42 protein-coding genes and 1 pseudogene (2 of these 43 only partly in view) are annotated in these 57,671 nt (G+C 60.5%); 17 read left to right on the plus strand and 26 right to left on the minus strand.

The features are described from left to right. The 5 genes from JSS95_15705 to JSS95_15725 form a co-directional block, all read right to left on the minus strand. Positions 1-1,501, minus strand: the start of a protein-coding gene (locus JSS95_15705) for a PD40 domain-containing protein (GenBank protein ID MBS1801257.1). Its footprint begins 1,562 nt before the window's first position; 1,501 of the gene's 3,063 nt are visible here — the first part of the coding sequence; it begins with the start codon at positions 1,499-1,501; its stop codon lies beyond the left edge, outside the window. A gap of 167 nt (positions 1,502-1,668) precedes the next feature. Next, entirely contained in the window at positions 1,669-2,757 is a 1,089-nt protein-coding gene (locus tag JSS95_15710; GenBank protein MBS1801258.1) for a P1 family peptidase, read from the minus strand. Between the two features lie 39 nt (positions 2,758-2,796). Further along, complete coding sequence (locus tag JSS95_15715; protein ID MBS1801259.1) at positions 2,797-4,245, minus strand: sodium:solute symporter family protein; 1,449 nt, start codon at positions 4,243-4,245, stop codon at positions 2,797-2,799. Beyond that, positions 4,242-5,531: an acetylornithine deacetylase/succinyl-diaminopimelate desuccinylase family protein gene (locus JSS95_15720; GenBank protein ID MBS1801260.1), complete on the minus strand. Its 1,290-nt coding sequence runs from the start codon at positions 5,529-5,531 to the stop codon at positions 4,242-4,244. Before JSS95_15720 ends, JSS95_15715 begins: the two co-directional genes overlap by 4 nt. 92 nt (positions 5,532-5,623) lie before the next feature. Continuing rightward, the gene (locus JSS95_15725) at positions 5,624-8,959 is read right to left on the minus strand and encodes a TonB-dependent receptor (GenBank protein ID MBS1801261.1); all 3,336 of its coding nucleotides are present in this window, start codon (positions 8,957-8,959) and stop codon (positions 5,624-5,626) included. 232 nt (positions 8,960-9,191) lie between these two features. On the opposite strand from JSS95_15725, the gene JSS95_15730 reads away from it, so the two are divergent. The 3 genes from JSS95_15730 to JSS95_15740 all read left to right on the plus strand — a co-directional run bounded on the left by JSS95_15730 (position 9,192) and on the right by JSS95_15740 (position 13,655). Beyond that, a complete protein-coding gene (locus JSS95_15730) occupies positions 9,192-9,914 on the plus strand; it encodes a GntR family transcriptional regulator (GenBank protein ID MBS1801262.1) in 723 nt (240 codons plus the stop codon). Between the two features lie 152 nt (positions 9,915-10,066). Continuing rightward, positions 10,067-11,425, plus strand: a complete 1,359-nt coding sequence (locus JSS95_15735; GenBank protein ID MBS1801263.1) for an aminotransferase class III-fold pyridoxal phosphate-dependent enzyme — start codon at positions 10,067-10,069, stop codon at positions 11,423-11,425. 592 nt (positions 11,426-12,017) lie between these two features. Beyond that, positions 12,018-13,655, plus strand: a complete 1,638-nt coding sequence (locus JSS95_15740; GenBank protein ID MBS1801264.1) for a hypothetical protein — start codon at positions 12,018-12,020, stop codon at positions 13,653-13,655. 223 nt (positions 13,656-13,878) lie between these two features. On the opposite strand, the gene JSS95_15745 is transcribed toward JSS95_15740, so the two are convergent. The 3 genes from JSS95_15745 to JSS95_15755 all read right to left on the minus strand — a co-directional run bounded on the left by JSS95_15745 (position 13,879) and on the right by JSS95_15755 (position 18,514). Continuing rightward, complete coding sequence (locus tag JSS95_15745) at positions 13,879-15,420, minus strand: CoA-acylating methylmalonate-semialdehyde dehydrogenase (GenBank protein ID MBS1801265.1); 1,542 nt, start codon at positions 15,418-15,420, stop codon at positions 13,879-13,881. Between the two features lie 102 nt (positions 15,421-15,522). Next, positions 15,523-16,872 (minus strand): alkaline phosphatase family protein, encoded by a 1,350-nt coding sequence (locus JSS95_15750; protein ID MBS1801266.1) that lies wholly within the window; start codon positions 16,870-16,872, stop codon positions 15,523-15,525. 163 nt (positions 16,873-17,035) lie between these two features. Then, on the minus strand, positions 17,036-18,514 hold the full coding sequence (locus JSS95_15755; protein ID MBS1801267.1) for a CehA/McbA family metallohydrolase: 1,479 nt from the start codon (positions 18,512-18,514) through the stop codon (positions 17,036-17,038). A 263-nt stretch (positions 18,515-18,777) separates the two neighbouring features. Here JSS95_15755 and JSS95_15760 point away from each other — a divergent pair, with 263 nt between their 5' ends. Then, positions 18,778-19,560, plus strand: coding sequence for an SDR family oxidoreductase (locus JSS95_15760; protein MBS1801268.1), 783 nt, complete (start codon positions 18,778-18,780; stop codon positions 19,558-19,560). Positions 19,561-19,656: 96 nt separating this feature from the next. Here JSS95_15760 and JSS95_15765 read toward each other — a convergent pair whose 3' ends face one another. The 8 genes from JSS95_15765 to JSS95_15800 all read right to left on the minus strand — a co-directional run bounded on the left by JSS95_15765 (position 19,657) and on the right by JSS95_15800 (position 29,287). Beyond that, a complete protein-coding gene (locus JSS95_15765) occupies positions 19,657-20,004 on the minus strand; it encodes a hypothetical protein (protein ID MBS1801269.1) in 348 nt (115 codons plus the stop codon). A 303-nt stretch (positions 20,005-20,307) separates the two neighbouring features. Then, positions 20,308-20,655, minus strand: coding sequence for a GIY-YIG nuclease family protein (locus JSS95_15770; protein ID MBS1801270.1), 348 nt, complete (start codon positions 20,653-20,655; stop codon positions 20,308-20,310). Between the two features lie 87 nt (positions 20,656-20,742). After that, positions 20,743-21,852, minus strand: a complete 1,110-nt coding sequence (gene leuB, locus JSS95_15775) for a 3-isopropylmalate dehydrogenase (GenBank protein ID MBS1801271.1) — start codon at positions 21,850-21,852, stop codon at positions 20,743-20,745. A gap of 155 nt (positions 21,853-22,007) precedes the next feature. Beyond that, on the minus strand, positions 22,008-23,459 hold the full coding sequence (locus JSS95_15780; GenBank protein MBS1801272.1) for an NCS1 family nucleobase:cation symporter-1: 1,452 nt from the start codon (positions 23,457-23,459) through the stop codon (positions 22,008-22,010). After that, a complete protein-coding gene (hydA, locus tag JSS95_15785) occupies positions 23,459-24,862 on the minus strand; it encodes a dihydropyrimidinase (GenBank protein MBS1801273.1) in 1,404 nt (467 codons plus the stop codon). Before hydA ends, JSS95_15780 begins: the two co-directional genes overlap by 1 nt. 86 nt (positions 24,863-24,948) lie before the next feature. After that, positions 24,949-26,364 (minus strand): NAD-dependent dihydropyrimidine dehydrogenase subunit PreA, encoded by a 1,416-nt coding sequence (gene preA / locus JSS95_15790; protein MBS1801274.1) that lies wholly within the window; start codon positions 26,362-26,364, stop codon positions 24,949-24,951. Positions 26,365-26,480: 116 nt separating this feature from the next. Continuing rightward, positions 26,481-27,833 (minus strand): NAD(P)-dependent oxidoreductase, encoded by a 1,353-nt coding sequence (locus JSS95_15795; GenBank protein MBS1801275.1) that lies wholly within the window; start codon positions 27,831-27,833, stop codon positions 26,481-26,483. A 215-nt stretch (positions 27,834-28,048) separates the two neighbouring features. Beyond that, positions 28,049-29,287 (minus strand): Zn-dependent hydrolase, encoded by a 1,239-nt coding sequence (locus tag JSS95_15800; GenBank protein MBS1801276.1) that lies wholly within the window; start codon positions 29,285-29,287, stop codon positions 28,049-28,051. A 186-nt stretch (positions 29,288-29,473) separates the two neighbouring features. Between JSS95_15800 and allB the strand changes: the two genes are divergently transcribed. From allB to JSS95_15850, 10 genes and pseudogenes are all read left to right on the plus strand, one after another. Continuing rightward, positions 29,474-30,805 carry an allantoinase AllB gene (gene allB / locus JSS95_15805; GenBank protein MBS1801277.1) on the plus strand — a complete coding sequence of 444 codons (1,332 nt, stop codon included), beginning with the start codon at positions 29,474-29,476 and terminating at the stop codon, positions 30,803-30,805. Positions 30,806-31,167: 362 nt separating this feature from the next. Further along, entirely contained in the window at positions 31,168-33,318 is a 2,151-nt protein-coding gene (locus JSS95_15810; GenBank protein ID MBS1801278.1) for a xanthine dehydrogenase family protein, read from the plus strand. Continuing rightward, positions 33,318-33,833 (plus strand): (2Fe-2S)-binding protein, encoded by a 516-nt coding sequence (locus tag JSS95_15815; GenBank protein ID MBS1801279.1) that lies wholly within the window; start codon positions 33,318-33,320, stop codon positions 33,831-33,833. The genes JSS95_15810 and JSS95_15815 overlap by 1 nt, the downstream gene beginning before the upstream one ends. Continuing rightward, positions 33,830-34,684, plus strand: a pseudogene (locus JSS95_15820) (FAD binding domain-containing protein). Before JSS95_15815 ends, JSS95_15820 begins: the two are co-directional and overlap by 4 nt. A gap of 12 nt (positions 34,685-34,696) precedes the next feature. Further along, positions 34,697-35,218 carry a 2-oxo-4-hydroxy-4-carboxy-5-ureidoimidazoline decarboxylase gene (gene uraD, locus JSS95_15825; GenBank protein MBS1801280.1) on the plus strand — a complete coding sequence of 174 codons (522 nt, stop codon included), beginning with the start codon at positions 34,697-34,699 and terminating at the stop codon, positions 35,216-35,218. Then, positions 35,215-35,559 (plus strand): hydroxyisourate hydrolase, encoded by a 345-nt coding sequence (gene uraH / locus JSS95_15830; GenBank protein ID MBS1801281.1) that lies wholly within the window; start codon positions 35,215-35,217, stop codon positions 35,557-35,559. The genes uraD and uraH overlap by 4 nt, the downstream gene beginning before the upstream one ends. A gap of 4 nt (positions 35,560-35,563) precedes the next feature. Next, positions 35,564-36,412, plus strand: coding sequence for a urate oxidase (gene pucL, locus JSS95_15835; GenBank protein ID MBS1801282.1), 849 nt, complete (start codon positions 35,564-35,566; stop codon positions 36,410-36,412). A 22-nt stretch (positions 36,413-36,434) separates the two neighbouring features. Beyond that, positions 36,435-37,664 carry an allantoate amidohydrolase gene (locus tag JSS95_15840; GenBank protein MBS1801283.1) on the plus strand — a complete coding sequence of 410 codons (1,230 nt, stop codon included), beginning with the start codon at positions 36,435-36,437 and terminating at the stop codon, positions 37,662-37,664. Next, positions 37,664-38,404, plus strand: coding sequence for a (S)-ureidoglycine aminohydrolase (locus JSS95_15845; protein MBS1801284.1), 741 nt, complete (start codon positions 37,664-37,666; stop codon positions 38,402-38,404). Before JSS95_15840 ends, JSS95_15845 begins: the two co-directional genes overlap by 1 nt. A gap of 4 nt (positions 38,405-38,408) precedes the next feature. Next, the gene (locus tag JSS95_15850; GenBank protein ID MBS1801285.1) at positions 38,409-39,647 is read left to right on the plus strand and encodes a M20 family metallo-hydrolase; all 1,239 of its coding nucleotides are present in this window, start codon (positions 38,409-38,411) and stop codon (positions 39,645-39,647) included. Between the two features lie 93 nt (positions 39,648-39,740). On the opposite strand, the gene JSS95_15855 is transcribed toward JSS95_15850, so the two are convergent. Continuing rightward, positions 39,741-41,168, minus strand: coding sequence for a DUF1501 domain-containing protein (locus JSS95_15855; GenBank protein ID MBS1801286.1), 1,428 nt, complete (start codon positions 41,166-41,168; stop codon positions 39,741-39,743). A gap of 108 nt (positions 41,169-41,276) precedes the next feature. Further along, positions 41,277-44,108: a DUF1800 domain-containing protein gene (locus JSS95_15860; protein MBS1801287.1), complete on the minus strand. Its 2,832-nt coding sequence runs from the start codon at positions 44,106-44,108 to the stop codon at positions 41,277-41,279. Positions 44,109-44,429: 321 nt separating this feature from the next. Here JSS95_15860 and JSS95_15865 point away from each other — a divergent pair, with 321 nt between their 5' ends. After that, positions 44,430-45,320 carry a sugar phosphate isomerase/epimerase gene (locus tag JSS95_15865; protein ID MBS1801288.1) on the plus strand — a complete coding sequence of 297 codons (891 nt, stop codon included), beginning with the start codon at positions 44,430-44,432 and terminating at the stop codon, positions 45,318-45,320. Between the two features lie 68 nt (positions 45,321-45,388). Here JSS95_15865 and JSS95_15870 read toward each other — a convergent pair whose 3' ends face one another. From JSS95_15870 to JSS95_15895, 6 genes are all read right to left on the minus strand, one after another. Next, positions 45,389-46,729: a Gfo/Idh/MocA family oxidoreductase gene (locus tag JSS95_15870; GenBank protein MBS1801289.1), complete on the minus strand. Its 1,341-nt coding sequence runs from the start codon at positions 46,727-46,729 to the stop codon at positions 45,389-45,391. Between the two features lie 172 nt (positions 46,730-46,901). Continuing rightward, positions 46,902-50,300: a TonB-dependent receptor gene (locus JSS95_15875; protein MBS1801290.1), complete on the minus strand. Its 3,399-nt coding sequence runs from the start codon at positions 50,298-50,300 to the stop codon at positions 46,902-46,904. A gap of 368 nt (positions 50,301-50,668) precedes the next feature. Then, positions 50,669-51,448, minus strand: a complete 780-nt coding sequence (locus tag JSS95_15880) for a hypothetical protein (protein ID MBS1801291.1) — start codon at positions 51,446-51,448, stop codon at positions 50,669-50,671. Between the two features lie 41 nt (positions 51,449-51,489). Further along, the gene (locus JSS95_15885; GenBank protein ID MBS1801292.1) at positions 51,490-52,038 is read right to left on the minus strand and encodes a hypothetical protein; all 549 of its coding nucleotides are present in this window, start codon (positions 52,036-52,038) and stop codon (positions 51,490-51,492) included. 5 nt (positions 52,039-52,043) lie between these two features. Beyond that, complete coding sequence (locus JSS95_15890) at positions 52,044-52,415, minus strand: RidA family protein (protein ID MBS1801293.1); 372 nt, start codon at positions 52,413-52,415, stop codon at positions 52,044-52,046. Between the two features lie 91 nt (positions 52,416-52,506). Further along, positions 52,507-53,169, minus strand: a complete 663-nt coding sequence (locus tag JSS95_15895; GenBank protein ID MBS1801294.1) for a DUF882 domain-containing protein — start codon at positions 53,167-53,169, stop codon at positions 52,507-52,509. A gap of 218 nt (positions 53,170-53,387) precedes the next feature. On the opposite strand from JSS95_15895, the gene JSS95_15900 reads away from it, so the two are divergent. Both JSS95_15900 and JSS95_15905 read left to right on the plus strand, forming a co-directional pair. Continuing rightward, positions 53,388-54,065: a DUF480 domain-containing protein gene (locus JSS95_15900; protein ID MBS1801295.1), complete on the plus strand. Its 678-nt coding sequence runs from the start codon at positions 53,388-53,390 to the stop codon at positions 54,063-54,065. A gap of 62 nt (positions 54,066-54,127) precedes the next feature. Further along, positions 54,128-56,389, plus strand: a complete 2,262-nt coding sequence (locus JSS95_15905; protein ID MBS1801296.1) for a PAS domain-containing protein — start codon at positions 54,128-54,130, stop codon at positions 56,387-56,389. A 3-nt stretch (positions 56,390-56,392) separates the two neighbouring features. On the opposite strand, the gene JSS95_15910 is transcribed toward JSS95_15905, so the two are convergent. Next, positions 56,393-57,073: a Fe2+-dependent dioxygenase gene (locus JSS95_15910; protein ID MBS1801297.1), complete on the minus strand. Its 681-nt coding sequence runs from the start codon at positions 57,071-57,073 to the stop codon at positions 56,393-56,395. 115 nt (positions 57,074-57,188) lie between these two features. Continuing rightward, positions 57,189-57,671, minus strand: partial view of a TonB-dependent receptor gene (locus JSS95_15915; protein ID MBS1801298.1) — the final stretch only. Its footprint extends 2,112 nt past the window's final position; 483 of the gene's 2,595 nt are visible here — the last part of the coding sequence; the start codon falls outside the window, past its right edge — the gene reads right to left on this strand; it ends in the stop codon at positions 57,189-57,191.

Here is a 57,671-nt window from a genome sequence, read left to right on the forward strand (position 1 = left end):
ACTTCGTCGCCTTCGTCGCAAGATCGACCATCAGGAAGTCGCTGGTGCCCTCTCGAAAACGCTTTGAATACGGATGGATGGTCGCAATAGCAACAGTCTTTCCATTGGGAGCGAAGGCAGCGCGGCCCGGAAAGAACGTCGCGGCAGCCAGCGGCGAGATCTTTCCTGAAGCAACGTCGATCAGCAGCGTCGCGCCGGTCTGGTCCTGAAACGCAATCAGCTTTCCATCAGGCGACCAGGCAGGCATGATCTGCGCGTTATTGCCTGGTGCGATACGCCAGTCATCTTCCGTCGAATCCAGGTTCGAAACATCGTGCAGATAAATGTTCTCGATCCCACTGCGATCGGAGACATAGGCCAGCCACTTTCCGTCGGGAGAAAACGCCGGCCCCTGTTTGTAGAACACATCGTGCGTAATCGCCGCCGGGGCCTCGCCGATGGTCATCACGTAGAGCTGGTTCAAGGCAACAAATGCCACCTGCCGGCCATCCGGCGAAAACGCTGGAGCATAGATTCCCTTGACCGCATGTGGAGCCGCTTCATCGAAGTCATACTGCCTATGCGCATACTGCGGACGAACATGCGGGATTGCCGCAGTAAATGCGATCGCTGTCTCCGCTGATGCGGGCAGCTTCACCCTCAGTATTTTTCCGCTGCCTGTATAGATCAGCTCCGCATCTGAAAGCCACGTTGCCGGAAATGGAAACGCATCATCGGACTTGCCTATATATATTGGCTTCGAAGCATCTGCAACAGTGGCGACAATCAGGCGGCTCCTGCTAAGGGCCGCGCCGGAACCGTCGGACCGCACATACGCAATATGCGAGTCATCTGGCGAAAAGCTCGGAGCATTCACACGCGCCTTCAGCGGGTCAACTAGCGCAATCGTCGAACGCTTCCCATTGCCAAGCTCTATGGTCTCAATCGCCTTCGCCTGGATGCCGGAGCCCGACACAAACACAAGGCGCTTGCCGTCGTGCGACCAGTTCGGCTCATACTCGTCTTCCGCCGAATGAGTGATCTGCTTCAGATCGCTCCCGTCGATCTTCACCGTCCATATGTCGTATGACCCCTTGAAGGCACGGTCGGAGGAAAACGCAATCGTGCTTCCATCGGGCGACAGTCGAGGTTCGCGGTCATCGCCATGTCCATTTGTCACTTGCTTCAACCCGCTGCCATCGGGCTTCATCGTCCAGATATGGAATGTTCCACCGGCGTAGCACTGTAGAGCAACAAGATCTCCTTTTGCCGACCAGTCAGGGTGCGACGCCTCCTGCATGGGTGAAGTCAGTTGCTTTGCAACTCCTCCAGCCGATGGAATCGAGAAGATCAGTCCCTGGACATCGGCAAGAAGCGTCTTGTGGTCCGGCGAGACCGCTACCTGCATGTCGGTGCCTTCGTCGACCGTGATGGTCTTCGACCTGGGCGTGGCGGCAACACCACAGGAAGAGATGAGACCGGCAACAATTGCGCAGCGGATGGGCCGCAAAACATGGTGCATAGGAATTTCCTCTCAATGGCAGACGCACAGTGAAGTTTCAACCATTTCGACCGAGGCTGCCGATGTTACCAGACCTCAGAGCGCAGCGTGAGAGAGGCAGAACACTGAGAGCCGACACAACCGCCGGGAAGTGCGCATGAGATACATTCCTTTGAACCCGCTTGTTCTTAAGGCTTTCCAACGTAATCGCGATAAGCCGGAAGTCCCAGGTCAGGAAGACTCGTCGCCTGCATCGCCGCACGAACGATCGCGCGCGCCATCACGGTCGCGGCGATGGCCCCTATTGCCGTCACATCGGCCTTCTCCTTTGCGGTCCCGGTGGACATCGAAAAGATCGTGTCGCCATCGCCCATCGTATGCACAGGGTTGATCGCGCGCGCGTAGCCGTCATGGGCCATCTGCGCAATCTTCGTCATCTGTGTCTTGGTGAAGGGAGCATTCGTCGCGACAACGCCGATCGTCGTATTCGCGGCATTCTGCACCACGACGCGATAGCCGTTCATCATCGCTTCCATCGAATCGCGATAGCCCTTCCCGTCTTCGCTTCGCGCACCAGCAACGACCTTGCCCGTGTGCGGATTGACGACGTCACCCACTGCATTCACGGCGACCAGCGCGCCAACCACGATGTCCGTGCCGGGCACTTTATGGCTCGCCGTACCAAGCCCCGACTTCATCGTGTACTTCGGCCCGAACATCTTACCGATCGTTGCGCCCGCTCCCGCACCAACGCAGCCCTCGGCCACCGGCTCGCTCGACGCCGCCAGGCATGCCTTATAGCCGTGCTCTTCGCCCGGACGAATCTTGAAGTCTCCGACACCCAGGTCCATCAGAATGGCCGCAGGCACAATCGGGACAACGCCCAGTTTGCCAATCTTGTAGCCGAGGTTGTGCTCCTCAAGCCACTTCACCACGCCGGTAGCGGCGGCAAGTCCATACGCGCTACCGCCCGAGAGCAGGATCGCCTGTACCTGCTGCACCGAATTGATCGGCGACAACAGATCGGTCTCGCGTGTCCCCGGCGCCGATCCACGCACGTCAACGCCAGCCGTCGCGCCGGTCTCGCAGATCAGTACCGTGCACCCCGTGGGCCGTTCCTTCAGCGTGTGATGGCCGACCTTCAACCCGGGCACATCTGTAATCGAGCCGCCGGGAGGCAGCGGCGAAGGCTCGTTGGCGGCAAACGCAGCCGTCGAAGGCAGCGCTGCGGCAAGCGGAAGACCAAGCAGATTGCGGGCAAACTCACGACGTTTCATCGATCAAACCTCTCCAGGACAATATCAAACGATTCGTTGCTATGAAACGACCCCTTCAACATGCGACGTCGGCTTGGGCGTCGCAGGAGCGAATACTCGAAACCCGATCATTACGATGGCTGCTGTGAGTATGCCGATGGCCTGCGGTGAAAGCACTCCCACGCCGCTGCCGTGCGTTACACGAATCGCAACCAAAGTAGCCGCAAGCGCTGCAAAGATACTACTCAGCGCCGCCGCCGACAGCACCCGCCGCGAATACAGTCCGGCAACAACCGGCACAAACAGTGACACAGCAATCAATCCATAAAAAATGGAGACCGCCTGAATAATTGACGGCAGAACAGCAGCCAGCAGTATTCCGGTAACTCCCGCGAGTACCGACGCCACCCGGCTTACCCACAGCAACTTCACCTGCGACACACCGGGGTTCAAAAATGTCTTGTAGAGATCGACCGCCAGCGACGTCGAAAGCATGAACAGGATCGCGTCCGTCGCACTCAGTTCTGCTGAAAAGATCGCCGCCAGCGTCCAGATCCCCAGCCACTTCGGCAGCAGCATCTTCATCGCCGCGGGCAGCGCAAGCTCGGGGTTCGCAAGGTGCGGCAGCGCTGCAAACGCGCAAAGCCCAAGCACCGCAGGCACGAACGCAAAGATCGCCTGGCCCAGCGAGTTCATGCTCACGCCCCGCCGCACAGTCGCCACGTCCTTCGCGCCATAGACCTTTTGCACCAGCCCCGGCGAAATCATGAACGACGGCATCAGGATGGCGAACCACGCCAGCACCTGCTTCGCTCCCGCGCCCGTAACGCTGAACAGCGCCGCCGTCTTCTCCGCGCTGCCGGTGTTTGCGAGCACCATGTCGTGCATGTGCGACCATCCGCCCAGCGCGTGCAGCGCGAACGGCACCGCCAGCAGCAACCCCGACATCGTCACCGCCAGCTCGAACATGTTCACGAACGACGAAGACATCATTCCGCCCGCCGTGCAATAAACGATCGCCACCACGCCGCCGATCAGACACCCCTGCCACTTCGGAATCCCCGCGACCGTGTTCAGGATCCACGAGATCGCAATCAACTGCCCCGCAAGAATCGCCAGCGCGCCAAACCAGAACAGGATCGAGATGACCGCCTTCACCGCCTTGCTGTAACGAAACTCAAGGTAGTCTTGCAACGTCGCAAGGTTGTTGGCCTTAGCGATCTTCCACAGCTTCGGCCCCAGAAACTGCGACAACAAAAACGTGCCGATGCACGCCGAGCCCACCCACCACCATGCCGACATTCCCAGCCGATAGCCCAGGCCTGTCGCCCCTACGGTCGAGCCTGCGCCGATATTGGCCGCCAGAAATGTCGCAAACAATCTTCCCGTTCCGAGGCTACGCCCCGCAACCAGAAAGTCCGACGAATTCTTCACCCGCCGGCTCATCACAATGCCGAGCCCCATCAGAAAGATGGAGTACACCAGCAGCGCGATGAGGTAGATATTCATTTGGTCCCCAGCAATTGCACCGCCGTCAACGCCATCACCTTCGCCGAAGCAACGATGTCGTCGATCATGCAGTACTCGTCCGGCAGGTGCGCCTGACTCAGCAGCCCCGGCCCATATGCCACGCACTGCGCCACGTTGGCGATGCGCACGACGTGCTTCTGATCATACGTTCCCGGGCTCGCTGCAAACACCGCCTTCTTCCCCACCACCTGATCGATACATCCGCCAAGCGTCTGCACCAGGTCGCAGCTCTCGTCTGTGTGCACGGGATGCACGATCATCAGGTCTTCCATCGTGTACTTGAACTCCGGGTTCGCAGCCTTGAAGGCCTCCAGCATCTCCACAACCTCACCCTTCACCTCGTCGAACGATTCTTCTGTGAGAAAGCGACGGTCGAAGATCGCCCCCGATCGATCGGCCACGCAAGGCGAGTGCGTCCCTTCTTCCGGCTGCCCTCCAAATACAGAATTCACGTTGATACTCGCATAGCGCGACTTCGGCGGCTGCACCGGAATCGCCGTCTTCCGCGTGGCCAGCTTCGGCTTCAAGTCGTGCGTCACTCCGTGCAAAAAATCTGCGAGATGGTCGATCGCGCTCACTCCCAGGTGCGGCATACTCCCATGCGCGATGCGCCCGTGCGTCGTCACCTTGAACCAGTAGACTCCGCGATGCCCCAGGTAGATGTGGCTCGTGTCCGTCGGCTCCGTGATGATGACATAGTCGTTCTTGTCCTTGCCCAGCCAGCCCTGCCGCGCGAGATACGCTACACCCGCAAAGCCGCCACTCTCCTCGTCCACGCTTCCGCTCTGTTCCACGGTGCCGCGCAGCTTCTGCCCCGCGCGCCTCACCGCTTCAACTGCATAGATCGACGCCGCAATTCCAGCCTTCTGATCGGAAACCCCGCGCCCATACATCCTGCCGTCTTCAATCACCGCGGCAAACGGGTCCTTCGTCCAGCCATCGCCCACAGGAACAACATCGAAGTGCCCGTTGAAGTGCAGCGAAGGCCGCGCCACCGACCCCGTCATGCGCCCAAACACATTCACCCTCGGATGCGCCGGCGTGTGCTCCTTCATTCCTTCGGCGGCAATGTAGTCGACCGCATAACCGAACTTCTTCAACTGACCGCCAATCAACTCCGCGCCAGCGACATAGTTCTCTCCCGGAGGATTCACCGTAGGCACACGGACCAGGTCCTGCAAGAACGAGATCATCTCGTCCTTGATCTGGTCCACGCTGCTACATATCGCATCCTGCACTTTTGCTGGTATCGCTGCTGCTGCCATCTCAAACCTCGCGGAAGAACGCTCGCCAGAAGCGAGGGGGAACGATGAACGCCGTCCGGACGGATTCGCGCATCCGCCCGGACGGCCTGTTGCTAGAAGCCGTACTTCACGGCAAGCTGAATTACACGCGAGTCGTTGCCAACCGTCGACGTAATACGTCCGAAGGTCGTAGCGCCAAACGTCAGACCCGGCTGCGCAAAGTGAGCTTCGTTGAAGACGTTGAAGACCTCAAACCGGAAGTCCGCGTGCTGGTTCTCCGTGATGCGGAAGATCTTGAAGATCGACGCGTCCGTCGTATTGAACCCCGGCCCGACAATCACGCCTCTCGGCTCGTTGCCCGACTGGCTGTTATCGATCTTCGATCCGATCGTCGGCAGCGCGAAGCAGGACGTGTTGAAGAAGAGCTGCGTCGCTCCCGGCTTCTTCGCCGCTCCCTGGTTCGGGTTGCAGGTCATGTTCGGACGGAACGTGAGCGACTGCGCCGTATTCACCGAGTTGACCGCCGTAAGCGGATTGCCCGACTGCACCTGGAAGATTCCGTTCACCTGCCAGCCTCCAACCAGCAGTCGCTCGACCGCCGGCTTGCCCAGCAACCGCGGCAGCTCGTACCCGAAGCTCAGTACAAAGCGATTGCGCGTATCGAACAGCGCGTTGCCGCGTTCCCGCACCAGAGCTCGATCAATCGATGCGTCGTCGCCGATGGTCACCGGCAGAACTGGCCGCGAGTCGTTGCCGATGTTCAGGCCCGACACATCGTCGATCGAACGGCCCCAGGTGTATGCCGCCGTCGCCGTAGCGCGGTGCCAGCTACGCAGCGTCATCCGCGCTTGCAACGAGTCGTACCAGCTCTGCGCCACCGAGAACGTCGGCCGCGCCAGCGCCAGCGCTGGAAAGACTGCGCGCGTCCCCGCCGCATACGCATTCGTGGCGCTCGTCGACGCCACTACGTTCGTCGGGTTCACCTCGATGAAGATCGGCAACTGATACGCCCGCGTTCCAACGTAGCCCAGCTCGAAGCCCATGTTCTGCGTAAACTGGTGCTCGATCCCGAGGTTGTAATGCTGTACGCGCGGCGCCTTGTACGAGTGCGGCAGGCTCCAGCCGATGAAGGTGATCCCCGGAGGGAAGCCCACCGGCCCCGTCGCAGTTCCGGCGTATGGGTTCGAGAAGTACGTCGGACTCGCCTGGCTCAGCGGACGCGTGTTCAGGTCGATCTGTTGCAGCGGCTGGAAGGGTGGTGCGAGCGTGCCGTTCTGGAAGAAGTCGCCCTGCCCCGGAACGCTGTCGAAGTAGATGCCCCACGCCGCGCGCAAAACTGTCTTGCCGTCGCCGGCGGGATCGTAGATCGCGGCCAGCCTCGGAGAGATATTGTTGGTGTCGGCGTAATACGTCGCACCCGGCGTGTCCTTGTCGCCTGGATAGACCAGCCCCACAGGCGCATTCGGCTGTACCGTCGATTGCTGCCCCGGATGCAGCGCGGCAAGATGCCCCTTGGCCTCCGTGTAAGGCTGGTTCACCTCATAACGCCCGCCCACAACGACCGTCAGCTTCCGATTGATGCGGAACTGGTCCTGCGCATAGCCCGAGTACGTCCACGACTTGCCGTTCAACGCCGGATCGCCCGAGCCCTGCTGGAACGTCTGCGGCAGGCCAAGGAAGAAATCGGCAAGGGCATAGCCCGTATAGAAGTTTCCAAAGGTAAATGCGCCGTTGGGCCGGTTGATGTACAGCAGGCCGATTCCATCGCGCCGCACCTCTCCGCCAAACTGGAGGGTATGTTTGCCTTTGGTCCACGTGAAGTCGTCGGAGATGGTATCGACGCTGTTGCTGCGTGAAGCGAACGGCTGCTGCAGGTCGCCCTGGCTGAAGAAGCTGGTTACGACAACATTCGGCAGGCCCTTCGCCTGCGGGTTCGACGAGTTGAACGCATATCCTGCCGTCTTCAGATCAAGACCGCTGGTTGCGTTGGGCGTACCGCCGATCCACTGGCGCGCATAACGGGCAACGTTGATCTTGTTCGAGCTGATCACCCACGTGTCCGACCCCATCGCATCCTGCAGCGTCATGATCTGGCGGTTGCCCGTCGTCGGAAAGTTCGATGGGGTGATCGGCCCGTACAGGTTCTGGTGCGACCGCATGTAACGGCCAAGCAGCGAATGGCTGCTCAGCTTGAGGTCCGTGCGAATACCCCACATATCGCGGTTGTCGATATTCGCGGGAGAGGCCACGTAGAACCCGCCCGGCGAATTGGGTAGAGGAATGTAAGTCGACAGAAGGTAGTTCGTCACCGCGCTCATACGCGAGGGATCGATCCGGTTCGGAGTTCCCAGATAGTTGAATTGCGTGCCGTTCAAAGGATCGCGGATCGTTACGCCCGAAGCCGAGAAGTCTCCACCACGCTCCGCCGACGTCAGCACTCTCTGGTTCAGCACATTCCTGGTCGCATCCTTCAGCCGGAAGCCTTCATAAAAACCGAAGACGAACAGACGGTCGCGAATGATCTTGCCGCCCGCCGCGCCGCCAAACTGGTTCTGCTGATAGTTCGGCTTCACCGTCGAAAAATAGTTCTTCGCCGCCAGCGCCGCCTCGCGGTTGAACTCCCACACACCGCCGTGCCAGGTGTTCGTTCCCGAGCGCGTGACCACGTTCACAACCGCGCCCGCGCTCCGGCCGTACTGCGCGTCATAGGAGTGCGTCATGATCTTAAACTCCTCGATCGCATCAGGAGGAGGCCGCATCACGAACCCGCTATTGAACGAGTCGTTGTTCGGCGCGCCGTCGAGCAGAAAGCTGTTCGACTGGTTCCTCATGCCGTTCACATTGAAACTGCCCGTCGTATTCCCGAAGCCGCCCGGCGTCGCATTGCCATCCGTCCCGCCCAGCGTGGCCGGGGCCGCAATCACGCCCGGAATCAGCGTGCCCAACTGCGCAAAGCTTCTGCCATTCAGCGGCAGGTCCACGACGGCCTGGTGATCGACCACCGTGCCCAGCGTCGCGTTGCCCGTCTCCACCAGCGGAGCGGCGCCGGTCACGGTCACCTCTTCCACCACGCCGCCGACCGCCAGATGAACGTCGATGCGCGTCGTGCCGTTGACGACCACCTGAACCTTCTCGACGTTGATCGTTTTGAAGCCCGTCGACGTCGCCTTCAGCCGGTACTCGCCCGGGTTCACCAGAGGAAACTGGTACGCGCCGTCGGAGGCAGAGGTTACGGTGCGCGTCTCCGAGGTCGCCATACTGGTCAGCTCAACCTTGACCCCAGGCACCACCTGCCCGGCCGGATCGGAGACGACACCCGCCACCACGCCAGTAGCCTGCGCCACCAGGTCGCGGCATCCGCAGAACAACCCAGCAACCAACAACACAGGAAGAAGGCGGCGAACTGCCGCAAGGGAACCACTCAGGGAGCGAACAAGTGCCTCACGCATAAAACCTCCGAACAATTGCAAAAATAGAGGTATAGCCTGCACCTATGCCACAGGTGCTTTGAATGCCATGCTGCTTCACTACGGGATTGGGGTGACAATATACTGACCCGCTCACCTTGTCAACAAACGGTATACTGTTCGTGAACATTTTCAATACCGTTGCCGCTTGCGCTGCCGTATATCCTGACAAGGCCAGTTCTGCTGTATTAAATCACTTCTTTCGTGGAGCCTTATGGAAAGCATCGTAGAACCTCTTTACCGCAAGGTTCGACAGGACATCGTCGAATGCGAGCTGACGCCCGGCCGGGCCTTCTCCGAGGCCGAGCTCGGACGCCTCTACAATACCAGCCGCACACCGGTACGCGAAGCCTGCCGCCGCCTGGAGCATGAGGGACTGATCCGCATCATCCCCTTCCGCGGATATATGATCGCCCCACTCTCCGTCGCAGAGTTTCACGACCTCGAAGAGATGCAGCTCATTTTTGAGCCCGAGGCCGCCGCACTCGCCGCAGAACGCGCCAATTCCGAAGAGTTAAACCAGATGAGAGACCTCGCCACCTACGAGTACCGCGTCGGCGACCGCTCCAGCTACCGCGAGTTCATCCAGAAGAACTACCAGCTTCACACGCTTATCGCGCAGTCCACCCGCAACAAGCGGCTCTTCGACCTCGTCTCAAACATACACATCCGGCTGATGCGCTTCTTCTATCTCGGACTGCCGTTTGACTCCTACGGCCCGGCGCTCGTGGCCGAGCACATCAGAATCGTCGATGCCATCTGTGACCGCGATGCCGAAGAGGCGCGCTGTCGCGCCAAAGAGCACATCCGCATGGCCATGGACCGCAGCGCAAGCCTCCTGATGAGCGCCATCCGCTTTGGCGAAGCTGTCTTCGACGCCAGCAACTCACTCGACGGCACAATTCCCAATACCCGTTCCCGCGCCCGTCGCGCTTGAAGGCAAAAATAAGATGAATAGAGAATTGTCATCCTGAGCAAAGTCATTGCGAAGCAATGACGCAGTCGAGGGACCTGCATTTTGCCGGTAGCGCCTTAGACCGTTCAGGAAAAGAGACCGGCACACAATCAGCACCAGTACGGAGTTCTCACATGTCAGAACAGCTCACCTCGCAGCAAGTCATCCAGCTCACCAAGGACCACAACTTCGGAACCTGGCGCAAGCAGAAGTTCTGGAACCCCAACCACCTCGTCTCCGCCGACGGATGCTACTTCACCGACGGCAACGGCAAGCGCTACCTCGACTTCTCCTCGCAGCTCATGTGCTCCAACCTCGGCCACAACAACAAGGCCGTCATCGAGTCCATCAAACAACAGGCCGAGACCCTCGCCTATGCCGCGCCCTTCTACGCGACCACTGCGCGCGCCGAGCTGAGCAAGCTGCTGCTCGAGGTCCTCCCCGCCGGACTCACCAAGTTCTTCTTCACCACCTCCGGCACCGATGCCAACGAGGCCGCCTTCAAGATCGCGCGTATGTACACCGGCAAGACGAAGGTCATCTCGCGCTACCGCAGCTACCACGGCTCCACCTCCATGTCGATCGCCGCGACCGGCGACCCGCGCCGCTGGCCCATGGAGCCGCGCGGCAAGGGCCAGGGCATCCTCTTTTCACCCGAGGTCAACTGCTACAAGTGCCCGCTCAAGCACACCTACCCCGACTGCGGCATCGCCTGCGCCGACTACCTCGACTACATGATCGCCAATGAGGGCGACGTCGCCGCCGTCCTGGTCGAGCCCGTCGTCGGCACCAACGGCGTCCTTATCCCGCCGCCCGGCTACTTCCAGAAGCTGCGCGAGGTCTGCGACAAACACGGCGTCCTGCTCATCGCCGACGAGGTCATGGCCGGCTGGGGTCGCACCGGCAAGTGGTTCGCCGTCGACAACTGGGACATCAAGCCCGACATCCTCACCACCGCCAAGGGAATCACCTCCGCCTACGTTCCCCTCGGCCTCTGCGCCACCACGCAGAAGATCGCCGATTTCTTCGAGGAGAACTACTTCGCCCACGGACATACCTACGAGGCGCACCCCATGACCCTCGGCCCGGCCGTCGCCACCATCCGCGAGATGCAGCGGCTCAACCTCGTCGAGCGCGCCAACGAGATGGGAGCCTACCTCGGCGAAAAACTCCACGCCCTCAAGCCCAAGCACCCCTCCATCGGCGACGTGCGCGGCCTCGGCCTCTTCTGGGCCGTCGAGCTCGTCAAAGACCAGAAGGCCAAGACCCCCTTCAACACCTGGCAGGAGAAGCTCGACGGCAAACCCATCGTGGTCGAACAGATCGCCGCCAAGATGCTCGCCGAAGGTGTAGTGATGCAGGCATGGATGAGCCACTTCGTCCTCGCCCCGCCGCTCATCATCGAGAAGGCCGACATCGACAAGGCCGTCGATGCTCTCGACAAGGCTCTCATCATGGCGGACGAAGCGTTGCCTCAGCTTGCGACGGTGTAACGTGCGTAGATGGAAATCAGTTGGTGTTGTCGCAGAAAGGGATCCCATTTGGATTTCTGGTGTGAACGTTTGGGATCATGCCTGGAACAAAACGGATGAAGCCAACGTGCTGTTGCCCCATCCCAGCTATCCTTGGCAAATGCATGGCATGTCTATTTACGAGATTGCGGTAGATGACCGTCGCATCAGGTTTGCAACTGGCGAACTCTCAGCAAACGTTTGGGGATTCTATGAGCCTCAGTTATGAGGTTCACTTGTCCTTCGTGAGCCACACGTCGTGGACACCAGAAAGTTCTAAAGTCGTCCTCTAAGACCGGCTAAATACGAGGACACTCATGAAAGCCTGCGTTATTGCCATCTCTTTCATCACTTCCATTGCCTTCGCCGGGTGCCCCAGGTCTCGATTCTGAGACCTGGGTTCATCGCGCAAAGCGCGACAGCCTTTGTTTTTGCCGTTGCAGTTGCCTTTGCCGTCATTCTGAGCGCAGCGAAGAATCTCAGTATTTCGCTCGGAGCAGCAATTCCATTCGGGTGCCCCATCCTTCGCAGGTTCATCGCGAAGGGTGGGAAGCAAGACCCTACGAGGACAGACATGAAATCCGCGCTCGCCGTCGCCCTTCTCCTCGCCACCTCTGCCACCGCACAGATGCCGATGTCGCACGACGGCGACCACCGCCCCGTCCCTCTCGTCCACGGACTCGGCAACTCCGCGCACACCATCCGCACCACCAGCCCCGAGGCGCAGCGTTACTTCAACCAGGGACTCGACTACATCTGGGCCTTCAACCACGACGAGGCACGCCGCTCCTTCCAGAAGGCCGCCGACCTCGACCCCGCCGCCGCCATGCCGCTCTGGGGAGTCGCCCTCGCCGTCGGCCCCAACTACAACGACATCGACATCGGCCACCAGCGCGCGCAGCAGGCCATCGACGCTCTCGCCAAGGCCCGCCCCCTTGCACAAGCGCCCGAAGAGCAGGCCTATATCGACGCGCTCTCCACGCGCTACACCGGCACCGGCGACAACATCGCCGTCCGCGGCCCCGAGTACGCCGAAGCGATGAAGTCCCTCGCCGCCAAATACCCCGCCGACCTCGACGCCGCCACCCTCTACGCCGAAGCGTTGATGGACCTCAACCCCTGGAAGCTCTGGAACCCCGATGGCACCGCCGCGCCGCACACCGACGAGATCGTCTCCACGCTACAAGCGGTGTTGAAGAAAGACCTTCATCACGTAGGCGCGAACCATCTCCTCATCCACGCCACAGAGGCCTCACCGCATCCTGAGATCGCGCTCGCTGCCGCAAAGTATCTCGAAGACGCCACGCCCACCGCAGGCCACCTCGTCCACATGCCCGCGCACATCTACCAGCGCACCGGCAACTTCAACGGCTCCGCCCTGGCCAACGAGCGCGCCGTCGCCGCCGACCAGGCCTACTTCCAGTCGCAGCACCTCGATCACGTGACGAACATGTACTACAACATGTACTACGTGCACAACATTCACTTCCTCGCCGCCTCCTGCGCCATGGAGGGCAACAACGCCTGCACCCAGAAGGCCGCTCGCGAACTCGTCGCGCAAGTCCTGCCCGCGACCAAAGACCATCCCGAAACCGAGTGGTACATGCCGACGCAACCCTGGATGCTCACGCGCTTCCAGCAGTGGACGACCATCCTTGCCTCACCCATGCCCGAGCCGCGGCTCCAGAACCTCACCGCCTTCTGGCACTACGCACGCGGCAGCGCCTTCGCCGCGAAGCACCAGATCGCAGCAGCGCAAAAAGAGCGCGCCGCACTCGCCGCGAGAATCAACCAGCTCCCAGCCGACGCCATCCCCGACTTCCAGAATCCCGCCAAATCCGCGCTCCAGCTAGCGCTCGACGTGCTCGACGCCCGCATCCTCGAAGCACAGGGCAACCTCCCCGAGGCCATCGAGACATGGAAGAAGGCCGTCGCGCTCAACGACACCTTCCTCTACAACGAGCCCGCCGACTGGTACTACCCCGTGCGCGAATCGCTCGGCGGCGCACTCCTACGCAACCGCCAGCCCGCCGAAGCCGGAGCCGTCTTCCAACGCGACCTCGAAATCAACCCCGGCAACGGCCGCTCCCTCTACGGCCTCTGGCAGGCGCAACTCGCACAAAAGAAATCCGCCGAAGCCGCAAAGACACATGCCGAGTTTCAGAGCGCATGGCAACACGCCGACACCAAACTAAGCATCGGCACGCTGTAAGCGCCCAATAAAGACGACGTCATTCTGGCCCTTGAGCAAAGCGAAGGGGAAGAATCCCCTAGTCTCCTCGCGGCTGCACACATATCTTCGTGTGAACCACCAAACCGGTGCCCCATATCTGGCGGCATCATCGCCAGATGTGGGACATGCGAGCGAAGCTCGAACAGCCTTGAATAACAAAGAGGCCCCGGAACACCTCCGGGGCCTCCACAACCAAGATCACCTACCCAAGCGTAGGCATCGACGTATCCACGCCCTCGCGGAGCCCCGTCGGCCACCGCGCCGTGATTGTCTTGATCCGCGTGTAGAACCGCACACCCTCCGGCCCGTAGATCGAGTGATCGCCAAACAGCGAACGCTTCCATCCGCCGAAGCTATGGAACGCCATCGGCACGGGGATCGGGATGTTCACGCCAACCATGCCAACCTGGACATTGTTCGCGAACTCGCGAGCCGTGTCGCCGTCGCGAGTAAAGATCGACGTGCCGTTGCCGAACTCATGCTCGTCGATCAGCGCGAGCGCCGTCTTGAAGTTGTTCGTCCGCACCAGCCCCAGCACCGGCCCGAAGATCTCCTCTTTATAGATACGCATCTCCGGCTTCACGTGGTCGAACAGCGTCGCTCCCATGAAGAACCCTTCGCCCTTCGGCAGCGCTCCCTTGCGGCCATCGACAACCAGCTCCGCGCCCTCCTTCGCCCCCAGGTCCAGATATCCGCTCACGCGATCGAGATGCACCTTCGTCACCAGCGGCCCCATGTCGGCGCCCTTCTCCATGCCCGAAGAGATCTTCAGCTTGCCGATGCGCTCGATCACCTTCGCCCGCAGCGCATCCGCCGTCTCATGCCCCACGGCCACCGCAATCGAGATCGCCATGCAGCGCTCGCCCGCCGAACCATACGCCGCGCCCACCAGGGCATCGGCCGCCTGGTCCATGTCCGCATCCGGCATCACGATCATGTGGTTCTTCGCTCCGCCCAGCGCCTGCACACGCTTTCCGTGCGAGGTCCCCTTCGCATACACATACTCCGCAATCGGCGTCGAACCCACAAAGCTCACGGCCTTCACATCCGGGTGCTCCAGCAACCCGTCGACTGACTCCTTGTCTCCATGCACCACGTTGAAGACGCCATCCGGAAGCCCGGCCTCCTTCAGCAGTTCGGCAAGCACGATCGACACGCTGGGATCGCGCTCGCTCGGCTTCAGCACAAACGTGTTGCCGCACGCCAGCGCAATCGGGAACATCCACATCGGAACCATCGCCGGAAAGTTGAATGGCGTAATCCCCGCAACCACTCCCAGCGGCTGACGCAGCGACCAGCTATCGACGTCCGAGCCGACCTTCTCCGAGAACTCGCCCTTCAGCAGGTGCGGAATCCCCACCGCGAACTCCACCACCTCGAGCCCGCGCATCGCCTCGCCCTTCGCGTCCGAAAAGACCTTGCCATGCTCCGACGTAATGATCCCGGCGATCCGGTCGATGTTCTGCTCAAAAAGCTCGCGGAAGCGAAACAGCACGCGCGCCCGGCGCAGCGGAGGCAGCGCCGACCATGCGGGAAACGCCTCCTGCGCCGCCGCGACCGCCTTGTTCAGCTCCGCGCCATTGGCCAGCGGAAGCTTCGCCTGCACCTTGCCCGTCGCAGGGTTGAACACGTCGCCGAAGCGGCCCGACGAACCGGAGACTCGCGCGCCCCCGATCCAGTGTGTAATCTCGCGAACATCCGCGCCTGACGCTGCGGCCTCAGGTGCAATGGCTGTCGATGACATGGTGGAACCTCGATTCCCTGGAGATACGAATCAACTATATTCGCCTACCAATATAGATGTCATGCTTCATGATAAGCAAATAGCATTGCATTATATGCAATGCTATTTCTTCCCCGTGCGAATGTCATGCCCTTCAGTGCCAGGAATCGTCGCACCCAGCAGCGCTGCTGCCGTCGGCCCAACGTCCTCAATGGAGACCCCCTCCAACGCGCCGCCGCACCTCTCGATCCCCACGCCAGAAACAATGAAGGATGGATGCATCTGAGGGACCTGCGGACTGTATCCATGCGCTCCCTTGCTCGCCGAATCCGTCACCGACGGCCCCGTGAGGTTGCTGCCGAAGCCGAATCCCTCCACCGCGTCGATCGCAAGAAACGCCAGCGGATCGGCCCCCATCGTCTTCAACTCCTCCGGCGTGTACACGTGCGCGATTCCGTTCGCGGGATCGGCCGCTAGCCGGCGAACAATCTCCGTCGCCTTCTCGATGCTCGCACGGTCGTTCGGGTCCTTCGCCTCAAAGAAAACCGAGCCCGTCAGGTTGCGCTGATACACCTTCCAGTCCGTCAGGCGTCCGTTCCTGTCCGTCGTAATCAGCCCCGCCTCGCGCAGCGCGATCAGCGGATGAAACAGCTTCGTCACCGGAAGAAACCCATGGTCGGAGACGACCATCCACGTCGTCTCCGACGCCCGTCCCGACTGCTCAACGTAAGCGCGGATCTTCCCGATCTGCGCGTCGATCCTCTCCAACTCTGCATGCGACTCCGCCGTGTGCGGGCCGTACTTGTGCTGCGCCTCGTCCAACTCGCTCAAATGCAGGGCCATCAGCGACGGCCTCCGTGTGCGCAGAATCGCAATCGTCGCGTCCGTGCGCCAGTCGTCCGACATCGGACGCGCCGTCGTGTTCTCCTTCTGCATCTCGGCGAACAGCCCCGGCGTCGAGATCACGCGCATCAGGGCGATGTCCTCTTCCGTGCGCACCGGACGATACTCCGGCAGAAGGTAGTCCACGTCCGCACCCACCGTCACCGGCCACGAGACCGCCGCCGTCTTCAGGTGCGCCGTGTGCAGCGCCTGCCACAGCGTCGGCGACTTGATCTTCTCGGCGAAGTAATACCAGCCGCCAAACTCCAGGTTGAACGGGTCCATCGGTGTGTTGCTGATCACGCCATGCGCCGCCGGCGGCTGCCCGGTAATCATCGCCGTGTGGCTCGGATAGGTGCTCGCCGGAAACACGCCCATCATCCCTGGCGACGCACAGCCTGCGCTCATCAGCGCGCGAAGGTTTGGAATCTTCAGTCCATGCGCATCGGCCGCTTCGTACTCCACCGGGGTCATGCCGTCCACGGAGACCAGGATCACCTGCTTCGCCACAGGGCCCTTCGCTGCCAAAAACGGGCAATATCCCACCGCAACGGCCAGCAATGCTGCAACGCGCGAGAGAGTCCTGAACATGCCGTCTCCTGGCGGAAGTAGTGGCAAATACTGAAGAAACTTCATCGTAGACAGCCAATCGCCAAATGTCAACAAACGGTATACCGAAGTTCAGGCAGCCACGCAGCGGGTGCCCCAGGTCTCGATTCTGAGACCTGGGTTCATTCGAGCGAAGCTCGAACCCTTACCGCCAATTCAAGTAGATCGGGTTCGTCAGTACCACCGGATCACTTCCAGGTTCTCCATCCACCAGCTCAGCCCGTACCCAGTGACGTTTGCCGTCGGAGACCCACCGGTAGCTCGCCGCCCCATTCGTCAACACCGGCTGATCGGCCACCGGCTTGCCGTCCACGTACAGCCGCAACTGCGCGCCCGAGCGGTCGTTGGTCGAGATCGTGAACTCCACCGCGCTCCTCTCGGCGGCCTTCACCTCATCGCCCATCATCGCGGTCCCGGCGGTCAGCAGTAGCTCCGGCCCATCCGGCCCATGCGTCTTCACGTAGACGTGGCCGGCCTTGATGCCCTCAAGGATCGCCGGCTGCGAAAGCTCCTTCGCATACACCACCGTCGTCGGAATGCCCACGCCATCATGCAGCGACAACTGCTCGCCGCCGCGATGCTCATCGCCACCGCCCACGCCCGTCGGACGCAGCCCTTCGGCGTGCAGCTTCTCCCACAGCGGAACGCCGTTGCCCGGCGGCGGCGTGAACCACGACCCATGCTCGTGGTAGCCGTTGATCACCTCGATCGCGTCCACCTTCGAGAAGTCCGTAATCGGCATCCATCCCCACCCGCAGCCGGGGCACTTGCCGTCCCACGGCCAGTAGAAGTGATTGATGCTCACCAGTGCATTCTGCGCGTGGGCCTGGTCGAAGAGATTGTTCACCGTGAACCCCTTCTCCCACACGCGATAGTCCAGAAAACCGATCGTGCCCCACGCGTTCGCGTGGCCGCGCGTTGTCGTCACCTCTTCGCCCGCGATCAGCAGAAGCTTGTCGTAGTAGGGCTGCACCTGGTCCAGCTCGTTGAAGGTGGCCTGCGTGTTGTGATCCGTCACGGCAAGAAAGTCGAGCTTCTGCGCGGCCGCCGCCGCCAGCAGCTTGAACACCGGACACGGCACATTCTTCCCCGACTGGCTCCTGCACACCGCATCCGTGTTGCCTGTGTGCGAGTGCAGGTCGCCCATGTACCATCCCGGCTTCGCATTCAGCACCGCGTAGTGCTCGGGGTCGAGCCTGCGCGAAAGATGAATCTTCAGCGTGTACTCGCCGTGCGCCCCGGGAGCGACGTAGTTGAACCCGAACGACACCTTCCAAACGCCCGGAATCAGCGGCCCCGGCATGTACGGCCCCGTCGCCGTCACCGTCGAGATGGAAAACTTTGCGCGGCCCTCGCCGCGATAACGCTCCGGGTCCCACATCCCCACCGTGACGTACATGCCCTTCTGAAAGCCGGGCGAATCCAGCTCCACGTCCATGCGCTCGATCCCCGTCGGCATCGTGAAGGTCTGCGTCTCATGTGTGCCGATCTTCTCCGGAGCAATCGTGCCATGCAGCTCGAGATCGAGTGAAGGGTCTTTCGGCGCATTCTGCGCAAACACCATCGGCGAAACAACCAGCAATGATAGGGCAACGGCAGCCTGCATGTAACTCATGAAGCGCATGATCGGAAACCTCAAACAGAAGTTGTAAAACGCCTGCGATGCAGCATACCAGCACCATTTCTCACTGCACTATTCCAGTGCCGTCATTCTGAGCGCAGCAAAGAATCCCTGTAGTTTGCTTTAGCGGCAACGATCTTTGGCCAAGCATCCGATTTGCATAAATCACCCACCACGGGTTTACAGTAAACAGCATTGCGCGTCGGCAACACCGAACCGAACCCGCGAGCGCACCTCAGAACTCACATCCGAAAGGAAGCAGCCCTTTGTTCGACTACAAGAAACTTTTCGATCTCTCAGGCAAAAAAGCGCTCGTCGTTGGAGCAGGCAGCGGCATCGGCGAAGCAGCAGCCCTCGGTCTCGCCGCGCATGGAGCGCACGTCCTCTGCGGCGATCTCAACGTCGAAGCCGCGCAGAAGGTCGCCGACGCCATCAAGAGCACCGGCGGCAGCGCCGAGCCCATTCCCTTCGACATGCGCGACGGCGATGCGGTCAAGAAGATCTTCGAGGGCCTCACCGACCTCGACGTCCTCGTCAGCACTCCCGCCATCAACGTCCGCAAAGAGCTGCTCAACATGAGCGAAGAAGAGTTCGACCGCGTGCTCACACTCAACCTCAAAGGCACCTTCCGCCTGATCACCGCCGCCGGACGCAACATGAAGGCGCGCGGCAAGGGCAGCATCATCGCCTTCGCCAGTATCCGCGCGCAGACGGTCGAGCCCGGCCAGGGCGTCTACGCCGCAACCAAGGCCGGCGTTCTGCAGATGTGCCGCACGCTCGCCGCCGAGCTTGGACCGCACGGCGTCCGCGTCAACGCCATCGGCCCCGGCGTCGTCGACACGCCGCTCACTGCCCCCATCGCCGCCAACAAGGACTGGTACAATGCCTACGCCAACAAGAGCGCGCTCGGCCGCTGGGCCAAGCCGCATGAGATGGCAGGCGCAGTCGTCTACCTCGCATCGGACGCCGGATCATTTGCAACCGGTACGCTTACAATTGTCGACGGCGGATGGACCGCGATCGACGGACGCTTCACACCACCGCTGTAAAGGCCTGTCTGTTCGAACCGCAGCCACCAGCACTCGGGTGCCCCACCCTTCACGCAGTGAAGGGTGGGATGAACCAAGCCCAGGCAGCCATCGTCCTCAAGGCTGTGGCGTTAGCGGATCGAACTGCGAGGGAGCATTCGGGTTGGGAATGTCTCCCTCGGCAACGAGCCCGTCCCGCGCGCTCGAAAGCTCAACGTGGACCACATCGGCAAGCCGGTAGAGCTTGGCGTGGACCCTGTGAGCAAGAAACTCATCGCATGTGACCTCGATGCGGACCGCGGTCACGTCGCGCTCGCGAACGACGTTCAACCGGTCGATCTCGAGCAACTGCTGGTCGTAGATCTGCGCCAGCCGCATGATGAGCCTGGGCCTTGCCACTGCCGTGATCCGGTACGTAAACACCATCGCCTTGCCCGACCTTTCGCTGTCGAAAAAGTTGTTCACCCAAAGAGAAAGCCCGCCAGAGCTTGTGCTATGGCGGGCTTCGTGTCTTCCGTTCAATTCGGATTTACGTCGCGCCACCACCTGAAATGGCCGAAATAATGGACCGAATCGCGAGCGCGGCAGAGCGCGATGCCGGCCGATTCGCCGGTGTCGCCGTCAACTCGATCGCCGCTCGATGATTCATGCGTTGGAGCATATACCCGAATCTCCCCACCGCGCAAATCTATCTACGCGCAGGAAAAGCCTTAGAGCCGTCATTCTGAGCCGAAGGCGAAGAATCTCAGTATTTTCCACGCCATCGAGTCATCGGAAGGTTTCAGGGCGGCGCATCTGAGATTCATCAAACTTCGTAATGGACTTACCCCAATCGCGACTTAAGTCTTGCCAAGTAGGATTGATCGACACAATCAGTTGAACCTTCTTGTTCCGCAACCATCCCTTCAATTCCGTCTCTCGCGCAATAGCACGAGAGACAGATTCGTAAGACTCGTAATAAACAAGGCTTCGGATGTTGTAGCGAGCAGTGAACGACGTAGCCCCCGTGGCGGTTTTGTGTTCGCGAACTCGATCTGCCAACCGCGTCGTAACACCAACGTACAACACCCTTCTACTGTTGAACATGATGTATACGTAAGCCTGCTCAGGTGACATTCGTTTCTGCCTCCAAAGACTACTGAGATTCTTCGCTTCGCTCAGAATGACGAGCGAGTTGCATGACGAACTAGATTGAATGACGGACTAGCTTGAAACCGCAGTCAGCCTCTCCAGCTTCCTCAGCACGGCATCGCCCACCTGAACGGTGGTGAACGTACCGCCAAGGTCGGGCGTTCGAGCTCCTTCTGCGAGCGCGTCGATGCAGGCCCGCTCCACCTGCGCGGCCTCGTTCGGCATCCCGAGCGAGAGACGAAGCATCATCGCGACACTCAGAATCTGCGCCATCGGATTCGCCAGCCCCTTGCCTGCAATGTCAGGCGCGGAGCCGTGAATCGGCTCGTAGACCGCAGGGTTATACCGCGTGGCCCGTGTCGCGCCGATCGTCGCCGAGGGCAGCATTCCGAGGCTTCCCGTCAGCATCGACGCGAGATCGGAGAGGATGTCGCCAAACATGTTGCCCGTAACGATGACGTCGAACTGCTTCGGCGCGCGCACCAGTTGCATGGCGCAGTTGTCAGCGTACATGTGCCGCAGCTTGACGTCCGGGAACTCGCGTTGATGAAGCGCCGTCATCACCTCGCGCCACACCAGACCGCTCTCGGTGACGTTGGCCTTCTCCACGCTGCACACCTCGTTGCGCCGCTCGCGAGCGAGATGAAATGCGACGCGGCCCACGCGCTCGATCTCATCTGTCGAATACGTCTCGGTGTTGTAGCCGCGCTTGTCTCCATTACCAAGCGTCTCGATGCCGCGCGGCTCACCGAAGTAGAGCCCGCCGGCGCACTCACGCACGATCATCAAGTCGAGGCCGCGGATGACCTCGGGCTTAAGCGTGCTTGCCTCAATCAGCGGATCGAAGAGCAGAGCAGGACGAAGGTTCGCGAAGAGGTTCAGCTCTTTGCGCAGGCGAAGGATGGCAATCTCGGGGCGCAGGTCAAATCCGAGGCCCTCCCACTTCGGCCCCCCAACCGAGCCGAAGAGGACGGCGTCGGAGGCGCGGGCGCATTCCATCGTCTCATCGAGCAGCGGCGTTCCGTGCGCGTCGATGGCGCATCCTCCGGCGAGCGCGTACTCCAGTTCAAAGCGCGCGCCTGACCGCGCTTCCACCTGCTTCAACACACGGACGGCCTGCTCCATCACCTCGGGCCCGATACCATCGCCCGGCAACACAAGAATCCTGAATGACTCGCTCACAAATTTTCCTTTCCCTTGAACCTCTTCTTGCATACGACATCGCCGAGCCGGGAGGCAAATTGCAGACACAGGAATGTGGAACAGGGACAGCACACAAATTGTTCCACGTGGAACAATTTTCTTGACATGCACTCTGGAGGATGAGAGAGGGAAATCTATTCGGCAAGCTCCGCCACGGCGACCGGGGAGGAGGCCTTCATCAGCGCCAGGTACACCGCTCCGGCGATGAAGAAACCGACGAACCAGGCGTAGTCGTAGAGGAACCGCACGGCGGGCACGACCAGCCCGATGAGCGCGACAAAGACCCCCGCAGCCAGTGCGGCGAGCGCCCTGGGGTTGATGCCGTTCGCATACTCGTACACGCCAGTGCGGCGATAGAGAGCGTTCGTATCCAGCTGCGTGCGACGCAGCAGGAAGTAGTCGGCGATCATGATTCCGGCGACCGGGCCGAGCAGGCCGGAGTAGCCGATCAGCCAGCCGAAGATGTAGCTACCGAAGCTCGACATCAGCTTCCAAGGCATCATGGCGAGACCGAGAAAGCCGGTGATGAGTCCGCCGGTGCGGAAGCTGATGTAGCGCGGCGCGAGGTTGGAAAAATCGTTCGACGGCGAGACGACGTTGGCTCCGATGTTGACGTTGAGCGTGGCCACCAGCAGCGCGATCAGCGCAAGGAATGCGACGAAGGGCTGGTGAAAGCGGCCGAGCAGCGTGATGGGCGACCAGATGGGTTCGCCGAAGATGGAGACCGAGGCCGAGGTGCAGGCGATGCCGATGAAGGAGTAGAGCGTCATCGCAACTGGAAGACCAAATGCCTGGCCGACGATCTGCGCGTCCTGGTTTTTGGCGTAACGGGTGAAGTCGGGGATGTTGAGCGAGAGCGTAGCCCAGTAGCCGACCATCGCGGTGAGCGAGGGAAAGAAGAACTTCAGGAACTCTCCAGTCGAATGGAACCGGCTCGGCGTGGAGAGCATCGGGCCGAAGCCGCCTGCCTGGTGCAGCATCCAGAAGAGGAGCGTGAGCGACATGACGAGCATGAAGGGCGCGGAGAGGCTTTGCAGAGAGCGGATGGATTCAACGCCGCGCCAGACGACGAACATGTTCAGCAGCCAGAAGCCGAGGAAGCAGACCCAGAGCACTCCCGGCCGGTTTGCCGTCTGCGGCCAGAGCACATTGAGCATGGCGAAGATGGCCTGTCCGCCGAGCCACGATTGAATGCCGAACCATCCGCAGGCGACGAGCGCGCGAAGCAGCGCGGGGATGTTTGCGCCGCGTGTGCCAAACGATGCGCGCACGAAGACCGGAAACGGAATGCCGTACTTAGAGCCGGCGTGCGCGTTGAGCAGCATGGGCAGCAGAACGATGAGGTTGCCGAGGAGGATGGTGCCCACGGCCTGCTTCCAATTCATGCCGCCTGCGATCAATGACGACGCGAGCATGTAAGTCGTCACCTCCATCGACATGGAGAACCAGAGGGCGATGTAGTTGTAGGTGGTCCAGGTGCGGCGCGAGGGGGGTGTGGGCGCGAGGTCGTCGTTGTAGAGGCGCGGGTCGTGGGGGACGTCCTGATAGGCGATGTCAGGTGATGTTGTGGCACTCGCGGGCGGCATCATGTCCACGCTCCGCCGCGGGCCTGGCGGCGGAGGTACTGGCCGCGTCCTGCCTGCGCGATGTACTTGCCCTTGTCAACGATGAGTTCGCCGCGCGAGAAGACCTTGCTGGCGTTGCCCTTGACCTTCCAGCCCTCGAACATGGAGAAGTCGCAGCGCATGTTGTGTGTGGCGGCGGAGATGGTGTGCTCGGCGTTGGGGTCCCAGAGTGTGATGTCGGCGTCGGAGCCTGGAGCGATGACGCCCTTTTTCGGATACATGCCGAAGATCCGTGCGGGTGCGGTGGAGGTGATCTCGACGAAGCGTTCGTGTGAGATTTTTCCAGCGTTGACGCCGAAGTGAAAGAGCAGTTGCAGGCGGTTTTCGACGCCGGGGCCGCCGTTGGGGATCTTGGTGAAGTCGTCCTTGCCGAGTTGCTTCTGGTCGGCGAAGCAGAAGGGGCAGTGGTCGGTGGAGACGACCTGGAGGTGGTCGTGGACGAGGCCGTCCCAGAGCCTGGGCTGGTTCTTCTTCTCGCGCAGCGGCGGAGTGAAGACGTACTTTGCTTCTTCGAAGCTCTTGCCGGGCATCTGGTCTTCGAGCGAGAGAAGGAGGTACTGCGGGCAGGTTTCGGCGAAGGCGGGCAGGCCGCGATCGCGCGCCTCGCGGACCTGATTGAGTGCGTCTTCGCTGGAGAGATGGACGATGTAGACGGGCACACCCGCGATCTCGGCCAGGGCAATGGAACGGTGGACGGCTTCGGCTTCAGCTTTCGTTGGGCGCGTGAGTGCGTGATAGACGGGCGCGGTCTTTCCTTCGGCGAGAGCCTGCTGGACGATGGTGTCGATGGCGGAGCCGTTTTCGGCGTGCATGCAGACGAGCGCGCCGTTCTTCGATGTCTGTTGCAGCGCCTTGAAGATGGTTCCGTCGTCGACCATGAGGACGTTGGGGTAGGCCATGAAGAGCTTGAAGCTGGCGACGCCTTCGCGCACCATGTCGTCCATGTCGTTGAGCCCCTGCTTGCCTGCGTCGGAGCCGAGGTCGGTGACGATCATGTGCAGGCCGTAGTCGATGCAGGCCTTGCCTTCGGCCTTGGCACGCCAAATGTCGAGCGCGTCGCGCATGCGTGTGCCGCGTGCCTGGATGGCGAAGTCGACGATGGTGGTGGTGCCGCCGATGGCAGCGGCGCGCGTGCCGGTGAGGAAGTCGTCGGCGGAGACGGTGCCGCCGAAGGGCATGTCCATGTGCGTGTGCGCGTCGACGCCGCCGGGGAGGACGAAGAGGCCGGTCGCGTCGACCGTGGTGTGGCCCGTGGGGTCGATGGCGGCGCGGACATCGGTGATCGCGCCGTTTTCGATGAGGACGTCGGCCTTTTGCGTGCTGTCGGCGTTGACGACGGTTCCGTGCTGGATCAGTGTTCCCATGGCGCTCCGTTGGTTTTGCAAGAGCAAAAGCGAACTACTGAGATTCTTCGCCTTCGGCTCAGAATGACGGGTTGAAGATTGTTGCCTCAACCGTTGGTGTTCATAACCTCCACGGCTGGAGCGCGGCCTGCGGCGGTCCGCTCGGCCCAGGTCTCGGGTGCGAGGCCGGTGTCGACGCGTTCCATGGTAATGCAGTTTTCGACCGGGCAGACGAGCGAGCAGAGGTTGCAGCCGACGCAGTGCTCTTCGTCGACGCGCGGGATGCGCTCGAGCGGTGTGACGGCGTTGTTTGAGCCTGCCGTACCGAGGTCGAGCTTGGGGATGGGCGTCATCGAGATGTGACGGCTGGATTCTGCTGTGACCTGCGCGGGCGTGCGGGTGGTGTCGGGCGCGGGTGATGTGCGGTCGAGATGGATGCACTGGTGCGCTCCGTCCCAGCAGGCGGTGTAGCAGAGCTGGCAGCCGATGCAGAGGTCTTCGTGGATGCGCGCGATGATCTTGAAGTTGAGGTTGAGGTCCTTCCAGTCGCGGACTTTGGGGATGGAGAGGCCGCGGAAGTCTTCGATCGTGCTGTAGCCCTTCTCCGCCATCCACTGCAACATGCCGTCGGCCATGTCTTCGACGATGCGATAGCCGTAGTGCATGACGGCGGTGCAGACCTGCACGGTGCCGCAGCCGAGGAGGAGGAACTCGACGGCATCGCGCCAGGAGCCGACTCCGCCGATGCCGGAGAGCGGAAGCGCGGACGCGGGATCGGACATGACCTGGTGGACCATGTTGAGCGCGATGGGCTTGACGGCGGGGCCGCAGTAGCCACCGTGCGAGCTGAGGCCGTCGACGTTTGGCCGCGGCTCGAGCGTGTCGAGGTCGATGCCGGTGATGGAGTTGATGGTGTTGATCGCCGAGAGCGCGTCTGCACCTGCGCATTTTGCCGCGCGGGCGACGGCGCGGATGTCGGTGATGTTGGGCGTGAGCTTGACGATGACGGGCGTGCGCGCCTTTTCTTTCACCCAGCCGGTGATGCGCTCGGCGTACTCGGGTACCTGGCCGACGGCGGAACCCATGCCGCGCTCGCTCATGCCGTGCGGGCACCCGAAGTTGAGCTCGAGGCCGTCTGCGCCTGCGCCTTCGGCTCGTTGCACGATCTCGTGCCAGGACTCGCGCTTCGATTCGACCATGAGGGAGGCGATGACGGCGTGGTTGGGATAGCGGCGTTTGACCTCGGCGATCTCGGCGAGGTTGACCTCTACGGGGCGGTCGGAGATGAGCTCGATGTTGTTGAAGCCCATCATGCGGCGGCCGTCCCAGTCGATGGAGGAGTAGCGCGAGCTGACGTTGGTGATGGGCTCGCCGATGGTCTTCCAGACGGCGCCTCCCCAGCCGGCGTCGAAGGCGCGCATGACCTGTTCGCCGCAGTTGGCAGGCGGTGCGGAGGCGAGCCAGAAGGGATTGGGGCTCTTGATGCCGCAGAAGGTGGTTTCGAGTGTGGGCTTAGAGGGCATCGTTCACCTCCGTCTGTACTTGCGGATTTTTGCAGGAGAAGGTGATAGTGGCCGCAAAATGCAGGTCCTTCGAGTTCGCTGCGCTTCGCTCAGGATGACATATTTGTTGATAGATCCTAAGCATGTTGGGCCTCCAGCCATGCGGCGATTCCGATTCCCGCGCGCTTGCCGTCGGCCACGGCGTCGACGACTTCGCGGCCTCCGTTGGTGCAGTCTCCGCCGGAGAAGAACTTTGGGTTCGAGGTCTGGCCTGTGGCGCGATCGACGAGGACGCGGCCGCGGTCGAGCTTGATCTTTGCGGGGCCGCTTGCCTGTTCGCACAGAAAGTTCGTGTGCGTGCTTTGCCCGATGGCGAGGATGACGAGGTCGATGGAGAGCGAGAACTCCGAGTTTGGCTCAGGGACGAGCGAGTCCTCTTCCGATGCGGCGAGCCTTACGAGTTCGAGCGATTCGACCTTGCCTGCTCCTTTGATGTTGATCGGTTGGACGTGCCAGAGAAACTGCACTCCCTCCTCGCGCGCGTGGGCGTATTCAAAGTCGAAGGCGGACATCTTCTCCGCGCCGCGGCGGTAGACGAGGTGGACCTCGGCGGCACCGAGACGTACCGATGCGTTGGCAGCATCGATTGCCGTGTTTCCCGCGCCGACGACGGCGACTCGCGCGGGGACGGAGAGGATGGCTCCGGACTTGTATCCGGCGATGAAGTCGAGCGCATTGGTGACGCCCGGAAGCTGCTCGCCCGCGATGCCGAGCTTGTGAATTGCGCCGAGGCCGATGCCGAGGAAGACAGCGTCGTGCGTGCGCTCCAACTCGGCGAGCATGGCCGCGTCGACGCGCGTGTTGAAGCGGAAGTCGACGCCGAGTTGCGCGAGCATGTCGATCTCGCGAAGACTTTCGGCGAGTGGGAGTTTGTATTCGGCGACGCCGTAGGTGTTGAGGCCGCCGGGCAAGGAGCCTGCCTCGTAGATGGTGGCGCGGATGCCGCGGCGGCGAAGCTCGGCGGCGCATGCCAATGACGCAGGGCCGGAGCCGATGAGCGCCACCTGCCTTCCGGTATCGGGCGCGGGGGTAAACGGCAGCGGCGCTCCGCTTGCGTGGAGGGCGTCCATTGCGAAGCGTTGCAGACGCGCAATCTGGATGGGCTGCTTGTTGTAGCGGTGCATGACGCAGGCGCCTTCGCAGAGCACGTTGACGGGGCAGACGCGAGAGCAGCTTGCGCCGAGAATGTTGGCGTCGAGGATGGTGCGGGCCGAGCCGGCAAGATTGCCGCTGGCGATTTTTTTGATGAAGGCGGGGACGTCGATGTGCGTGGGGCAGGCTCCAGTGCAGGGCGCGTCGAAGCAGTAGAGGCAGCGGTTGGATTCGACGACCGCGGACTGGCGGTCGAAGGGAGGATGCAGATCGGGAAAGCGCGCGGCTATCTCGGGATGGGTTTCGGTCTGCTGCGCGAAGGGCCTTGCTTCGTTCATCGACAACCCCTGTTTCGCGGGCCGATCTGGCTGCGAGAGAGATCATTATCCATTATTTGAGACGGATGGGAAGCGATTTCGGATGAGGGTGAACCGGGGGGCGCACGTGCGTTCTCGCTTCCCTTTTGATCTGTGGCGCTTCAGGCGAAAAGCAGATTCCTCGGCTTCGCTCGGAATGACAATCAAATGGGGGGAATAACACGAGGGCAGATCATTCAACCTGCGATCCAGCGCATCGTCTTTTCGGCGAGACGGGCGAAGGCCTGGGCGGCGAGTTCGAGGTGCTCCTTCTTTGTGTCTTCGAGCTTGTTGTGGCTGAGGCCGTTGAGCGATTGGGTGAACATCATGACGGTGGGGATGCCGGCGCGCGAGACCTCGGCGGCGTCGTGCAGGGGGCCGGAGGGGAGGCGGTGCGAGGTACCCGTGATTTCGCGGATGGACTGGTCGCAGAGCTCGATGAGCTCGGGGTGGAAGGGGATGGGTTCGATGTTCCAGATGCGCGACCACTTGACAGTGCAGCGCTCTTCGGTGGCGAAGCGTTGGCTGGCTTGCTGTGCTTCTTCGAACATGGAGGCGAGCACTTGGGCGTCGAGGTCGCGCATGTCGAGCGTGGCCTCGCAACGGCCGACGACGGCGGTGACGATTCCGGGGAAGGTCTTGACGCTGCCCATGGTTGCGACGGAATCAGGGTGCTTGCGCGCGATGGGGCGGATCTCGAGCGCGAGCTTCGCAGCCGCGGCGAGCGCGTCGCGACGGACGGCCATGGGCGTGGAGCCGGAGTGGGCCTCCTGCCCATGGAAGGTGATGGCGTGGCGCTCGACGCCCTTGGTTCCGAGGACGACGCCGAGGGGAAGCTGAAGCTGCTCGAGCACGGGGCCCTGCTCGATGTGGAGCTCGAGATAGGCGGCGGCGTCTTTGCGCTCGACGGCGGCGTCGCCGATGCGGTCGATGTCGAAGCCGCATTCGCGGAGGGTGCTCTCGAGTGTCTCGCCGTCGCGGTCGGTGCGGCCGCGGTCGGCGGCGATGGAGTGATGGCCGGCGAAGGCGGAGGAACCAAAGAGGCTGCGGCCGAAGCGCGCGCCCTCTTCGTCGGCCCAGTCGACGAGGCGGACGGTGACGGGGGGCTTGCCGTTGTGGTCTTCGGCGATAGCACGCATGACCTCGAAAGCGGTAAGGACGCCGAGGCAGCCGTCGAGCCAGCCGCCGTTGGGCACGGAGTCGAGGTGGCCGCCGAGGAGGAGCGCGCGGCTGGAGGCGCCGCGAAGCGTGACCCAGAGGTTGCCGGCGGCGTCGTAGTGGTGCTCGACGGGGAGCGATCTGAGCTTTGCCTCGAACCATGCCTGGGCCTTGAGCCAGGTAGGGCTCCAGGCGACGCGCTGCGCGCCGTGCTCGTCGGAGGTAAGCGCGCGAAGGTCTTCAAGATCGGCGATGACACGTTTTGGGTCGACGGGCATGGACACTCCTTATTGTTCGAGTAGCCGAGCCATGATAGGCACAGTCCTCAGGGGCTAAAGCCCCTCTACTTTACTGCGTCTCACGGCACGGCTAAAGCCGTGCCCTTAACGAAACTGCCGCGAAGATGACTCTGCCAGGAGTTCGTTCCGCTTGACCTTCTCATTAAGGAGGCCGGAATATCAGGCATGGTACAGGTTTTTGTATCGCAGAGGGTGATGACGCCGGAGGGTCTACGTCCGGGGGCGGCCGTGGTTGAGGATGGACGCATCGTGGCAGTTGTCGAACCGAAGGACGCGCCCGCGTCTGGCACCGTGCGCGACTTCGGCGAATTTGTGCTGATGCCTGGGTTTGTCGACTCACACGTCCATATCAACGAACCGGGACGAACCGAGTGGGAGGGGTTCGAGACGGCGACGCGCGCGGCGGCGGCGGGCGGGTTTACGACACTGGTCGACATGCCGCTGAACTGCCTGCCGGAGACGACGACGGTTGCCGCGCTGAAGGCGAAGCGCAACGCCGCACGAGCGAAGTGCCGCGTGGACTGGGCGGCGTGGGGCGGCGTGACGGACGACAACCGCGACGACATTGAGCCGCTGGCGAAGGCCGGTGTGAAGGGGTACAAGAGCTTTCTGGTCGACCCGGGAATTGCTGGCCTGACGATGCTTAGCAAGCGAGGTCTGGAGCGAGCGGCGCCGGTTCTTGCGCGGACGGGGCTTCCTCTGCTGGTCCATGCAGAGGTGCAGGGCCCGATTGATGCGGCTGCCGCTGAGCTTAAGGATGCGGACTGGCATGAGTATGCGACGTATCTGCACTCGCGGCCGGACGTGGCCGAGCTGGAGGCGATCCGGCTGTTGATACGGCTCTGCCGTCAATACAGGTTTCGCGTGCATGTCGTCCACCTGGCGACGATGCTGGCTCTCAATGAGTTGGAAGAAGCGAGGGCAGAAGGTCTTCCGATCACGGTGGAGACGTGCCCGCACTATCTGCACTTTGCAGCGGAGGAGATTGGCCGCGGTGAGACGCTGAAGAAGTGCGCTCCGCCGATACGCACGAGGGCGAACCGCGAGGGATTGTGGCGAGCGCTGGAGCGCGGGACGATTGACCTGATTGCGACCGATCATTCGCCTTGTCCGCCAGAGATGAAGCGCGTGGAGGAGGGCGATTTCAGCAAGGCGTGGGGCGGCGTTGCGAGTCTTTCCGTTGCTGCGTCGGTTGTATGGACGGGGATGCGGGAGCGCGGGCTGCCGCTTAGGAAGCTGACCGAGTGGATGTCGACGGCCTCGGCACGACTGGCTGGGTTGGAGCGGCGTAAGGGACTGATTGCTCCGGGGAAGGACGCGGACTTCGTGGTGTTCGATCCGGAAGCCAGCTTTCGCGTGACGGCTTCGCGGCTTTTGTACAGGCATCCGGTTTCGCCTTATGTGGGCGCGGAGTTGTATGGCGTGGTGAGGGGGACCTATCTGCGCGGGAATGAGGTTGTGGCTGGAGGGGATCCGATGGGAAGGGAGGTTGTGTGAGTGGGCTTGGTGTCCTTCATCCCATCCTTCGCTTCGCGAAGGATGGGGCACCCGAGGGGTCGTGGCGAGGCTGGAAAACTACAGGGATTCTTCGCCTGCGGCTCAGAATGACGACTGGGTATAGGCGATGGATGTGTGCGCGACGACAGGTGTATGTGATGGGAATTTGGATGGGTTTCGATTCCGGTGGCCCTCGTCGCCGGCTGTTTGTATGCTATTTGGATTCCGTGAATCGATGGAATGCCTGTTCGTGAAAGGATCGTTTGAACGAGCGCGTCGTAGGAGTAGCGGTTCCGAGGAAAGAAGGTGCAGCCAAGGTCACCGGAACGGCGAAGTATGTCGATGACATCCAGCTCGATGGAATGCTGTTCGGAGCAACTGTTCGAAGCACGATCGCCCGCGGAAAGATCACCGGCATTCACTTTGGCGCAGGGATCAACTGGGACGAATTTGTCATTGTTACGGCAGAGGATGTTCCGGGAAAGAACGTCGTCTCGCTGATTGCGGAAGACCAGCCACTGCTTGCAAGCGAACAGATCAACCATCCTGAAGAACCGGTGCTGCTATTGGCCCACGCTGACCGACATCTGCTCCCACTTGCTGTAGCTGCTGTGCGAATCGAGTATGAGGAGCAGCCTTCGATTCACTCGATTGAAGAGAGCGAGAGCGGCAAAGAGATTGTCTGGGGCACGGACAACACATTCAAGACATACACGATCGACAAAGGCAACGTCGATGAAGTGTGGGGGGACGCAGCCTGGATTGTGGAGGGCGAGTACACAACCGGCGCGCAGGAACAGCTCTACATCGAGAACAACGGTGTCATCGCGCAGGTAGACGATGCCGATGGCGTGACGGTGTGGGGATCGATGCAGTGCCCGTTTTATGTTCACAAGGCTCTGATGGCGCTGACTGGATTGCCGGAGGACAAGGTCCGCGTGATTCAGACGGAGACGGGCGGAGCGTTTGGCGGCAAAGAGGATTATCCGTCGATCATCGCTGGACATGCTATGCTGCTGGCAAAGAAGTCCGGACGGCCGGTGAAGATTATCTACGATCGCATGGAGGACATGGCTGCGACGACGAAGCGCCACCCTTCGCGCACACGGCACAGAACGGCGATAGACAAAGACGGCAAGCTGCTTGGCGGGGAGATTGAATTTGTCATCGACGGCGGCGCCTATGTAACGCTGTCGCCGGTTGTTCTTTCGCGCGGCACGATTCATGCAGCGGGGCCTTACTACTGGCCAAGCATTCGCGTGAAGGCGAAGGCCGTGGCGACGAACACTCCTCCGCATGGAGCGTTCCGCGGCTTCGGCGCGCCGCAGAGCCTGTTTGCGCTTGAGCGGCATATGGATGTTGTGGCCCGAACGATTGGAATGCCGCCGGATGAGTTTCGCAGAAAGAACTTGCTGAAACCAGGACAGACGACGGCGACGCAACAGGAGATCCGCGAACCGATCGATTTGCAACATCTGCTGGATCGCGCGCTTGAGCTGAGTGACTATCACGCGAAGATGGCTCGCTTTGCAAAGCAGAACCGCGGCAACGCGAAGAAGAAGGGGATGGGCATTGCCGCCTTCTTTCACGGTGCGGGATTCACAGGATCGGGCGAACGCTATCTGAATGCGTTGGTTGGAGTGGATGCCGATGCAAACGGCGACGTGCGCGTGCTGGTTTCGAGCACAGAGTTTGGACAGGGTACGAATACGATCCTGTGCCAGATTGCCGCGGAGGCGCTGGGACTGGAGTACGAGGACGTTGGTATGGCCCCTGCGGATACGCGCATCGTTCCAAACAGCGGCCCGACTGTTGCCTCTCGGACGGCGATGATTATCGGCAAGCTGGTGCAGAGAGCAGCAATAGACCTGAGGGAAAAGCTGGTGGCGGCGAGTCTTCTGAGCACGGATGCAGGACGCGATGCGTTTCGTCGCGCTTGCGCAGAGTACGTGCGGAAGTTTGGCGAGTTGAAGGCGTACAGCAGGTATCAGGCCCCGCCAGACGTGTACTGGGACGACACGAAGTATATGGGCGAGGCGTATCCAGCGTTTGGATGGGCTGTATATGTCGCCGAGGTGACCGTTGATACGGCAACGTACAGCGTTACGGTCGATGACTTCATTGCGCTGCAGGAGGTCGGCAGAGTGCTGCATCCGGTGCTTGCGGCGGGACAGATTGAAGGCGGCGTAGCGCAGGCGATCGGCTATGCGCTGTACGAAAAAGTGCTGTGGAACCAAGGGCGAATGCAGAACAATCAGATGACGAACTATATTATGCCGACCTCGCAGGACCTTCCGCCGATACGGGTTTACTTCGAAGAGGTTCCTTATCAGTACGGACCCTATGGCGCGAAAGGCATTGGTGAGCTTCCGATGGATGGACCGGCTCCGGCGATCGTTAATGCTGTTGTGGCCGCCACTGGTGAAGAGTTTTGCTCGATACCGCTGATGCCTGAGGATGTCTTCGTTGTGATGGGCGTTGGTGCAAATGTTTCTGACGAGGTCACAGCGTAATGTCCGCGCGTACAGAGATTCGCTTCACGGTCAACGGCACGGAGCGCGCTGTGCCAGCATATCCGATGGAGCGCCTTCTGGATGTGTTGCGCAATGAGCTGGGACTGACAGGGACGAAAGAAGGCTGCGGCGAAGGCGAGTGCGGGTCGTGCTCGGTGATGCTGAACGGCGAGTTGGTAAATAGCTGTCTTGTGCCGGTGCTTCAGGCAGAGGGAGCAGACGTGCGCACGATCGAAGGGCTTGCGGCAGAGACGCTGCATCCGGTACAGAAGGCGTTTCTGGAGTGCGGCGGAGCGCAGTGCGGTATCTGCACGCCGGGGATGATTGTTGCGACAGTCCACCTTCTGCGGTCGAAACCAAAGCCGACGATGGAGGAGATTCGCGAGGGGCTGAATGGAAACCTCTGCCGCTGCACTGGCTACACGCGGATATTCGAAGCGGTAAAGAGCGCGGCGCAGGCGATGAGTTCGGATGATCTGAAGATTTTGGCTGCGGCGCCGGAGAAAGCTGAATGAGATCGCTGCCGTCGAGCTATGAGCTGGTATCGCCGCGATCGCTGGACCGCGTGCTGGCGCTGATGGCAGAGGAGCCAGGAAGTTGGACTCCGGTGGCGGGCGGCACGGAGGTGATGGTGCAGTTCGGCGCGGGGAAGCTGGCTGCGCGCCGGCTGGTGGATATTGGCGGACTGGCGGAGCTGAGGACGATTACGGAGCGAAGCGATGAACTGCACGTTGGGGCCGGGTGCACCTATGCCGACCTGCGACGGAATGCCTGCGTCAACAGCGAGTTTCCGATGCTGAGCACTGCCGCGTCGTGGACGGGGAGCATTGCGAATCAGAACCGCGGCACGCTTGGCGGGAACATTGTGAATGCTTCACCGGCGGCCGATTCCCTGCCCGCCTTGCTGGTGTATGAAGCGGAGCTGGTTCTGGTCTCAACGCGTGGCGAACGGCGCGTACCCTATGTCGATTTCCACACGGGCTATAAGCAGATGCGCCTGTTGCCTGACGAACTGGTTCGCAGCATTATTTTGCCGCGACGATACAAGAGCTATACAAGCTGCGCTCGCAAGGTTGGGCCACGCAATGCGCAGGCAATCTCAAAGCTGTGCATGGCGGCGTTGGCGAAGGTTTCGGATAGGCGGATTGAGGAGATCAGAATTGCGTTTGGCAGCATGGCTCCCGTTCCCCTGCGCCTGCGCAAGACGGAGGCTGTGCTGAACGGAAGTACGTGGAGCGAAGAGACGCTTCGCGCAGCGCGAGCTGCACTACAAACAGAGGTGGCACCAATCGACGACATCCGCTCAACGCGACAGTATCGCGTTGCCGTGGCGGGAAACCTGCTGGAAGAGTTCCTGCGAGGATTGTTCGCGAAGACAGTGAATACCGTACTGGAGCGATGGAATTCACTGAGCGATGCCGATGCCGCGTCTGAATTGCTTTCATGCTGCGGATCGAGCGCATGGGCACGCTCGATGGCCGCCGCACGGCCATATGGAGACGCGCAACAACTGTTTCTCCGCGCGAGCGAGGTCTGGCGCGGGCTTGGCGTCGACGACTGGATGGAAGCATTTAACAGCCATCCGCGCATAGGCGAGCGTCACGCCGCGAACGCAACAACAGCCACTTCGGCGGCATGGTCAGCAGGCGAACAACATAACGTGCAGAGCGCGGTGGACGAGGTCAAACGCGCGATTGCCGACGGCAACAGACGCTATGAGGAACGCTTTGGCAGGATCTTTATTGTGTGCGCGACGGGAAAGCAGCCGGCAGAGATACTGGCAACTCTCAATCGACGTCTTGCTAATGACGACGAGACGGAGCTGAAGGAATCGGCAGACGAGCAGGAGAAGATTCTTCAGCTGCGTTTGAAGAAGTGGCTGATGCAGGAGGGAGTTTGAGCGGAATATCGACCCATATTCTTGACACGGCCTCGGGCAAACCAGCCACCGGCGTGGGCGTCTCTCTATTGCACGCAGATCGACGTGACGGGTGGCAGACATTGTCGGCGCAACACACCGATGGCGATGGCCGTTGCCGCCAACTGATGCCGGAAGGCGTTGAACTGGCACCGGGACAATATCGGATTCGGTTTGATACTGGGGCGTATTACGCCGCTCAAGCATTGCAGGGGCTCTACCCGTTTGTCGAGATCACGTTTACCGTTCAGGCGACAGACACGCACCTGCACATACCGCTGCTGTTGACGGCCAATGGCTACACAACTTATCGAGGAACGTAACCGGATGATCAAGTTGGGGGAGAACAGATACGGGAAGTGCCGGGTGCGTGTGGTTCGCGTTAAGCGCGACCGTCCGGTGCATGAGTTCCAGGAATGGACCGTTGAAGTGTTGCTTACTGGCGACTTTACCGAATGCTTTGAAGACGGCGACAACTCGCGCATTATGGCGACGGATTCGATGAAGAACACCGTGTATTCGCTGGCACGGGACACGAACGCGGGCACGATTGAAGATTTTGCGCTGGAGTTAACAGACTACATCGTGAAGACCAATCCGCAGATTGATTCGGCGAGCGTATCGATTACAAACGTGCTGTGGGGACATATCACGATCGATGATGTTGCCGCACCTTCCGCGTTTATCAAGAGTGGCGGCGAGGTGGAAACCTCGGAGGTCACTCGACAGAAGGATGGCACGCTGACGGTAGCATCGGGAATTGAAAACCTTGTGATTATCAAGACAGCCAATTCAGGGTTTGAAGGGTTCATTCACGATGTGCATACAACACTGCCGGAGACGGCGGACAGATTGTTTGGAACGGCGGTTCGAGCGCGTTGGACATATGCAGTCAGCGATCTGGCATTTGCCGAGACACGCGACACAGTTCGCAATGCACTGCTGAAGGCATTTGCGGCGCATGACAGCAGGTCGGTGCAACACACCCTGTATGCGATGGGAAAGGCGGCTCTGGAGCAGGTTCCGGCGATGAAGGAGATCGAGCTGACGATGCCCAACAAGCACTGTATTTTGGTTGACCTCGCGAAGTTCGGCAAGACAAACCCCAACGAGATCTTTGTGCCGATCGAGGAGCCCTATGGATACATCGAGGCAACGGTACGGCGGGAGAACTGAGCTGAAAGAGCCCTCGCATGAGATGACCTCTCACGCAGCGCGTGTGATGGAGCGATGCCGCGAGCTTGCGCGCATCACCGACGTCGCGGGCGAGACGACGCGGACATTTCTTTCGCCTGCGGCACGCCGGTGCATGAAGACCGTGACGTCATGGATGGAAGCCGCAGGGTTTGAGGTTCGTATTGATGGCGCAGGAAATCTTCATGGTCTATACGCCGGTGCACAGCCGAGGACCGCTCGCCTACTTATCGGATCGCATCTGGATACAGTTCCGAATGCGGGCGCCTTCGATGGAGTTCTGGGGGTGATGCTTGGTCTTGAGCTGGTCGAGGCGCTTGGCGGCAAAAGGCTCTCGCATGCGATTGAACTCGTTGGCTTCTCGGAGGAAGAGGGCGTGCGGTTCGGCACTCCTTTTATCGGAAGCCGTGCGCTTGTGGGGCGCGTTGACGATCAATTGCTCTCGAAGGCAGATGCAGCGGGGGTCTCTGTACGGCAGGCGATAGTGGACTTTGGGCTGAGCGCTGGCGCAATCTCATCGGCAGCGCTGGATGAACGAACGAAGGCTTACCTTGAACTTCATATCGAACAGGGCCCTGTGCTCGAGAGCGAGGGGCTTCCGCTTGGCATCGTCGAAGCCATTGCTGGGCAGACGCGCGGGGAGATGCGCTTTGCCGGTGCAGCGAACCATGCTGGAACGACACCGATGCGCTTGAGACGCGATGCCGTTGCGGCTGCGGCACAGTGGATTGGCGAGGTGGAACGCCACGCGCTTGACACGAAGGGTCTGGTGGCAACGGTGGGCCGCGTTGGGGTTCTTCCCGGAGCGGGCAACGTGATTGCAGGAGAGGTCAAGGCCAGCCTCGACGTGCGACATGCCGACGATGCTGCGCGCGCAGATGCAGTGCGCAGCCTTATTGCGGCGGCAGATAGAATTGTGCGCGAACGCGGCCTCTCAGCCGAATGGCAAGTGCTGATGGAGCAGTCGGCCGTTGCAATGGATATGCGCCTGACGAAGATCGCCGAGGATGCCGTTATCGACGCGGGCGTCGTTCCGTTCAGGATGACGAGCGGCGCGGGGCACGATGCGATGGTGATCGCGGAGCGGGTTCCGTCGGCGATGATCTTCTTGCGCAGCCCCGGCGGGTTGAGTCATCATCCCGATGAAGCGGTGCGGCAGGAGGATGTCGCATATGCGCTGGCTGCTGGGTTAAATTTTTTACAGAAATTCGATGAGACGGCGGTGAGAGATTGATGCACAACCTCGGAGTGACACGGAGCAGTTATCACCGGACGCACCTGCTGCAAACGCCTGACACCTTCATTCGCACAACCCTGCCGGGCATGAGGGGAGCGAGTGCAATCGTCCACGTAGCTCCGCAGCTTGGCGCAGCGTTTACCGAATATACCGCGGAGCTTGAAAGCGCGGGCGTTCTTGGGCCAACGCCTGGGCAGCGGTTTGTGTATGTGCTTGAGGGCGCCTTGAAGATCGAGGGAAATGGCGGATCGCGCGCGCTTGCACAAAACGGCTACGCCTATATTCCGCAAGGCGCCAGCCATACGATTACAGCCACGGAGAAGAGCAGAGCTGTGGTGATCGAGAAGAAATATGCTGCGCTGACCGGCGTTGCCTGTGGCGCTCCGATCTTTGGAGATGCGGCCAGCGTTGTTTCGACTGCGCTGATGGACGATGCGGACTTGCAGGTACAGACCCTGCTGCCGGACAGCATAGAATACGACTTCGCCGTAAACCTGATGAGCTACGAACCTGGTGCGGCGCTATCGATGGTTGAGATTCATGTGATGGAGCATGGGCTGTTGATGCTGGAGGGCGGCGGCATCTACCGGCTCGCCGACTCATGGTATCCGGTGACGGCGGGCGATTTTATCTGGATGTCCCCTTACTGCCCGCAATGGTTTGGCGCGATCGGGAAGACTCGTGCGAAGTATCTGATCTACAAGGATTCGAATCGGCACCCATTGGGCGAGGTGTAGTGCGATGCAGATCGCAATCAATGAGAAGAGGCTGACCTCCGAGCTTGAAGCGCTTGCGGCTATCTCAGAGCTTGATCCGCCGGCGATTACGCGCATTGTGTACAGCGATGCTGACCATCGTGCGCGAGAGTGGTTTCGCGGATTGTGCGATGAAGCAGGACTGCCCGTTCGTGTCGACGCTATTGGAAACGTATTCGTGCGGTGGGAGGGTTCGGAGCCAGGACTGGCGGCGATTGGAACGGGATCGCATATCGATGCGATTCCTCATGCAGGCGCGTATGACGGCACGGTGGGAGTGCTGGGTGGCCTTGAAGCAATTCGTGCGCTGAAAGAGAGCGGGCTGGCACCGCGCCGGTCGATCGAGCTGCTGTTGTTTACTGCCGAAGAGCCTACGCGCTTTGGCATTGGATGCTTTGGCAGCCGCTTGCTCGCAGGGACGCTGGACAGCAGCACGGGCGAGCGACTGAAGGACCCTGATGGAGCGACGTTGAATGAGCTTCGCGACGCCGCGGGATATAAGGGCACAATCGAGAGCGTTCGTTTACCCAAAGACCATTACGCAGGCTTCGTCGAACTGCATATTGAACAAGGCCCTTTGCTGGAGCGCGAGGGAATACCCATCGGGATTGTCACGAATATCGCCGCGCCTTCGGGGCTTCGCATCACGATTGAAGGCGAGGGCGGTCATGCGGGCGCTCTTCTGATGCCTTACCGCAAAGATGCTTTCTGCGCGGCTGCGGAGATTGTGCTGGCGGTGGAGCACAGTGCAAAAAGCACAGGAGCGATTGACACCTGCGGGACGGTGGGCAAGTGTCTGATTCATCCAGGCGCGGTAAACAGCGTGCCGAGCAGAGTGCAGATGGAGGTGGACGTTCGCGACACAGACGAAGCGCGACGGGACCGCGTACTCGCTCAGATCAGGGAGGCCTGCGCGGACGTAGCGGCACAGCGCGGCGTGTCGGTGCAGATTGAAGTTGTCAATGCTGATGCTCCAGCAGAGTCATCGCAAGCAATTATCGATGCCATCTCGCAATCGGCAGATGAACTCGGCCTGCGATGGAAGAAGATGGTGAGCCGGGCCTATCACGATTCGTTGTTCATGGCGCGAATCGCTCCCATGGCGATGATCTTCATTCCGTGCCGCGATGGTGTGAGTCATCGGCCGGACGAGTATGCGAAGCCGGAGGATATTGCGAATGGTGCGCGGGTGCTGGCACATACGCTGGCGAAGCTGTCTCTCTGAGCAGAGCGGTTCGAGCTTCGCTCGAATGAACCCACATCTGGCGATGAAACCGCCAGATATGGGGGCACCCGGCTACACCCAAAGGAAACAGCGTTAGCCCATGAGGCCGAGATATGGGCTGGTGCCGAAGTTGATGAAGTTCGGAAAGACAGTCTTGACCTGACCGTCGGAGAGACCCATCCAGCGCGCGAGCGTTCCTGCATATTGTTCGACAGAAGTAGTCGGGATGAGGCGGCCTGCTCCCATATCGTTAGCCTGGTTGGAGCCGATGACAGGGTAGGTTCCGTACATGTCGCCGCCCTGGACTGCTCCTCCAGTGACGATGTGATGGCTCCCCCATCCATGGTCGGTGCCATCGCTGTTTGCAGTAAGGGTACGGCCGAAGTCGGAGGCGGTGAAGGCGGTGACGCTATCGCCCATGCCCATGGTCGTCATCACGGCATCGAAGTACTCAAGAGCAGACCCAAGCTGCGTGAGAAGTTTTGCATGTTGCGGCGCCTGGTTGTCGTGAGTATCGAAGCCTCCGAACTGCACGAAGAATATCTGGCCGCTGACGCCGAGAGAGCTTCTGCCGCCGATGATGCGTGCGACGGTTTGCAGCGATGTTGCCAGCGAGTTGTTGGTGAGCTTGCCGGTCACCGGATCGAGATACTGCGGCGGATTTGCGACGCCGGTCGGTCCCGCAGGTAGCATGGAACTTGCAAGCAGGGCCTGGGCCGCAATGGAGCGCTGCACGACAACCTCATACTCCTTTGCGAAGAGGTTGTTCTCGTCGGCGGAGAGGATGGAAGAGAGCGCGCTGCTGCCGGCCTGGCTGCCAAAGAGAGGATTCGCAAGGCCGCCGATTGGAATTGGTCCCGCAGACGTGACGTTAAGTTGGTACGAGGCCTGGCCCGAGAGAAAGAGAGCGACGCCGGCCGTGGAGATGCAGGTAAACGCAGAGTTGGAGTTCATGCTGGCGATGATGTCGGCCATAGCTCCGCCCCAGCCGGTGTGCACTCCACTGCCGCTGTTGGCAACGATGCCCTGCCATGCGGCCGTTTGATCGAAGTGCGAGTAGAGCGACGCAGGCAGCGGAACGGAATTGTTCTGTATCTGCGCCTTGCTGACAGGGGCGATCAGCGTTCCGGTGTTGGCAACAACGGCTGCGCGCCCCGAATTGAATAAATTCTGGATACCACCGAGGTTAGGATTGAGGGCGAAGCTGCGCCCGCTCTGCGGCGTTTTGAGGGTAATGGGCAACAGATCGCCCATGCTGTAGGCGAGACCGGGCGCTCCGGAACGTGCCTGAGTGAACGCATTGAACGAGCCGGAGTCCGTTGCGATGACAGTGCCGTGTCCGTCATTGCCTCCCGAGAGGAAGATGCACACAAGCGCCTTGTAGCCGGAGGCATTGTTCTGCTGGGCCAGGGCCGCTACAGAGTTCATCTCGATGAGAAATGGGCTGACGGACATGCCGGCCATCGAAGCCATTGCGGCATTGCGAAGAAATTGCCTGCGGGTTGGGTTGGAGCTGCTCATTGTGCACCTTCCTGGTTCTTCGTATCTTCGCGTTCGGCGGGGGAGAGCAAAGACGAACTACAGAGATTCTTCACTTCGTTCAGAATGACGGGCATTTTTCTTGCTCCGTTAGAATTGCGCGCTATAGGAGGGCGCGGCCATGGTGAGATATATCGCGGTCTTCACGCGGTTTGATAGTGCAGCGTTAATTGCATCGGTTCCAGAGGAAGGTATGGCGATCGCATTGACCGCGGAGATGATCTGGCTGCGCAGGGTGTTGTCCATGCGGCCAGCCATAAGCAGTAGATTGATGCGATCCACAAGCTGGTCAGGCGTTGCAGCGAGACCGATCTCCGTCGAGTAGCTGGAGAAGACATCGGGACCTCCTGCCGCGCCGGCGCCGATAGCGTTCTGCATGTAGTTGAGGTAGCCGACTACTGTGGAGACGTCGGTCATCTGCATCTCAGGCGCGAGCAGCCCGGCCTTTTCAATACTGGTGGCGGGAGGCGTGTAGCCGGGGGAGAACCAGTTGAAGACGCTGGGCGAACGGAGCGACATCTCGCCGAGGCCATAGATCGGGTCTTCGGTGCTCCCCAGGTTGTAGGAGCCGTTGCGCGACTGCGCGGTGAAGGCGCGCGCCCACTCGGTGTAGCGAATGAGCGCCTCGCGGACTTTGCCGTACTGCGCATCGGTTGCAACGGTTGCGGAGTCGCGCGCCTCCGGGTCCATAAGAATCGCCGTGATGACCGCCTTCATGTCTCCGCGCACGCCAAAGCCGTTGTTTTGGAATACAGCAGCCACTCTGCCGACATAGGCAGAGCTGGGGTTGCTGGTGACCATGTGCTGGATCATCTGTTTGGCGAAGAATGGCGGAAGATTCGGATGATTGAAGAGCGTGTCCAGTGCGATCTTGAGATCTCCCTCAGGATCGGGATTGGCCGAGGCGGGGATGGTTACGCCGAGAAAATCCTTCTCTGCAATGGAGTGGTGGTTGGGGAAGCTCTGCATGGGCAGAATGTCCTCGCCGAAGCCAGTGCCGACATAGGCGCAGCAGTTGGACCACGCATTTTCGCTCTTATCGCCAGGGATGTTCCAACTGAAGCCCGTCAGTACCTTGGCCATGCCCATGACGTCGTTGTTGTTATAGGTGGGAATGGGCTGTCCCGTGGGATCAAGCTTCCGCGTACCATCGGCGTTGAGCTGATAGAGGCCGATGGTAAAGAGCTGCATGACTTCGCGGGCGTAGTTCTCATCGGGATCGCGGTTGGCATCGCCTTTGTCGTTGCCGAGGTGCGAGAGGAACTTGCCCATCATCGGGCTTAGGGTGACGTCTTCAATAAGCTGGCGGAAGTTGCCGAAGGCATCGCCCCCAAGCACGTCGTAGTAGTTCGCCATACCTCGCGGCATGTTGCCAACGGCTGGATTGGTGCTGGAGATCACCATGATCTGGGTCAGCGCGTAGACCACCCGCTGGCGAAGCTGGTCGTTGCCTGCGATGGCCTGTTGCCAGAAGGATTGCTGAACGTAGCCCTCATTGAGATTGTTCTGCACGAACAAGGCTGCGTTGCACTTGAGATCGCCAGCGGCACAGGGAGGATTGTTGACGATGAGTTGCTGCTCCACGTAGGGCTTGTGAGGAACCAGCGGTTGATTGAACTGCTCCGCGAACCAGTCGGCATAGCCGATCTTCGAGAGGTGCCGTATGTCGCCATCGGTCGCGCCAAAGGTGGACTGCGCGAGAAACCGCGAGGCATCCTCTGGAGTAATAAGCGGAACGGGAGGATTGCCAGAGACCTGGGCGATGAGGTTCGCAGACGTTGCCGGGCCAGGCGCTGGATTGAGCACCTGGAGATCGAGGTTCCCGGGATCGGTAAGCGTGAGCGTGGCCGTAAGCTGTGTGCCGCTATTGAAAGTAGTGGGCACGGCAACGCCGTTCATCAAGACAGTAGCTCCATTAATGAAACGGTCGCCAGTGACGACAACGCTGGCTGAACCAACGTTGAACGTCATGGGAGACGCCGAGGCCAGGATCGGAATGGGATTCATCACGGCGATGTTCTGGCTGATTGAGACGGTGGGATCGTCGACGCTGATCGCAGTCAGCATGACCACGTTATTCGGAGCGGGCACAACAGCAGGCGCGGTGTAGGTGGCGCTGCCATCCCGATTGGCCACAACCGTTCCCAACTGCGTATTGCCGCCGTTGATTCCATTGACCTGCCAGACCATGCCCGTGTTGAGGGTGCCGGTAACAGTCAGTCCAATCCGGAGACTGTTGTTGACCCTGACGCTGGTGCCATCGCTCGTAACAACCTTGAGCATGACCTTGCCCGGCGTGACGGTGATGGGGATGACAGCCGAATTCGCCGCGCCCGGCTCCGGGTTACGCACGTAGAGGGAGTAGTTGCCGGGAAGCGGAGCCGATATGGAAGCCGCCAACTGGGTGGCAGAGACGTATGTCGTGGAGATCGGTGCGCCATTCCAGAAGATCTGCGCTCCATAGACAAAGCGCGAGCCGGTGATGGTGACCGTTGCGGTTCCTTCAGGAAAGGTCGACGGCGTGACAGAGGCTACTACAGGAATGGGATTGAGAATGGTGAATGCGACAGAACCAGGCTTGCCGTTAGGAAATTTTGTGGCGACGCTGGTAACCGTAACGACATTGCCTGGACTGGGTACGATGGCGGGGGCCGTATACAGACCATTGCCGTCGACAGTACCGAACCTGGCATTCCCTCCCTGTACCCCATTGACGGAGTAGACCAGTGCAGTCCCCGTGACATTGGCGGGCAGCCGGCTGATCTGGGCGGTATCGCCCGCGCGAAGCGTGTTCTGGCCTGCCGAGATCGAGGCGGCAAGATCCGGGTTGACGCCAGTGCCGCATCCTGCGATTACGCCGAGCAGACAGACGGAGAGCGCACTGAGCGCCGCGGAAAGTAGACAGTGTTTCCTTTGTGGCATGAACGCCCCGCATTCGTACATGCAACGTCGACTCCGGCGGTGCATTGATTGATCAGGCGGCAGTAAAGAGATACAGAGGATCCAGAGTTGAGATTAATGGCTTCAGAGGGGACTCACTGCTACTCGAAAGTTGTAGGGCGCCAGGACAACGTTTACACGAGACAACATGCTGAGATTCTTCGCTTCGCTCAGAATGACGGATCAACTGCCTGACTGCTCCGCGAATCAAATGACACGGTCTGTAGACAAAGCATGTAGGAGGTGCAGTAGACTTTCTTCGTAAAATAAAACGTTTTACTGCACCTGATCAGGAGGAGTTACATGGAAGTCTCACGCAGGAGTTTTCTGGGCGGCGCCGCAGCAGTGGCCGCGAGCTTTACGACACGAATCTCATACGGCCTGCCTTTGGGACTTCCTCCCGGAATACAGCTCTACAGCGTTCGGCAGCAGATGGCGGAAGACTTCGATGGCACCCTGGCCGCGGTCCGTGCCGCAGGCTTCCTCGAGGTCGAGTCGGCGTCTCTGCCGAAGAAGCCTGCCGCGGAGATTCGCGCCTCGCTCGACAAGGCCGGGTTGAAGTGTGTGAGTTCGCACCGCTCGTTTGCCGACGTGACGAAGAACCTTGATGCAACCATCGAATTCGAGAAGACGATTGGCGTGGGCTTCATCATCTGCCCCGGCCCAGGACGCAGGAATCCTCCCGCCCCCGGAACGAGGCCCGGCCCCCCGTCGATCGACGACTGGCAGTACAACGCGGAGGAGTTCAACAAGTCTGGCGAGAAGCTGAAGGCCGCAGGCATCAAGTTCGGCTATCACAATCACTATGTCGAGTTTGCGCCTGTGGACGGCAAGGTGCCCTATGAAGAACTGTTGCGCATCTGCGAGCCCGACAAAGTGACGTTTGAGCTGGACTGCGGATGGGCGAGGGTTGCCGGCGTGGACCCCGTCGCGCTGATGAAGAAGTATCCGCATCGGTTCTCGATGTTCCATGTGAAGGACTTCAAGCTTCCGGCGAATATCTCCTACGCGAACCACGAAGAAGCGAAGGTAACGGAGCTGGGACGTGGCTCGATCGACTACAAACCGATCTTTGCCCAGGCAGCAAAGAACCAGAAGATTATGCACGCGTTTGTCGAGCAGGAAGCGTTCGATATTCCCTGGAAGGAATCCCTGAAGGTGGATGCAGACTATCTGAAGGCCTTGAAGGTATAGGAGCAGAAAACAGAACGGCCATATCCCTTGTGGGATATGGCCGTTCTGTTTTGGATGAGCAAACCAGGTTAGACGACCTTCATCGCCTCCGGATTCCACTCGACAACCTTTCCCTTCTCCATGCTTAGGTTGGCCAGCAGGGCCGCGCCTGCGGCACGGAAGCCGAAGGTGGCGTCCTCGACAGGCTGGCGACGTGTGCGCACGGAGTTGAAGAAATTGACGAAATGGTCGTAGGTGTCGTTGTACCCCTTTGGCGCATCGAACCGCTCGATGTAAGGAGAGACCCCCGCGGTCTGCGTTGTGCTGGGATACTTCTTGCGGTAGTCGGCCAGCGCCTCCTTTTGCATGGCGTTGGCGAAGGTGGCTACGTTGTAGCCAGGATCCTTGGTCATCGGCTTGCGAGTAAGGATGACGGAATTCCCAGCGATCTCGATGAGTCCGTCGGAGCCGGTGAAGAGGAAACCTTCATTGTCGTCGGCGCCCGCAACGAAGTTGACCCTCAGACTGAGGTTGAACTCCTGCGGATAGTCGAAGAGCGCCAGCAGGACGTCGGGAGCGTTGCGGCCGTCTTTCCAGTAACGCAGGCCTCCGGTAGCCATGGCGCGGGTGGGGCCGGTTGATCCGGTGATGAAGTGCGTGCCGCTGAAGAGGTGGACGAAGAGGTCGCCAGCCACGCCTGAGCCATAGTCGCTCCACTTGCGCCACTGGAAGAAGCGCTCGCCATTCCAGGGAATCTTTGGCGCGGAGCCGAGAAAGCGAGGCCAGTCGCAGGTGGTCGTATTGGCGTCGGGGGGGACGGTGTAGTCCCATGCTCCCTGCGCCGTGCTGCGGTCCCAGTGCGCTGAGACCATGTTGAGTTTCCCGATTGCCCCTGAGGCGAGCAATTCCTTCGCTTTGGCATAAAGGATGGAGCTGACGCGCTGACTGCCAACCTGAAGAATGCGATTGGTCTTCTTTGCTGTAGCGATGAACTTGGGGCCGTCATCGTAGGTGTGAATCATCGGCTTTTCGCAGTAGACGTCCTTGCCTGCATTCATGGCATCGCAGGCGGCCTGCATGTGCCAGTGGTCCGGAGTTCCAACGATAACGGCGTCGATGTCGGGACGCGCAAGAATCTCCTTGTAGTCGCGAGTGGTGGCGACGTTGGCGCCCCATAGCTCCTTGGCATGGGTGAGGCGGCCGTCGTAGCAGTCGGCGACGGCAAGGAGCTTGACGTTGGGCACCTGGAGCGCGGTCGTCGTAATGCTCTGACCGCGGATACCTGCACCGATGAGGGCGATGTTGATCTGGTCGTTGGGCCCGAGAGTTCTCGCCCCGCTCTGCTGCGCTGCGAGCGCGCTGAGAGTTCCTGAAAATGCGGCGGCAGCCGAAGATGCCTGGATGAAGCGCCGCCTGCTGAGATTGCTCATGAAATTTTATTCTCCTTGCTTGAGAGCCTTGTTATTTGTCGTGATGTCGCGTGAAAGCCGAGTTCGCAATGGTGAAATCTGAAATTCAAAATGTACGTGCCATCTTACATCCGATAGATACAACGAGAGGGCCGGATCGGCCCCCTCGTGTTGCTGCATTGTCCCTCATTGGCTAGAACAGGACCTTCACGCCCAGCTGAAGCTGCCGGGGAGGGAAGGCCGATGAGATCGTCCCGAAGTTGCTGTTGCTGGCCGTAAGGTTGAGGCCATTGAAGTTGGTTCGGTTGAGGATATTGAACGCATCTGCCTGGACCTTCACCCTGACTCTCTCGGTAACGGGGAAGAACTTCGACAGCGTTGCATCCGTCTGCGCGAGACCGGGCCCCAGGATGGCGCCATAGGGAGCATTGCCGAACCGCGCCTGCGTCTTGGGAACCGCGACAAATGGCTTGGTTGAGTCATTGCAGCCGGTGCCGCTACCGTTATTCAGATAGCCACAGGTACCTGCGTGCGGGTTGTAGATACGTGCACCCTGAACATAGTCAGGACGCACACTCCCGAGGTTCACAAGCGAGTTGACCTGCACATTGTAGTAAGCACCGCTCTGAAGACGAGCGACACCGCTGACCTGCCATCCGCCAATCGCTTCGCGCACAAGCAGATTCTGCCCCTTGAACTCGGGAGCCTGAATAACAAAACTGGCCACGAAGGCGTGGCGGCGGTCGTTGACGAGGTACCCATAGTTGTAGCCGTTGCTGCTCCAGTTCTCCAGCGTCTGGTTATTGCCGTTGGAATCGCCGAGCGCCTTCGACCAGGTGTAGGCCAAAGTGGAGGTGACGAACCCTGCGCGCTTCGAGGCGAAGACCTGCAAAGCGTTGTAGTTGTAGTTGGAGTCGAAACGGTTGGAGTTGATGGCCGCGAATCCCTTGTAAGGACTGAAGATCGCAGTCGAAGAATAGGGGGTCGAGCTGTTTGCATTCGCCACCACAGCATTGAGGTCGGCGAAGTTGACATTCGGCTGGCGCAACTGATGATGCGAGACGCTGCCGACGTAGTTCATTTCAAGCAAGACCGTTCGTGTGACCTGACGCTGAAGACCAAAGCTGTACTGCCAGGTGTAGGGGTTCTTATTGAGCGGATCGATCGCGCTGATTGCCGCCTGCAGACCGGTGTTGTTGGCAGCGAGTGAGCCTACGGTTGCAAGGTTACCCGTGTCGAACTGGGTATTCTGCAGGAACGGCGCAAGGTTGAGCTGCGAGAAGATCAGGTTGCCTTGAGCGCGATAGAAGAAGAGCCCGATACCGCCGCGAATGGAGGTCTTGTCGTCGGCAGCGTAAGCAAACCCGAAACGCGGGCCCACAGATCCGCTCATCTTGTAGAAGCCGCGAGGCGCTCCTGCGGGAATGAGTGGGAACAACGCGGTGTTTACGTTCGGAACGCGAATCTGCTGATCCGATGGAACTCCGCCACCGGCCCGGACCAGGCCGTTATAGGGATTGCCAGATCCTGGAACAATGCGCCCGGCGGTCGTAACCGTGACGGCGTTCGCAGAGTTGTAGATCGATTTGTCGAAGTTCGAAGCGTTGTTGCCCTGTAGATACATGGGCTGAATCCACTGGTACCGCAGCCCCAGATCGAGACTGAGGCGGCGGGTGACCTTCCAGTTGTCCTGGACGAAGCCTTCGATCTGATTGAAGCGGAAGTGGCCCATCGGGTCGGCGCTTGCTTCGGAGTAGCTCTGGAAGTTGCCCAGGAACGCATCAGCCAGCGAGTAGCAGGTGGTGTTCGATGTCGCGTTCTTGCAGAGGCTCGACGTCGGCACAACGTTGAATGTAGCCGTTCCCGTGTAGTTGGAGCGCCCGTTCTGATCGACGCGGTCGCGGATATAGGCAGCGCCGAATTTGATATTGTGGTTGCCTTTGATCCACGTCATGTTGTCGGCAACCTGAATGTCGGTTGACGGCGACAGCAGGGCAAAGTTCGGTCCCTGGAAGCCGGCGAAGTTCGTAATGTTCACAATGGGAATTCCGTTGGGGTAAGGGCCAACGCCGGGATAAAGCTTGTTATACGTGAAGCCGTAGGTCTCTCGTTTCCAGTTGTTGCCGTAGGGCGGGATACGCTGAGCGGCCCAGCTTGTATTCGCCTGCGCCTGGTTGATGAGGTTGGAGCGGATGGCCCAGGTCCACGCGACGAGGTAGCTTTGGCCAGGACGGTTACGTGTTGTCGGCGTCGTGTTCAAGATGCCGCTGTTGGAGAACGTTCCGTATGGATCAATAAGGGTGTTCTGATCGTGGATCCAGCGCCCATAGACCGAGTGCTTCTGGTTGAGGATGTAGTCGAATCGAACCAGGTCCTGATGGAAGTTCAGAGGATTGGATGGGGCAAGGGTAAGGTTGTTGGTAGGAATGCCGCCATCGCGGAAGCTCAGGCCTGCCGCGGAGATGGTCTGATAGACCTTCGCAATCGCCTTGCCATCAGTGGTCATCAGCGACGCAATGTTGTTGTTGGGGATCGGCGTGGAGGTTCCGGGATAGTACAGCTGCGTCGGGCTGGAACCGGAGAGCAATGCGGAGAAGTCGCCATTCAGCATGGCCGTAGTCGGCACGGTGAACGTGCTCGCAACGGCTTGCTGACGAAGCCGCTTCCACTCCTCGCCAACGAAGAAGAAGAGCTTGTCCTTGATGACGGGGCCGCCGACATAGAAGCCGAAGTCGTTGTAGATGAGCTGCGTCTTCTTGCGGGCGATGTAGTTGGTGGCGTCGAGGTAGTTGTTGCGAAGGTACTCGAACGCGCCGCCGTGGAAGGAGTTCGTACCGCTCTTGGTGACGATGTTGAAGCTTGGGCCGGAGCTACGACCGTACTCCGCCGAGGCGTTCGAGGTGTCGATCTTGACCTCGCCGATAAAGTCGGCGCCCACGTTATTCATCAGCGATCCGTTGGATCCGGCCACCATGTTGAAGGCGCCATCAACCGTAAGGTTGTTCGTATCGCTGCGGTTTCCGTTGATCGTCTGATTGGTCGCCGCCAACGATGTGGTCACGGAGAAGATGTCGGGGTTGGTCACGACGGCGCCGGGGACGAGCGTGAGGAGCTGGGTGTAGTTGCGGCCGTTGAGCGCGAGGTTTTCGACCTGCTTGGAGTCAATGACGCGGGCAAGCTCGCCCGATGTGGTGTTGACGGTCTCAATCGCTCCGCCCTGGACTTCGACGACCTCAGTCGCCTGACCGAGGGGGAGAACGAAGTTCGAGGTGACCTTGGCGTCGGCCGTGATGGTCACACCGGACTGCTGCGCGGTACGGAAGCCGGTCTTGGCGACCGCGATGGAATAGGTGCCAATGGGCAGATTGGTGGCGATGAAATTTCCATTGCCATCGGAGGAGACAGTGCGCTTCGCCTGGGTGCTGATGTTGGTAATGGTCACCGCGGCGTCAGGGATGGCCGCGCCCGTAGGATCGTCGATGACACCGGCGATCTGGCCGAAGCTGCTCTGAGCATTCGTCTTCACCCCCGAGAACAACAGAAAAACCGCGAGCATGAACAGACCCGCCACCTTCCAGAATCTATATTGCATAACAACCTCCCATTAGTTTCATGAATGAACAAATGTCTCGTAAGAGTTGCGCTGTGTAGAACAATCTCTCCGAGCTAAACAATCAAGGTGCGCGAACTCGATTGCGCAGACCGACAGAACTTCGCAAAAGAAGATGCATCATTAACGAAGCCAGGCACGACGATTGTCAAGCCATAAAATCGATTTAGGAAGCAAGACTGTTCTTCTACAAAGGCTTATCGCCACTGAAGCTCTAGAATGATGAGTTGGTCAGGAGGAAGCAGATTCTCATTCGCTTCGCTCAGGGCAAGCTCTCCGCTTCGCTACGGAATGACAAACGAAAGATGCTACTGGATGACAAGGAGTAGAGGGACAGGTTCACCCTGGATTTATGCCACGAACTTCTCATGAAGCAAGGCCAGCATGAAGGCCATCCCGCTGAAGGCCAGCGCCTCAAATACGCTGGCCCACTCGTTGCCCACACCCGTATACGGATCGGCAATCGCTCGCGGAATGTGCAGCAGCAGCACCCAGGAGAAGATCATCACTCCTGTCAGCAACGAGGCCAGCCGCGCCACGGGCTTCACCATGATCCCCAGGCCGCCGGCGATCAGCGCCGTTCCCGCGAAGTATGTCCAGAACATCTGCGGCCCCGCCCACACCGGAATGAGCGTGGCCACGAACTTCGAGTACAGGAAGTGCTCTGCTCCGAAGAGCGCCAGCATCACGCCGAAGAAGTAGCGGCCCAGCGGCAGGGCCCGCTTCAGCCACTCAGGAAGCTCGGCGCCATCCTCACCGAACGAGAGCGCGGCGATCCACGCTCCACCGGCCAGCGCCAGCTCCTTCAATGTATTCGTCCACGCCCCAAGCACTGCGACATATTTGCTCGCTAATTGATTGGGTACGTGCGCAATCACCACCAGCGCGAGCAGCGCGACGCCGGTCCATGCCGCAACCTTTCGTCCGCGCAGGTTGAAGAGGATGCACACACCTGCCGCAGTCAGCGCAGCACCCACCGCGAGCACCCACAGCAGCCGCAGCGGCAGCCACGCAGGAAACTCCGGGACAGTCACGGGAGGAAAGTTCATGAAGAAGAAGTGCATCAGGCCGATCGACGCCAGCCCGATCGCAAAAAAGCAGCGACCCACGGGAAGAAGCCACTTTGACATGGCGAAAGTCTAGCCGACTCGACCGCGCATGCAATCGCCACTCATCCCATATTTGCAGCCAACTTCGCTGCGCGTTCCAGCCGCCTCTTCGCGTGGCGCGCACGCGCCTTCATCGCCGGCGTACCGCTTCGGAGAGCGCGTTCGATCATCTCCTCGGCGACCTCCTTCAGCGAAGCCTCGCCGCAGGCCAGCAGCCCGATCCCCTCAACGGCCGAGCAGCGAGCCACATTGCTCTCGTCCTCGAACAGCAGTTGCATCAGTCTCGCCGCTCGCAGCCTTTGCTGGCGCGTATGCGCCACGCGCGCGACGACCAGGCCCAGGTGCCACCGTGTCCGCGACTCCTCCGGAGCCAGCGCGGCCAGCAGCCCCGCAAGCTCGTCCGCATATCGCATGAGTGGCGCCGTATCGGCATCGGTGATCCTGCGCGCGACATCGGCCGCACGTTTGCGCTGATCCAAATCGTCGCCAAACATCGCGGCGACCAGCGCCTTGACCGCCGCGCGACTGCCCGCGATGTCACTCGCTGCGTGCCGCGCGCGGTCGAGGCCCCACTTGCCATTCGTCAGCGAGCGCACCGTCTCCGCCGCCACGTTCGCTAGTCCTTGACGGCGATGCCCATCAGCTCAAACCGCGCGTTGAACAGCAGCGTGCCCGAGCCAAGAAATGCCCGCGCGGGCAGCTTGCCCGTGAAGTACGTGCGATATACCGCATTGAACCGGTCGAACAGCGAGACGTCGCTGCAAAAGATCTGCACCGATACCAGGTTGTCCATCGTCAAACCAGCCATCGCCAGTACGCGCTGGATCTCCTGCAATACCAGGTGCGCCTCTTCCTCCGCTGTGTCCGGGACCTTCGTGGTGCCGGGAAGAAAGCCGATGCGGCCTGAGAGATAGAGCGTTTTGCCATCGACCAGCACGGCATCCGAAAAAGGCATGGCAGGATTGCTTGAAAAGTATTCGCGACTCATAGGTATACCACCGCAGTGTACGCGATGAGATACGGCTTAAATCAAGAAAGACTCCCTTGCGAGGGCCCTTTCACTTTTCCGGCATAGCGCTTTATTCTCCGGCTGCCGACGCTGGCGCGCGATGCGGTGTGCGGCGTGTTGCCTTCGCAATCGAGTGCGATGGCGTACGCGAGCTCTTGACGCGGCCATATGACCACTCCCGCACCGGCCCCACATCAACATGCACAAACTGATTGACCGGATAATAACCAACGCCACCCGCGCGCAAACTCAGCGCTGCATCGCGGAGCCGCGTCGTCGTCACACCGGGAACGCGAATGTCAATCGCCCTGGCCTGCATATGCTGGCTCTTCTCCGCCACGCCCGAGTTCGCCGAACGCGACCGCAGCAGATTGTTGCTCCACGGCGTCCTGTAGCCGCAGACGATGTCGATTTCGCCATTTGGCTTGCCCAGTTTCGCCAGCAGCGAATGCAGCAGGTCGAACTCCTTCGGGTCGTACTGGCTCTCGGTCTGCGTGCGATGGTCGCGCAGAAAGTAGTTCAGCTTTGCGATTCCATCCGGCAGGTAGGTATCGCCGACGCGGTAAACCACATCGATGCTCTCGCCCGTGTGCAGATGATGAAGCCGCAGGCGGTAGGCGTCGTCGGGTCGAACACTGGCGTTGGCATCCGCATCCTTCGCGCTGGCAAAACCATTGAGTCCTATTAAAGCTGCAATCGCCAGAGCAAAGCTCAGCCTGATACCTGTCCGCATTCCAAAATCCCCGGGGGTTCAATCTCTGTCAATCGATAATTGCAAATGCGATTTACCAATCTCCATTTACCTTTAAATTCTACCGAACCATGCCTGAAGATTCCCGCTGAATGCCGCTCCTGGCTGTAACTTTTGTGTAATAGCATTTCCAATCAGTCAGTTACGTGCCGTGCTGTCTGTTCATATTGCGGAGTGACATCTGCCTATAGACTGATGGCATGGTGCTCGACCCCATCCAGACACGCCTCCTCGGCTGCCTTATAGAAAAAGAGATTGTCACCCCGGAGAACTATCCTCTCTCTCTGAACGCTCTGGTCAACGCCTGTAACCAGAAGTCGAGTCGCGACCCAGTGCTTGAGCTCACCGAGGATGAGGTGCGCCAGGCGCTGCACGCGCTCGAAGACGAGAACCTTGTCTCCACGCTGCACGACTCCCGCGTTCCCAAGTACGAGCACCGCATTCGCACCGTGCTCAACCTTCGTCGCGACGAGACCGCGGTTCTTTGCCTGCTGATGCTGCGCGGCCCTCAGACCCCCGGAGAGTTGCGCGGCCGGGCGGAGCGCATGTACGCCTTCGACGACATCGCCGCCGTGCAGGCGACGCTCGAGCGTCTCGCCTCGCGTGAGGCTGCGGCCGAGGCAAATGGCTCCGGCGCCAGCATTGCAACCGGCCCTCTCACGCTCCTTCTGCCGCGTCAGCCCGGATCGCGCGAGGCACGTTACGCGCACCTGCTCTCGGGCGCACCCGACCTCTCCACGGCAACGGGCTACGCGGCTCCCCCGTCAACAACATCCGTCGCCGGCGAACGCATGACCCATCTCGAATCCGAGGTCGCACGGCTCGTCGCGACGGTCGAAGCCCTCCAGGAACGCCTCGCCCGTCTTGAGCAAAGCTGAAGAAACTTCACCTGTGCAGTAAACGATTGTTGTGAAATGATCGAAGTCTCCTGACCGCACGTATGTCGAATCAGCACGCTATTTCGGTCGAAGCAACTCCAGACAGGCGAAGCCACGGGCGGCGCAGAGAAGATATTCGGAACGAGCAGCTCTTCCGCGTCGTGGCGCAGATACCCGACGGCGTCGTCTGCATCGACCGCGACTGGCGCATCACCTTTGCAAACGACGAAGGCCGCCGCATCTCGCGCATTGAGCCGCAGCATATCGAAAGCGGAGCCATCTGGGAGATGTTCCCGGCCATCCAGAACACTGAGCTGGAGCGCGTCTATCGCTCCGTGATGAAGACCGGAGAAGCGGCACATTTCGAACACTACAGCACGCGCTCCGACCTCTGGCTCGATATTCACGCCATCCCTCTGCGCGAAGGCATCGCTGTTCTCTACCGCGACATCACCGATCGCAAGGGCGCAGAGTTTCTTCGCGATTCGGCCTCGCGGCGGCTTATGCAGGTGCTTGAGGCCACGACAGACGCTGTCGTCAGCATCAACCGCGACAACGCCTTCACCTTTCTCAATCGCCGCGCCCGCGAGTTGCTCGCCGTCAAAGGCGACCTCCTCGGAAAGAACCTCTGGCAGGAGTTCCCCTTCGCGGAGAACAACGGCCAGTATCTCTATTACTTCAACCTCGCCATGCGCGATGGAACTCCCGGCGAGTTTGAAGACTTCTATCCCGACCCGCTGAACCTTTGGCTCGCCATTCAGATTCGCCCCTCCGACGAGGGTGTCGTCATCTTCTTTCGCGACATCACGGCCCGGCGCAGCTCTAGTCTCGCTCTTCAACAACAACGCGATCTCCTCTCCGTCGTGCAGCAGACGGCTCGCGTCGCTACCTGGGACGTCGATCTTGCGACCGGCGCAGTTACCTTCGGCGAGGGATCCTATCCGGTCTTTGGGCGTCCTCTGTCGGAACTTCCCGACCTGCACGCCTTCACCAGCTACGTGCTTCCGGAATATGTTCCGATCGTCGCCGAACTGATTCGCAAGACCAGCGCAACGGGCGAGATGATCGTCACCGACTTCCCTATCCGCGCGGAGGATGGCGCCGTAATATGGGTCGAGTGCCGCGGCCAGGCCCTCATCGTCGACGGCGTCGCCGTCAGGCTGCGCGGCCTCTCCATCGACATCACCAGCCGCAAGCAGAGTGAAGAAGCAACGGAGCGCCAGCGCGCCGAGCTGGAGACCATCTACCGCACCGCCCCCGTCGGGCTTGCCCTCTTCGATCCTGTCGAGTTCCGCTATCTCCGCGTCAACGACCGGCAGATCGAGACCATCGGCGCGCCCCGTGAAAAGATCCTCGGCCGGCGTATTGCCGAGATCGCGCCTCTACCCAGTATCGAAGATATCTTCCGGCAGGTGGCCGGCGGAAACTCCATTCGCAATCACATCTTTGAAGGCGAGCTGCCAACCCGCCCCGGCGACTATCGCTACTGGAACTGCAACTACTCCCCCGTCCACAACTCCGAGCACGAGGTCGTAGCGATCGCCGCGGCCGTGCAGGAGATCACGCACCAGAAAAAGTCTGAGCAGGCGCTCGTGCAGAGCGAGAAGCTCGCTGCCGTGGGGCGTCTCGCCAGCTCCATCTCGCACGAGATCAACAATCCTCTCGAAGCCATCACCAACCTGCTCTATCTCATCAGCGAATCGGACGACCTGCCTCCCGGCCTGATGGAGTACGTCAGGACTGCCCAGAGCGAGCTTTCGCGTGTCTGCGAGATCGCCACGCAGACGCTGCGCTTCCATCGCCAGGCGGTCAAAGCAACTTACGTCACAGCGCGCAACCTCGTTGAAGCCGTCCTGAATCTCTACCAGGGGAGGCTCGCAAACTCAGGCATCGCCGTCGAAACCTGCTTCTCCACCTCCACGCCGATTCTCTGTCACGAGAACGACATTCGCCAGGTACTGAACAACCTGATCGCCAACGCCATCGACGCCATGCGCCACGGAGGCCGCCTGCTGGTTCGCGCACACGACGCCACCGACCTTCTACATTCAGGCCTGCGCAAAGGTATCCGCATCACGGTTGCCGATACCGGCCATGGCATGTCTCCCGCCGTGCTCAGCCGCATCTTCGAACCCTTTTACACCACCAAGGAACTCAACGGCACAGGACTCGGCCTCTGGATCTCACACGGGATCGTCGAGCGCCATCACGGGCGGCTGACGTTGCGCAGCACGCAGCACCCTGTCCACCACGGCACCATCTTCTCTCTCTTCCTTCCTTGCCTCGACGGCGTGAGAGAAGGAGCTCTGCCGCAGGAATACTGATCTTTACAGCTCTGCCCAGCGCCGCAGCAGGTTGTGATACACGCCGGTCAACTGCACGCCGATCGGACTCCCCGGCAGTTCCACGGCCAGCTTCTGGATCGCCTGGTCCATGTCGAACAGCATCGTGCGATCGCCATCCGCGCGAATCATGCTCTGTATCCAGAAGAAGCTCGAGATGCGCGCGCCGCGCGTCACCGGCTCCACGCGATGCAGGCTCGTCGCCGGATACAGCACCATGTGCCCGGCCGGTAGCTTCACGCTGTGCTCGCCATAGCTGTCCTCGACGATCAGTTCGCCGCCGTCATACTCCTCGGGCGGCGTCAGAAATAGCGTCGCCGAAACGTCCGTGCGAATCCGCTGCGCAGTCGTCACGACCTGGCGTATCGCCGTGTCCACATGCGAACCGAAGTGCCCCCCGCCCGCATAGCGATTGAACATCGGCGGAAACACTCGCAGCGGAAGCGCCGCCGACATGAACACTGGCGAACGCGCCAGCCCCTTCAGCACCAGATCGCCAAGCTCAACGGCCAGCGGAGAGCCTTCCGGCAGCTGCTGGTTCGCCTTCACCTTCTGCGCCTGGTATCCAGCCGTCACCTTGCCGTCCACCCAGTCCGCCGCTTCCAGCTTCGCCCGGGCCTGCGCCGCATCGGCGGCGCTCAATACATTCGGAATCGTAATCAGCATGAAGACCTGCCCTGTGCTAACAGATTAGCCTGCACTATTAAATAGTCATCCTGAGCCTCTCGCAGCCTTACCGCGAAAGGCGTAGTCGAAGGACCTGCATTTTCCAAGCACCATTTTAGAAGTGCGCATTGAACCCGAACTGCGCATTGAACCCCTCGCCCGGAACCAGATGGTTCGGATGCGGCTGATCGATGTAGAACTTGTTCGTCAGGTTGACCAGGTTTGCCTGGAAATCCAGCCGGTCGCTGATCGGCCTGCGCAACATCGCGTTGAAGATCCAGTAGCCGTTCATCGCCTTGAACGCCAGCGGCGTCTGAAGAACCGGCGTCACATTCGCCTGAGGCACCGCAACCATCGCCGTCGAGCTTGCGCGGCGCGGGCCAACAAAGTTGCCGCCAAACCCACCCACAAACCTCCACGGCAGATTGTGCGTCACCCATACGTTGCCGGAGTTCCTCGGCACGTTCGCCAGCGGGAAGTTCTTCGGGTTGATAAAGTACGGATAGATGCCGAACACCGGATCGTTCGCCTTGAACAGCGACCCGAACGGAGATGCATTCAACACGCTGTTCACCACTCTTCCATCCAGATACGCATA

It is taken from the genome of Acidobacteriota bacterium (assembly GCA_018268895.1).
Taxonomy (GTDB): Bacteria; Acidobacteriota; Terriglobia; order Terriglobales; family Acidobacteriaceae; genus Edaphobacter.

Coding starts and splice junctions, on each gene's coding strand:
- JSS95_15710 (MBS1801258.1), bottom strand. CDS start 2,757: ATGAAACGTCGTGAGTTTGCCCGCAATCTGCTTGGTCTTCCGCTTGCC.
- JSS95_15715 (MBS1801259.1), bottom strand. CDS start 4,245: ATGAATATCTACCTCATCGCGCTGCTGGTGTACTCCATCTTTCTGATG.
- JSS95_15720 (MBS1801260.1), bottom strand. CDS start 5,531: ATGGCAGCAGCAGCGATACCAGCAAAAGTGCAGGATGCGATATGTAGC.
- JSS95_15725 (MBS1801261.1), bottom strand. CDS start 8,959: ATGCGTGAGGCACTTGTTCGCTCCCTGAGTGGTTCCCTTGCGGCAGTT.
- JSS95_15730 (MBS1801262.1), top strand. CDS start 9,192: ATGGAAAGCATCGTAGAACCTCTTTACCGCAAGGTTCGACAGGACATC.
- JSS95_15735 (MBS1801263.1), top strand. CDS start 10,067: ATGTCAGAACAGCTCACCTCGCAGCAAGTCATCCAGCTCACCAAGGAC.
- JSS95_15740 (MBS1801264.1), top strand. CDS start 12,018: ATGAAATCCGCGCTCGCCGTCGCCCTTCTCCTCGCCACCTCTGCCACC.
- JSS95_15745 (MBS1801265.1), bottom strand. CDS start 15,420: ATGTCATCGACAGCCATTGCACCTGAGGCCGCAGCGTCAGGCGCGGAT.
- JSS95_15750 (MBS1801266.1), bottom strand. CDS start 16,872: ATGTTCAGGACTCTCTCGCGCGTTGCAGCATTGCTGGCCGTTGCGGTG.
- JSS95_15755 (MBS1801267.1), bottom strand. CDS start 18,514: ATGCGCTTCATGAGTTACATGCAGGCTGCCGTTGCCCTATCATTGCTG.
- JSS95_15770 (MBS1801270.1), bottom strand. CDS start 20,655: ATGTCACCTGAGCAGGCTTACGTATACATCATGTTCAACAGTAGAAGG.
- JSS95_15780 (MBS1801272.1), bottom strand. CDS start 23,459: ATGCCGCCCGCGAGTGCCACAACATCACCTGACATCGCCTATCAGGAC.
- hydA (MBS1801273.1), bottom strand. CDS start 24,862: ATGGGAACACTGATCCAGCACGGAACCGTCGTCAACGCCGACAGCACG.
- preA (MBS1801274.1), bottom strand. CDS start 26,364: ATGCCCTCTAAGCCCACACTCGAAACCACCTTCTGCGGCATCAAGAGC.
- JSS95_15795 (MBS1801275.1), bottom strand. CDS start 27,833: ATGAACGAAGCAAGGCCCTTCGCGCAGCAGACCGAAACCCATCCCGAG.
- JSS95_15800 (MBS1801276.1), bottom strand. CDS start 29,287: ATGCCCGTCGACCCAAAACGTGTCATCGCCGATCTTGAAGACCTTCGC.
- allB (MBS1801277.1), top strand. CDS start 29,474: ATGGTACAGGTTTTTGTATCGCAGAGGGTGATGACGCCGGAGGGTCTA.
- JSS95_15810 (MBS1801278.1), top strand. CDS start 31,168: ATGCTGTTCGGAGCAACTGTTCGAAGCACGATCGCCCGCGGAAAGATC.
- JSS95_15815 (MBS1801279.1), top strand. CDS start 33,318: ATGTCCGCGCGTACAGAGATTCGCTTCACGGTCAACGGCACGGAGCGC.
- pucL (MBS1801282.1), top strand. CDS start 35,564: ATGATCAAGTTGGGGGAGAACAGATACGGGAAGTGCCGGGTGCGTGTG.
- JSS95_15840 (MBS1801283.1), top strand. CDS start 36,435: ATGACCTCTCACGCAGCGCGTGTGATGGAGCGATGCCGCGAGCTTGCG.
- JSS95_15845 (MBS1801284.1), top strand. CDS start 37,664: ATGCACAACCTCGGAGTGACACGGAGCAGTTATCACCGGACGCACCTG.
- JSS95_15850 (MBS1801285.1), top strand. CDS start 38,409: ATGCAGATCGCAATCAATGAGAAGAGGCTGACCTCCGAGCTTGAAGCG.
- JSS95_15855 (MBS1801286.1), bottom strand. CDS start 41,168: ATGAGCAGCTCCAACCCAACCCGCAGGCAATTTCTTCGCAATGCCGCA.
- JSS95_15860 (MBS1801287.1), bottom strand. CDS start 44,108: ATGCCACAAAGGAAACACTGTCTACTTTCCGCGGCGCTCAGTGCGCTC.
- JSS95_15865 (MBS1801288.1), top strand. CDS start 44,430: ATGGAAGTCTCACGCAGGAGTTTTCTGGGCGGCGCCGCAGCAGTGGCC.
- JSS95_15870 (MBS1801289.1), bottom strand. CDS start 46,729: ATGAGCAATCTCAGCAGGCGGCGCTTCATCCAGGCATCTTCGGCTGCC.
- JSS95_15875 (MBS1801290.1), bottom strand. CDS start 50,300: ATGCAATATAGATTCTGGAAGGTGGCGGGTCTGTTCATGCTCGCGGTT.
- JSS95_15880 (MBS1801291.1), bottom strand. CDS start 51,448: ATGTCAAAGTGGCTTCTTCCCGTGGGTCGCTGCTTTTTTGCGATCGGG.
- JSS95_15890 (MBS1801293.1), bottom strand. CDS start 52,415: ATGAGTCGCGAATACTTTTCAAGCAATCCTGCCATGCCTTTTTCGGAT.
- JSS95_15895 (MBS1801294.1), bottom strand. CDS start 53,169: ATGCGGACAGGTATCAGGCTGAGCTTTGCTCTGGCGATTGCAGCTTTA.
- JSS95_15900 (MBS1801295.1), top strand. CDS start 53,388: ATGGTGCTCGACCCCATCCAGACACGCCTCCTCGGCTGCCTTATAGAA.
- JSS95_15905 (MBS1801296.1), top strand. CDS start 54,128: ATGTCGAATCAGCACGCTATTTCGGTCGAAGCAACTCCAGACAGGCGA.
- JSS95_15910 (MBS1801297.1), bottom strand. CDS start 57,073: ATGCTGATTACGATTCCGAATGTATTGAGCGCCGCCGATGCGGCGCAG.